The organism is Alloiococcus otitis ATCC 51267 (assembly GCF_000315445.1).
Lineage (GTDB): Bacteria > Bacillota > Bacilli > Lactobacillales > Carnobacteriaceae_A > Alloiococcus > Alloiococcus otitis.
The window spans coordinates 284,389-342,059 of record NZ_JH992957.1 but is presented as its reverse complement, the minus strand read 5'-3'; the positions used below and the strand labels follow the sequence as shown (position 1 = coordinate 342,059).

At 45.0% G+C, this 57,671-nt stretch carries 52 protein-coding genes, 1 tRNA gene, 1 pseudogene, 1 riboswitch and 1 other annotated feature (2 of these 56 only partly in view); of the genes and pseudogenes, 3 read left to right on the top strand and 51 right to left on the bottom strand.

The features are described from left to right. The 13 genes and pseudogenes from HMPREF9698_RS01640 to rpsB form a co-directional block, all read right to left on the bottom strand. Positions 1-1,501, bottom strand: partial view of a PolC-type DNA polymerase III gene (locus HMPREF9698_RS01640; RefSeq protein WP_003776657.1) — the 5' portion only. Its footprint begins 2,843 nt before the window's first position; the window shows 1,501 of its 4,344 coding nt (coding positions 1-1,501); it begins with the start codon at positions 1,499-1,501; its stop codon lies off the left edge, out of view. Positions 1,502-1,584: 83 nt separating this feature from the next. Next, complete coding sequence (locus HMPREF9698_RS01635) at positions 1,585-3,291, bottom strand: proline--tRNA ligase (RefSeq protein ID WP_003776655.1); 1,707 nt, start codon at positions 3,289-3,291, stop codon at positions 1,585-1,587. 24 nt (positions 3,292-3,315) lie between these two features. Continuing rightward, entirely contained in the window at positions 3,316-4,584 is a 1,269-nt protein-coding gene (gene rseP / locus HMPREF9698_RS01630; protein ID WP_003776653.1) for an RIP metalloprotease RseP, read from the bottom strand. 17 nt (positions 4,585-4,601) lie between these two features. Further along, a complete protein-coding gene (locus HMPREF9698_RS01625; protein ID WP_245530954.1) occupies positions 4,602-5,393 on the bottom strand; it encodes a phosphatidate cytidylyltransferase in 792 nt (263 codons plus the stop codon). Positions 5,394-5,410: 17 nt separating this feature from the next. Then, positions 5,411-6,148 (bottom strand): undecaprenyl pyrophosphate synthase, encoded by a 738-nt coding sequence (locus HMPREF9698_RS01620; RefSeq protein WP_003776649.1) that lies wholly within the window; start codon positions 6,146-6,148, stop codon positions 5,411-5,413. Positions 6,149-6,342: 194 nt separating this feature from the next. Next, complete coding sequence (locus tag HMPREF9698_RS01615; protein ID WP_003776645.1) at positions 6,343-7,275, bottom strand: MetQ/NlpA family ABC transporter substrate-binding protein; 933 nt, start codon at positions 7,273-7,275, stop codon at positions 6,343-6,345. Between the two features lie 22 nt (positions 7,276-7,297). Further along, positions 7,298-7,999 (bottom strand): methionine ABC transporter permease, encoded by a 702-nt coding sequence (locus HMPREF9698_RS01610; RefSeq protein ID WP_003776643.1) that lies wholly within the window; start codon positions 7,997-7,999, stop codon positions 7,298-7,300. Further along, positions 7,992-9,011, bottom strand: a complete 1,020-nt coding sequence (locus HMPREF9698_RS01605) for a methionine ABC transporter ATP-binding protein (protein ID WP_003776641.1) — start codon at positions 9,009-9,011, stop codon at positions 7,992-7,994. Before HMPREF9698_RS01605 ends, HMPREF9698_RS01610 begins: the two co-directional genes overlap by 8 nt. Positions 9,012-9,118: 107 nt before the next feature. After that, positions 9,119-9,349, bottom strand: a binding site (T-box leader). A gap of 354 nt (positions 9,350-9,703) precedes the next feature. Continuing rightward, a pseudogene (locus HMPREF9698_RS01600) lies at positions 9,704-9,856 on the bottom strand (type I restriction-modification system subunit M N-terminal domain-containing protein); the annotation flags it as partial. A 372-nt stretch (positions 9,857-10,228) separates the two neighbouring features. Further along, positions 10,229-10,786 (bottom strand): ribosome recycling factor, encoded by a 558-nt coding sequence (gene frr / locus HMPREF9698_RS01595; RefSeq protein WP_003776636.1) that lies wholly within the window; start codon positions 10,784-10,786, stop codon positions 10,229-10,231. After that, complete coding sequence (pyrH, locus tag HMPREF9698_RS01590; protein ID WP_003776634.1) at positions 10,779-11,510, bottom strand: UMP kinase; 732 nt, start codon at positions 11,508-11,510, stop codon at positions 10,779-10,781. The genes frr and pyrH overlap by 8 nt, the downstream gene beginning before the upstream one ends. 139 nt (positions 11,511-11,649) lie before the next feature. Continuing rightward, on the bottom strand, positions 11,650-12,528 hold the full coding sequence (tsf, locus tag HMPREF9698_RS01585) for a translation elongation factor Ts (protein ID WP_003776632.1): 879 nt from the start codon (positions 12,526-12,528) through the stop codon (positions 11,650-11,652). 61 nt (positions 12,529-12,589) lie between these two features. Then, complete coding sequence (gene rpsB, locus HMPREF9698_RS01580) at positions 12,590-13,354, bottom strand: 30S ribosomal protein S2 (protein WP_003776630.1); 765 nt, start codon at positions 13,352-13,354, stop codon at positions 12,590-12,592. Positions 13,355-13,571: 217 nt separating this feature from the next. Between rpsB and HMPREF9698_RS01575 the strand changes: the two genes are divergently transcribed. Further along, positions 13,572-14,189, top strand: coding sequence for a lysophospholipid acyltransferase family protein (locus HMPREF9698_RS01575; protein WP_003776628.1), 618 nt, complete (start codon positions 13,572-13,574; stop codon positions 14,187-14,189). Between the two features lie 49 nt (positions 14,190-14,238). Here the strand turns inward: HMPREF9698_RS01575 and HMPREF9698_RS01570 are convergent, their stop codons facing one another. The 3 genes from HMPREF9698_RS01570 to HMPREF9698_RS01560 form a co-directional block, all read right to left on the bottom strand. After that, positions 14,239-14,466, bottom strand: a complete 228-nt coding sequence (locus tag HMPREF9698_RS01570; protein ID WP_003776626.1) for a YneF family protein — start codon at positions 14,464-14,466, stop codon at positions 14,239-14,241. Between the two features lie 97 nt (positions 14,467-14,563). Further along, positions 14,564-16,555, bottom strand: coding sequence for a transketolase (gene tkt, locus HMPREF9698_RS01565; RefSeq protein ID WP_003776625.1), 1,992 nt, complete (start codon positions 16,553-16,555; stop codon positions 14,564-14,566). A 17-nt stretch (positions 16,556-16,572) separates the two neighbouring features. Beyond that, on the bottom strand, positions 16,573-16,815 hold the full coding sequence (locus HMPREF9698_RS01560; RefSeq protein WP_003776624.1) for a DUF896 domain-containing protein: 243 nt from the start codon (positions 16,813-16,815) through the stop codon (positions 16,573-16,575). Positions 16,816-16,979: 164 nt separating this feature from the next. Between HMPREF9698_RS01560 and lexA the strand changes: the two genes are divergently transcribed. Together lexA and HMPREF9698_RS01550 are read left to right on the top strand one after the other, a co-directional pair. Further along, positions 16,980-17,621 (top strand): transcriptional repressor LexA, encoded by a 642-nt coding sequence (lexA, locus tag HMPREF9698_RS01555; protein WP_003776621.1) that lies wholly within the window; start codon positions 16,980-16,982, stop codon positions 17,619-17,621. Between the two features lie 84 nt (positions 17,622-17,705). Beyond that, positions 17,706-18,071 (top strand): DUF6568 family protein, encoded by a 366-nt coding sequence (locus tag HMPREF9698_RS01550; protein ID WP_003776619.1) that lies wholly within the window; start codon positions 17,706-17,708, stop codon positions 18,069-18,071. A gap of 54 nt (positions 18,072-18,125) precedes the next feature. Here HMPREF9698_RS01550 and HMPREF9698_RS01545 read toward each other — a convergent pair whose 3' ends face one another. From HMPREF9698_RS01545 to dnaE, 35 genes are all read right to left on the bottom strand, one after another. Then, a complete protein-coding gene (locus tag HMPREF9698_RS01545; protein WP_003776618.1) occupies positions 18,126-19,181 on the bottom strand; it encodes an LLM class flavin-dependent oxidoreductase in 1,056 nt (351 codons plus the stop codon). Positions 19,182-19,212: 31 nt separating this feature from the next. Beyond that, positions 19,213-19,728 (bottom strand): adenine phosphoribosyltransferase, encoded by a 516-nt coding sequence (locus tag HMPREF9698_RS01540; protein ID WP_003776614.1) that lies wholly within the window; start codon positions 19,726-19,728, stop codon positions 19,213-19,215. Positions 19,729-19,739: 11 nt separating this feature from the next. After that, the gene (recJ, locus tag HMPREF9698_RS01535; protein ID WP_003776612.1) at positions 19,740-22,043 is read right to left on the bottom strand and encodes a single-stranded-DNA-specific exonuclease RecJ; all 2,304 of its coding nucleotides are present in this window, start codon (positions 22,041-22,043) and stop codon (positions 19,740-19,742) included. A gap of 18 nt (positions 22,044-22,061) precedes the next feature. Further along, positions 22,062-22,835, bottom strand: a complete 774-nt coding sequence (locus tag HMPREF9698_RS01530; RefSeq protein WP_003776609.1) for an SDR family NAD(P)-dependent oxidoreductase — start codon at positions 22,833-22,835, stop codon at positions 22,062-22,064. 66 nt (positions 22,836-22,901) lie between these two features. Continuing rightward, entirely contained in the window at positions 22,902-23,831 is a 930-nt protein-coding gene (gene rnz / locus HMPREF9698_RS01525; RefSeq protein ID WP_003776607.1) for a ribonuclease Z, read from the bottom strand. A gap of 12 nt (positions 23,832-23,843) precedes the next feature. Continuing rightward, the gene (gene obgE, locus HMPREF9698_RS01520) at positions 23,844-25,151 is read right to left on the bottom strand and encodes a GTPase ObgE (RefSeq protein WP_003776605.1); all 1,308 of its coding nucleotides are present in this window, start codon (positions 25,149-25,151) and stop codon (positions 23,844-23,846) included. A gap of 18 nt (positions 25,152-25,169) precedes the next feature. After that, positions 25,170-26,177, bottom strand: coding sequence for a hypothetical protein (locus tag HMPREF9698_RS01515; protein WP_003776603.1), 1,008 nt, complete (start codon positions 26,175-26,177; stop codon positions 25,170-25,172). Then, entirely contained in the window at positions 26,174-26,779 is a 606-nt protein-coding gene (gene yihA, locus HMPREF9698_RS01510) for a ribosome biogenesis GTP-binding protein YihA/YsxC (protein ID WP_003776601.1), read from the bottom strand. The genes HMPREF9698_RS01515 and yihA overlap by 4 nt, the downstream gene beginning before the upstream one ends. 149 nt (positions 26,780-26,928) lie before the next feature. Then, the gene (gene clpX / locus HMPREF9698_RS01505) at positions 26,929-28,197 is read right to left on the bottom strand and encodes an ATP-dependent Clp protease ATP-binding subunit ClpX (protein WP_003776599.1); all 1,269 of its coding nucleotides are present in this window, start codon (positions 28,195-28,197) and stop codon (positions 26,929-26,931) included. Positions 28,198-28,315: 118 nt separating this feature from the next. After that, on the bottom strand, positions 28,316-29,653 hold the full coding sequence (gene tig, locus HMPREF9698_RS01500) for a trigger factor (RefSeq protein ID WP_003776596.1): 1,338 nt from the start codon (positions 29,651-29,653) through the stop codon (positions 28,316-28,318). Between the two features lie 109 nt (positions 29,654-29,762). Then, positions 29,763-30,701, bottom strand: a complete 939-nt coding sequence (locus HMPREF9698_RS01495; protein ID WP_003776594.1) for a tetratricopeptide repeat protein — start codon at positions 30,699-30,701, stop codon at positions 29,763-29,765. A 72-nt stretch (positions 30,702-30,773) separates the two neighbouring features. After that, complete coding sequence (locus HMPREF9698_RS01490; RefSeq protein ID WP_003776593.1) at positions 30,774-31,145, bottom strand: DUF2187 family protein; 372 nt, start codon at positions 31,143-31,145, stop codon at positions 30,774-30,776. A gap of 154 nt (positions 31,146-31,299) precedes the next feature. Further along, positions 31,300-35,178 (bottom strand): TIM-barrel domain-containing protein, encoded by a 3,879-nt coding sequence (locus HMPREF9698_RS01485; protein WP_003776591.1) that lies wholly within the window; start codon positions 35,176-35,178, stop codon positions 31,300-31,302. Between the two features lie 265 nt (positions 35,179-35,443). Next, a tRNA-Arg gene (locus tag HMPREF9698_RS01480) sits at positions 35,444-35,517 on the bottom strand. Between the two features lie 79 nt (positions 35,518-35,596). Further along, the gene (locus HMPREF9698_RS01475) at positions 35,597-36,559 is read right to left on the bottom strand and encodes an NAD(P)H-quinone oxidoreductase (RefSeq protein ID WP_003776588.1); all 963 of its coding nucleotides are present in this window, start codon (positions 36,557-36,559) and stop codon (positions 35,597-35,599) included. A gap of 71 nt (positions 36,560-36,630) precedes the next feature. Further along, positions 36,631-36,909 carry an HU family DNA-binding protein gene (locus HMPREF9698_RS01470; RefSeq protein ID WP_003776586.1) on the bottom strand — a complete coding sequence of 93 codons (279 nt, stop codon included), beginning with the start codon at positions 36,907-36,909 and terminating at the stop codon, positions 36,631-36,633. 149 nt (positions 36,910-37,058) lie between these two features. Continuing rightward, complete coding sequence (der, locus tag HMPREF9698_RS01465; RefSeq protein WP_003776584.1) at positions 37,059-38,372, bottom strand: ribosome biogenesis GTPase Der; 1,314 nt, start codon at positions 38,370-38,372, stop codon at positions 37,059-37,061. Positions 38,373-38,474: 102 nt separating this feature from the next. Beyond that, positions 38,475-39,740 carry a 30S ribosomal protein S1 gene (gene rpsA, locus HMPREF9698_RS01460; RefSeq protein WP_003776582.1) on the bottom strand — a complete coding sequence of 422 codons (1,266 nt, stop codon included), beginning with the start codon at positions 39,738-39,740 and terminating at the stop codon, positions 38,475-38,477. A gap of 107 nt (positions 39,741-39,847) precedes the next feature. Then, on the bottom strand, positions 39,848-40,507 hold the full coding sequence (gene cmk / locus HMPREF9698_RS01455) for a (d)CMP kinase (protein WP_003776580.1): 660 nt from the start codon (positions 40,505-40,507) through the stop codon (positions 39,848-39,850). Between the two features lie 18 nt (positions 40,508-40,525). Continuing rightward, a complete protein-coding gene (locus HMPREF9698_RS08355) occupies positions 40,526-41,200 on the bottom strand; it encodes a LysM peptidoglycan-binding domain-containing protein (protein ID WP_003776578.1) in 675 nt (224 codons plus the stop codon). Between the two features lie 41 nt (positions 41,201-41,241). Continuing rightward, positions 41,242-42,675: a RecQ family ATP-dependent DNA helicase gene (locus tag HMPREF9698_RS01445; protein WP_003776577.1), complete on the bottom strand. Its 1,434-nt coding sequence runs from the start codon at positions 42,673-42,675 to the stop codon at positions 41,242-41,244. Continuing rightward, positions 42,672-43,712: a helix-turn-helix domain-containing protein gene (locus HMPREF9698_RS01440; RefSeq protein ID WP_003776575.1), complete on the bottom strand. Its 1,041-nt coding sequence runs from the start codon at positions 43,710-43,712 to the stop codon at positions 42,672-42,674. Before HMPREF9698_RS01440 ends, HMPREF9698_RS01445 begins: the two co-directional genes overlap by 4 nt. A gap of 115 nt (positions 43,713-43,827) precedes the next feature. Then, a complete protein-coding gene (locus HMPREF9698_RS01435) occupies positions 43,828-44,457 on the bottom strand; it encodes an ECF transporter S component (protein WP_003776573.1) in 630 nt (209 codons plus the stop codon). A gap of 120 nt (positions 44,458-44,577) precedes the next feature. Continuing rightward, positions 44,578-44,690: riboswitch (FMN riboswitch) on the bottom strand. 65 nt (positions 44,691-44,755) lie between these two features. Then, positions 44,756-45,475 (bottom strand): pseudouridine synthase, encoded by a 720-nt coding sequence (locus HMPREF9698_RS01430; RefSeq protein WP_003776570.1) that lies wholly within the window; start codon positions 45,473-45,475, stop codon positions 44,756-44,758. Between the two features lie 4 nt (positions 45,476-45,479). Further along, entirely contained in the window at positions 45,480-46,046 is a 567-nt protein-coding gene (gene scpB / locus HMPREF9698_RS01425; RefSeq protein ID WP_003776568.1) for an SMC-Scp complex subunit ScpB, read from the bottom strand. Next, on the bottom strand, positions 46,047-46,844 hold the full coding sequence (locus HMPREF9698_RS01420; protein ID WP_003776567.1) for a segregation and condensation protein A: 798 nt from the start codon (positions 46,842-46,844) through the stop codon (positions 46,047-46,049). A gap of 12 nt (positions 46,845-46,856) precedes the next feature. After that, entirely contained in the window at positions 46,857-47,276 is a 420-nt protein-coding gene (locus HMPREF9698_RS01415; RefSeq protein ID WP_003776565.1) for a GNAT family N-acetyltransferase, read from the bottom strand. Positions 47,277-47,399: 123 nt separating this feature from the next. Then, positions 47,400-48,215 (bottom strand): purine-nucleoside phosphorylase, encoded by an 816-nt coding sequence (locus HMPREF9698_RS01410; protein ID WP_003776562.1) that lies wholly within the window; start codon positions 48,213-48,215, stop codon positions 47,400-47,402. A gap of 10 nt (positions 48,216-48,225) precedes the next feature. Beyond that, a complete protein-coding gene (gene deoB, locus HMPREF9698_RS01405) occupies positions 48,226-49,395 on the bottom strand; it encodes a phosphopentomutase (protein ID WP_003776560.1) in 1,170 nt (389 codons plus the stop codon). A gap of 189 nt (positions 49,396-49,584) precedes the next feature. Next, positions 49,585-50,496 carry a site-specific tyrosine recombinase XerD gene (gene xerD, locus HMPREF9698_RS01400; protein ID WP_003776558.1) on the bottom strand — a complete coding sequence of 304 codons (912 nt, stop codon included), beginning with the start codon at positions 50,494-50,496 and terminating at the stop codon, positions 49,585-49,587. Between the two features lie 8 nt (positions 50,497-50,504). Continuing rightward, positions 50,505-50,969 (bottom strand): Fur family transcriptional regulator, encoded by a 465-nt coding sequence (locus HMPREF9698_RS01395; protein WP_003776556.1) that lies wholly within the window; start codon positions 50,967-50,969, stop codon positions 50,505-50,507. A gap of 117 nt (positions 50,970-51,086) precedes the next feature. Then, positions 51,087-51,947 (bottom strand): CvfB family protein, encoded by an 861-nt coding sequence (locus HMPREF9698_RS01390; RefSeq protein ID WP_003776554.1) that lies wholly within the window; start codon positions 51,945-51,947, stop codon positions 51,087-51,089. A gap of 62 nt (positions 51,948-52,009) precedes the next feature. Beyond that, positions 52,010-53,767, bottom strand: coding sequence for a pyruvate kinase (gene pyk, locus HMPREF9698_RS01385; RefSeq protein ID WP_003776551.1), 1,758 nt, complete (start codon positions 53,765-53,767; stop codon positions 52,010-52,012). Positions 53,768-53,799: 32 nt separating this feature from the next. Then, complete coding sequence (gene pfkA, locus HMPREF9698_RS01380; protein ID WP_003776550.1) at positions 53,800-54,762, bottom strand: 6-phosphofructokinase; 963 nt, start codon at positions 54,760-54,762, stop codon at positions 53,800-53,802. A 108-nt stretch (positions 54,763-54,870) separates the two neighbouring features. Continuing rightward, positions 54,871-57,671, bottom strand: partial view of a DNA polymerase III subunit alpha gene (gene dnaE, locus HMPREF9698_RS01375; RefSeq protein ID WP_003776548.1) — the 3' portion only. 478 nt of this gene lie beyond the right edge of the window; only the last 2,801 of its 3,279 coding nucleotides appear in the window; its start codon lies off the right edge, out of view — the gene reads right to left on this strand; its stop codon occupies positions 54,871-54,873.

Here is a 57,671-nt window from a genome sequence, read left to right as displayed (position 1 = left end):
AAAAGGCTTGAAAGGCATGGAGGACTTCGTCTTCACTTTTGGATCCTTGGACCATGTCATCGGTGATCCCGGTCAAATTGGTCGTAGTCTCAGACAAGGGCTGGCCTGGGTCAATAAATTCTTGGAATTCAGAAACGATTTCCCCATTTTCCATCTTCACAGCGGCCAATTCAATGATTTGGTCATAACGAGCCGATAGTCCGGTTGTTTCCACGTCGAAGACCACATAAGTTGCCTCTTCCAGCTTTATATCGGCCGGATTGTATGCTACCAATTCGCCATCACTAACCAAATTGGCTTCCACACCGTAAAGAATTTTAACACCAGTGTCTAAGCCAGCATAATGGGCCTCTGGGAAGGATTGGACTACAGCATGATCAGTGATGGCAATAGCCGGTTGGTCAAAAGCGGCTGCTTGCTTGACCAAATCCTTGGCCGGCACCAAACCGTCCATCTGACTCATGGTGGTATGGGCATGAAGTTCCACCCTCTTCTCCCCTTCCTTAGCCAGGTCCCGCCGGGGTTCTTTTTTGACCTCTTGGATGTCTTGGGCCATGACAACTAGGTCTTTGACAAAGGTATCTTCTTGAACACTGCCTCTAACCTTGAGCCACATTCCCTCTTGGACTTGGTCAAATAGGGCTTCGTCAGAAGAATTATTAGAGAATTTTTTGAATAGGAAGGAAGAGCTATAGTCGGTCATTTTAAAGAGAAGGAGCTTTCTATCTGACCGGAGGGATTTGATCTCCACATCAAAAACGTATCCTTCAAAGGTCAGACGGCTCTCTTCTTCTTCCACATCAACCATCTGGGTAATCGTTTCGTGGTCAGGGATGGCCCGGCCCATCTTCAAGGCCTCCGACTTGGCTTTGGATCCCCCTTCTTCTTTCTTTTGGCTGGCCTTGATAAATTGGTTGGTTAGCTCTTGAGACAAGGCCTGGTCTTTTTCTTCTTTTTCTTTACGGAAGGCGGCAATTTGATCTGAATTTTTCTGGGCATCGACCCTAGCCTTGATTTTAAAGTGGTTGGGAAAGCCCACTTGCTGGTAGCCAGCTTGGATCCGAGGTAGGAAGTCATGGTCAAACTTGTCCCGGGTCACTTCATGGTCCAGGTCAAAGTAAACTTGCTTCCCATCTAGATAAGGGAGGGTCTTGTCTAGTAAGTCATTGCAAAGGGGAGAATCGACTCCGCTAAACTTCACCGCCTTAGGCCAATAGTCCTGGAGGAGGTCCTGGTCAAAACTGTCATCTTGGGCATCAACCCTTAAATGGATCTGGTTGACTTCTGGGATATGCTGCAAGAGGGCAGACTCCAAAACTTGGAAGTCCTTAAAAGGGAGGATCTGAGGAAATTGGAGGGTCAGGTCCCAGGCTTGTTGAGCCTTGTAAACAACAATTTGCTTCAAACTGCCGGCTTTAAGAAGGGGTCGGTCTTGTAGGTGTTCTTCTAAGTGGACTTGCTGCATCAATACTTGATACATTTCTTTTTGATTGAGTGACATCTTTGCCCTGCTTTCTAATGAGCCAAAAAGGGCCAGATACGAAAGTCCTGAACCCTTTTAAAGCTAATTTTGCAAATGATTTCTTAGTCTTCTTTAAAAGATTGAATAGCGTCCAATACTTGGTCTAACTTAGCTTCTTTCATTTGACCGGTCCGTCTTGAGCTAACTTCCACTATACCATCCTTGGCTTTTTTGCCAATGGTGATTTGATAAGGAATGCCGATTAATTCGGCATCGGTAAATTTAACCCCCGGTCTTTCATTCCGGTCATCAATTAAGACCTCATAGCCCTGGGCAGTCAAGGCCGCCTCGATGTCTTTTGTCAGCTGACCTTGAATATCGTTGGTCCATTTAATGGGCACCAAGTGGACCTGGAAAGGAGCTAATTGTTCTGGCCAGACAATACCCTTGTCATCCGAATTTTGTTCAACAACAGCTGACAAGAGTCGGCTAACCCCAATCCCGTAACTTCCCATAATGACCGGAGTTGGTCGGCCGTTGGAGTCCAAGACGGTTGCCTGCATGGCTTCACTGTAAAAGGTGCCCAGTTTAAAGATGTGGCCCAATTCAATCCCTTTTTGGAAGACAAGTTGACCTTTTTGGTCTGGAGAAGGATCGCCTTCTTCTACCATCCGGATGTCAGCATAAGTACAGTCGTCAAAGTCCCGGTCGGGGTTGACATTTTTATAGTGTTTGCCTTCCTGGTTGGCCCCAGTGACCGTATTAGCCATGTCTTTCACGTGATGGTCCAAGACCACTGTTACTTGGTCAGACAAGCCAATTGGACCTGCGTAGCCTGGGACTGTTTGGAAAAGTTCTCTGATTTGATCCTCACTAGCCGGGTCAATTTTTTTTCCATCCAAGGCCATTCTGACCTTCACCTCATTGGCTGTATGGTCCCCCCGGGTGATGGCTAGGACCGGAATTTTTTCGTCCACTATAAACAGGACACTCTTCAAGGTATCTTTGAGGCTCAGCTTCAAGAAGGAAGCAAGGTCTTCCATAGTGGTCACACCGGGTGTCTCCACTAATTCCAGGTCTAAGGCATGGGCTTGACTTGGCTCAGCTTGGTAGTAGCTTTCTGCCATTTCCAAGTTGGCTGCATAGTCACTCTGGTCGGAGTGAACGACAATGTCTTCACCGGCATCAGATAGGGCCATAAATTCCATGGAGTCTCGTCCCCCCATAGCAGCTGCATCCCCAATGACAGCCCGGTAGTTTAAGCCAACCCGGGTAAAAATATTGTGGTAGGCCTGCTTCATGGCTTCATAAGACTCATCCAAACTAGCATAGTCTTCATGGAAGGTGTAGGCATCTTTCATGATAAATTCCCGTCCTCTTAAAAGCCCTGACCGAGGCCGTTTTTCGTCACGAAACTTGGTTTGAATTTGGTAAAGGGAGAGGGGCAATTTCTTGTAAGAATCGATGGTGTTGCGAATCAAGTCGGTAAAGGTCTCTTCATGGGTTGGGCCTAAGATAAAGTCCCGGTCGTGACGGTCCCTCAGCTTAATTAAATCCTCTCCATAAGAAATATACCGGCCAGTTTCTTTCCATAAATCAGCCGGGATGAGGCCAGGTAGGGTCATCTCCACTGACCCGACCTTGTCCATCTCTTCCCGAATGATAGCCTCAACCTTGTCTAAGACCCGGCGTGCCAAGGGCAAATAAGCGTAAACACCTGCTGCCACTTGGCGGATGTAGCCCGCCCTTAGCATCAACTGGTGGCTCTTCACCTCGGCATCACTAGGCACTTCCCTTAGAGTCGGTGAGAATAATTTCGATTGCTTCATTATTGCCAAACACTCCTTCAGTATTTAAAAGAAAAATTGCGTAATATCATTCCAAGTAACGACCAACATCAAGACAACCAAGAAACCTGCCCCAACCAGGGTGAGGACAATTTCTTTTTCCTGGCTTAACTGTTTACCCCGGATGGCTTCAAGGAAGTTAAGCAGCAACTTCCCACCGTCCAGGCCTGGGATAGGGATTAAGTTCACTAAACCAAGGTTGGCACTCAAGGTTGCAAAAAGGTTTAAAACGGCCAAGAAGCCCCCAGTCTGGAAGGCTGACCCGGTAACCGCAAAAATGGCAACTGGCCCACCGAGTTGGTCTAGGCCGGCACTACCGGTGAACATCTGTCCCAAGGCTTCAAAAATCATTAGGATAATGGTCCAGGTTTCGGTAAAGCCAAAAGCCAAGATGGAGGAAATGGAGGTCTCCATGTCCCGCAAAATCCCAATCCGGGCATATTGACTCCCATCTTCAAGACTAGCATACTCCGGTGTCAGGCTAACTTGCAAGGTCTGGTTCTCCCGTTGGACCTCCAATTCGGTCTCTTCTTCCACATTAGAAGTAATAGCTGCCGTCAAGTCCAACCAGGATTCCACCGGCTGGCCATCAACGGATAGAACTCGGTCGTCTGCTTGTAGCCCCGCCTGGCTAGCAGGAGAATCAGCTTGAACGTCCCCAACAACAGGATCATTACTTAAGACCCCACCCTGGATAAAACCTAAAAGAATAAAAGCAACAATAGCCAGGATAAAGTTGTTTAAGGGACCTGCAAAGTTGGTTAAAATCCGGGCCATCAAAGGGGCATGGTTAAATTGCCTGTCTAGGGGGGCAATTTGGACTTCCACCCCATTCTCCCGCTTGATACTAGCAGTCCGGGCTACTTTAAATCTTGTCTCCTCTTCTTCCCCGAAGACATGGCCCTTGAGGTAGAGGTCTTGCTCCAGGTCAAAGTCAGTCATCTGAATCACTAATTTATCCACCTGGTCTAGGTCATCGTTTAAATTAATCAAGGTCACCCGGTCGTTTTCGTCCAGGGTCAAGTAGGCCTGCATGCCCGGTCTTAAGTCTTCTTCCTCTTCATAACCAGCCATCATGACATAACCACCCAGGGGCAAGAGGCGGATGACATAGGCCGTCTCCCCTTTTTTAACACTAAAAATTTTAGGGCCAAAGCCAATGGAAAATTCCCTGACTAAGATCCCTGACCGTTTAGCGAAGTAAAAGTGGCCTAATTCGTGGAAAAAGACCAAAAGCCCAAAGACAACAATAAATATTAGTATACTTTCGATCATATAAAAATTCCTTTCAGCTAAACAATGCCCAAGATGAGGGCTAGGGTTGTCGCAAAGATTAAGCTGTCAAACCGGTCTAAAATACCACCGTGGCCTGGCAGGATCGTTCCCGTATCTTTGACATTAAATTCCCGCTTCATCCCCGATTCAATCAAGTCACCAAATTGGCTAGCAATGGCAATAATAATAGCAATGAAGCCACCGACCACTGGTGTCATGGGTAGGAAGGGAAATAAGGATACGATAATAAAGATCAAGAAGCCAGATGCCAAAACGCCTCCTAAGGACCCTTCAATTGTTTTATTGGGCGAGAGGATGGGAGCTAGCTTGTGTTTGCCAAAGAAACTCCCAATCAGGTAAGCGCCAGTGTCCGAGATGACCGTTGCTAGGACAATCAAGATTAAAAGGAAGCCGTCTTGCTCCCGAATATAATACATAGAATAAAAGCCGTAACCAATATAAATAATCCCTAAAACAGCAATGCCGGCATCGATAAAGGTAAAGGACTGGTGGACTGTCGCCGATATCAACATTAATAGGGTCATCAAGGCGATCATATGGTGGACCTCAAGGTAGGTCGGAAGTTTGGGGCCTAGCCGGTCCGAAAAAACAATAAAAGCGATCGATAAGTGGGCTAAAAGAGAAGGCAGGCTAAAGAAGGGGATGTCAATCATCCGCAAGATTTCAAACAAACCCCGGCAGGCCAAAAATAGGATGGCCAGTTGAAGGGGCCAGGACCCGTAGACAAATATGGGAATTAAGATTACAACCAGTATAATGGCTGTTTCGATTCTTTGAAACAATTTCATCATCCTTTTGAACCTGGTTAGAGGCCTCCAAACCGCCTGTTGCGACCTTGGTATTCCTCTAGTATCTCATCAAATGCTTCTTCATTAAAGTCAGGCCAATAAAGCGGAGAAAAGTAAAATTCACTATAGGCATTTTGCCAAAGGAGAAAGTTACTTAACCGCTCTTCCCCACTAGTCCGGATCATGAGGTCGACATCCGCATACTGGCCTAAAGGATTGGTATACAAGTAGCTAGCAATCAGCTTGTCATCAACTTGCTTGGGCTCTAACTTGTGGTCTAAAATGTCCTGGCCAATCAATCGGACCGCCCGGGTAATCTCTTCCCGGCTACCGTAGTTAAAAGCCAGGTTCAAGACCATGCCATCATTGTCCTTGGTTTGGTCGATTACCTTTTGAACCGTTTTGATGGTCCGACCAGGAACGCCTTCTTCCGTCCCAGAGGTCATGACTTTGATGTTATTTTCCATCAATTCTGGCATAAACTTGTCAAAAAAAGCGATAGGCAAGTTCATTAAGTATTTAATTTCCTGGGGAGGTCGCTTCCAGTTCTCCGTGGAAAAAGCATACAAGGTTAACACCTTGACTCCCCACTTGTTGGCAGCCTTGGTTACCCTTTTGACTGCCTCCAAGCCTTCCCGGTGGCCTTCAGTCCGGACCAAACCTCTTTGCTTGGCCCACCTCCCATTGCCGTCCATGATAACCGCTACATGGTTGGGAATGACTTGTAGGGCTTTCGCTTCCTTATCAGTTTTCATAACTTGGTTTTCCTCCAATAAAAAACATTATACCATGTCCTATTATATGAAAAATGACTAAAGAGTGCCACGCTAATTCTTAAATTTATCCTGAATAAAGGAAAGTTAGCCCGATTTGCTCAATAAAGACAAAAAGCAAGCCAGCTAGCAAGCACACTAGCTGGCTTAAGCATTCGCTTTATTCAGTTATAGCCTTATTCATCGGCTGGGATAACGGCTCCCTCCCAAGTGTCATTGATAAAGTCTTTGGTTTCTTGGGAGTGGAGGGCATCGAGTAATTTTTCGATATTTTCGTCCCCTTCGTCTTCTGCACGAATGGCGATGACGTTAACATAAGGGGAGTCAGTGCTTTCCAATTCAATGGCTTCCTCTAAGATGTCAATCCCTGAGTCAACGGCAAAGTTAGCGTTGATGAAAACAACGTCACCTTCATTGTTTTCATATAGGGTAGGCATCAAGCCTGGGTCGTATTCATAGTCGAAGTTAAAGTCATGTGGGTTGTCCACAATATCATCAAAGGTTGCTTCGGTGATGTCCACATTGTCGTCAACTTCAATTAAACCTTGGTCTTCAAACATTTTGAGGATACGGCCGTAGTCTGCCAAGTTGTTGGAGACTAGGATGTCTGCCCCATCTGGCAAGTCAGCTAAGCTGTCATAGTCATGGGAGTAAGCCCCAATTGGCTCAACGTGGACGCCGCCTGCACTAACTAAGTCGTAGCCATTTTCTTCAATAGAGTTTTCTAGGAATGGAATGTGTTGGTAATAGTTGGCATCCAAGTCCCCTCCGTCCAAGGCTTCGTTCGGGAGGACATAATCGTCATAGGTGACGATTTCAAGCTCAATGCCCTCTTCTTCTAATTGGGGTTGGACAAATTCCAAGATTTCACCGTGGGGGGTGTTGGAAGCACCAACTGTCAGAGTGACTGGTTCGCCTTCTTCATCGTCGTCTTCACCACTGTCAGCAGCTTCTTGTTCAGCAGCTTCTTCACCGTTGTCGTTTTCTTCTTGGTTGGTAACTTCTTCGTTTTCAGCTTCTTGGTTAGCGTCTTCTTCGCCACCATTACCACAAGCAGCTAAAAGTAGGGTTGACGCGGCTAAACTTGCTAATAGATTTGCTTTTTTCATTATAATTCCTCCTATTGTTCAATTAACGTTTATCTAATAATTTAACTGTCAGGTCACCAAGACCTTGAATGATAAAAACTAAAACTAAAATAACTAAGGTTGCCACTAAAGTAACAGCTGGGTTGGACCGCTGGAAACCTTGCAAGTAGGCCAGGTTCCCTAAACCACCAGCACCGATGACTCCCGCCATAGCGGTAAAGCCTAAAACAGCAATACTAGTGGTGGTCAAGCCAGCAATGAGAGCAGGTGATGATTCTGGGATCAAAACCTTGTAAATAATTTGGAACTCATTAGCTCCAATGGCATTGGCTGCCTCTAAGACCCCCTTGTCTACATCCCTAAAACTGGTTTCCACCAAGCGGGCATAGAAGGGAGCACTGGAGAGTATCAAGGCTGGTAAGGCTGCATTGGGTCCCGTCATGGTCCCTAAAAGCGACCGGGTGAAGGGAATAAGTAAGACAATTAAGATAATAAAGGGAATAGCCCTAAAAATATTAACGATAACGGCAACGATGTAGTAGAAAACCTGGAAGAATTTACCTTCTTTGTTTTGAGTCTCAAAGAGGAGCAGGCCCAATAAGAGTCCAAAGACAAAGACTGCGATCATGGACAAGAGGGTCATGTAGATGGTCTCTACCGTTGCTTGCTGGACATTTGGCCAGTTGACATTTTCAAAAGCAACAAATTCTGACAGGTCCACACTTGCTAAAAAAAGATTAGGCACGGTAGATCACCTCCACTTTTGCTGACTGGCTAATAAATTCTTCGGCCGCCTCGATAGCCTCATCATCTCCTAAGGCTTGGACAAAGAGGGTACCTGAAGGCGAAGCCTTAGTTGAATAGATCGATCCCGAGATAATATTGATATCAATATCAAACTTGCGACTGGCCTGGGAAATTAAAGGAGCCTGGACCTTGTCTCTATCATAGTGAATACTGAAGACATGGCCTTGGGGCTGGCTTGCAATAAAGTCTTTCAAGGCTTTTTCTGTGTCGTCATCTTCACTTTGTAAAATAAAGCGTTTGGTAATGTTTTTTTGCGGATTCTTAAAGATTTCGTCAGCATCTCCAGCCTCCACAACAGCACCCGCATCCATGACGGCGACCCGGTCACAAATTTTCCGGATTACTTCCATTTCGTGGGTAATGATCACGATGGTTAAACTAAACTTCTTGTTGATTTCAAGTAGTAAGTTTAAAACATCGTCAGTTGTCTTAGGGTCCAAGGCAGAAGTGGACTCGTCACAAAGCAAAACATCTGGGTCATTGGCCAAGGCCCGGGCGATCCCTACCCTTTGTTTTTGCCCACCGGACAATTGGGCTGAATAAGTATCTTCCTTACCTTCTAAACCAACCAACTTGATTAATTCGTCTGCTCGCTTGATCCGCTCTTCCTTGCCAACGCCCGCAATCTCTAAGGGAAACATGATGTTTTCCCTGACTGTACGGGACCAAAGAATATTGAAGTGCTGGAAAATCATGCCGATCTTTTGTCTCGCCTTCCGCAAGTCTTTGTTAGACATTTGGGACAAGTTTTGGCCATTAATGGAAATTTGGCCTCCAGAAGCTTTCTCTAGGCCGTTGATGGTCCGGACTAAGGTTGACTTGCCGGCACCAGAATAACCAATAATCCCAAAGATCTCCCCTGTCTTAATGGACAAGGAAACATTGTCAACAGCCTTGACTTCAGACTTGTTCTGCTTAAAAATCTTAGAAACTTCTGTCAGTTCGATCAATCGGTCTTCACTCCTCCTACTAAATTCCCCTAGGTCAAGTAAGCTAGGGTCTTTACCATTGAAATAAGTAGCAATAAAAAAAGCTCCGCCCCAGTCTCTTTATAGACTGAAAGGGCGAAGCTAGTTCACGGTACCACCTTTTTTCGTTGACTAAAGCCAACACTCATCGAGTTCTATCAAACTCTGCCACTGTAACGGGTGGTCCCGAATAACTCTCACACTTGCTTGAATTATTCATGCTCAGTGACCATATTCACTCACTTAGCTTTACCTACTTCCACCACACGTAGGCTCTCTTAGAAAACGCCATGAGCTACTTATCACTTCATTGCCTTATTTAATGATTAAAGTTATACTATCATAGTTATCATAGACTGTCAAACAGTTTTTTTGCAAAATAACAGAAATCTTTCGCCTTGGATTGGGGCTAGTTACCTGGTCAGTCCGTCATTAAATCCCGACAAAGACCTCTACTACTTTTCTTATTTTTTCTAAGACGGTCTCTTTTTTCCGCTCCCGAGCTCCTTTCCTACGGGAGGTTGGAGGAAGAATATTATCGAGTTCATTCCCAACATATTCCACATAGCCCTAGTCGATGGACTTATGGATAAAACGGGTGGAATCTTCTTTCAATTTCTCCTCTTCTATTAAACTCTTGATCTTATCATCCTTTTCCTAGCGAGCAAAGTTGAAAATTCAGTAATGTTTTCTGAAATAAACCGGTAAAATAAAATACCTAATATGTACTGCTTAAAATCCCAGCCGTCTACTGCCCCTCGAACGTCATCAGCAATAGCCCAAATTCGCCGGTGTAGCTCCGCTCTTTGGGTCGCTTGACCATTCACCTTACTTACATCTGCCACTTTATTTACCTCACTTTGTTTAAACACTAATATGGACGGGAGCAAATCAACTCCCCTTTAAAAATGATTTAAATCAATCATATCACAATCAATAAGGAGATTATAGCCCAAGTCCACTTCCCACTTTTCTAACAGTATTCAAACATCTACCTCTAATAACTATTTACTTTTGTGCTATGCTATAATAAGCTTAGTAAAGATGTTAGGAGGACGCACTTTGAAAAAACGAATCAAAAAATATATTCTGACCTTAATTGTTAGCTTCCTTGTCACTAAAATTGTGTCGTACTTGATGAATGAAGAATTATAATAGAAAGGAACCCTCAAGCTAGCTTAGCTTGGGGGTCTTTTGTATTAGTTATCGAGAATTTCTCTTTCTTTTTGACGAGACAATTGGTCGGCCTGGTCGGTATACTTGTCGGTCAGTTTTTGGACCTGGTCTTCGTAACGTTTTTTTTCGTCTTCAGAGATTTCACTGTTTTTTTCTGATTTTTTTAAGCTGTCCATGCCTTCCCGGCGAATATTTCGGATGGAAACTTTGGCTTTTTCTTCTTCCTCGCCAACTTTTTTGGCAATTTCTTTCCGCCGTTCTTCTGTTAAGGCTGGTACAACCAAGCGGATCACTTCCCCATCACTAGCAGGTGGGATGCCAATATCAGACTTTTGAATGGCTGTTTCAATATCCTTGAGGGTCGATTTGTCATAAGGTGAGATCAATAAAACCCGGGCTTCAGGAACTGAAATTTGAGCCAATTGGTTTAAGGGAGTTGGTGCCCCATAATAGTTGACCTGTACCCGTTCCACTAAGCTAGCATTGGCACGTCCTGCCCGGATACCCCCCAGTTGATAGTTTAGAGAGTCAATGGCTTTGGTCATTCTGTTTTCTAAATCTTGCAACAATTCTTTACTCATTTGTCTTCCCCTTTACTGTTGTTCCGATTGCTTCACCTAGGACCGCCCGCTTGATATTGCCTTTTTCATTGAGCTTAAAGACCAATAAGGGAATATCATTGTCCATGCTTAAGGTTGAAGCTGTGGTGTCCATAACCCCAAGGGACTGGTTGATAATATCAAGATAGGTGAGCTTGTCATATTTGACCGCTGCATCATCTTTCATTGGATCAGCCGAATAAACCCCATCTACATTGTTCTTGGCCATCATAATGACATCAGCCTTGATCTCAGCAGCCCTTAAAGCAGCAGTGGTGTCGGTTGAGAAGTAAGGGTTGCCGGTACCACCTGCAAAGATAACCACCCGACCCTTTTCCAAGTGGCGGATCGCTCGTCGTCTGATGTATTGCTCGGCCACCTCTTTCATCTCGATGGAGGTTTGGACCCGGGTGGGAACGCCGGCATTCTCCAGGCTGTCTTGGAGGGCTAGACCATTCATAATGGTAGCAATCATGCCCATATAGTCAGCTTGGGCCCGCTCCATGCCCATTTCTGACCCGGTTTGGCCCCGCCAGATATTGCCACCACCGACAACAATAGCAATTTCAATTCCCAGTTCATAGACGTCTTTAATTTCCTGGCAAATCTTTTGGATGGTGAGCGGGTTGATGCCAAAATCCTTGTCCCCAGCCAGGGCTTCACCACTTAGCTTTAGGACAATCCGCTTGTAGATTGGTTCACTCATGTATACTTCTCCTAACAAAAGAATTAATCTGGATTAATGGTAACATATTTCAGCCCAACCTGCATCAAAATCTCAGCCAGCCTTGCAAAAAACCACCAAATTCAAGCGAATTTGGTGGTTAGCTTTCAGCTGGTCAATTTTAATTGTTAATTTGTGATTGGACTTCAGCTGCAAAGTCTTCTTCTTTTTTCTCAATACCTTCCCCAACTTCATAACGGAAGAAGGTTTGGATGCCAGAGTCATGACTATCCAAGTAGTCTTTGACAGTTTCGTCTGGGTCTTTCACATAATCTTGTTCAGTCAAGGAAATTTCAGACAACCATTTGTTGAGGCGACCTTCCACCATTTTTTCAACGATGTGGTCAGGTTTGCCTTCATTTTTAGCTTGTTCAGTCAAGATTTTTTGTTCTTCATCCCGTCTGTCTTTAGGCACATCTTCACTGGTAACATAAAGCGGGTTAATAGCGGCCACGTGCATGGCAACGTTACGAGCCACTTCAACATCTGATCCGTCAATCAGGGTTAAGACGGAAATACGGCCACCCATGTGTTCATAGTCACCGAAGACTTGGTCATCATTTTTCTCTACAACTTCAAACCGTCTAAAGGTGATTTTTTCACCAATAGTAGTTGTAGCTTCAGTGATGGTGTCTTCAATGGTTTGACCTTTGATGTCCAATTGCATGGCTTCTTCCATGTTAGCTGGTTTGTTTTCCAAAACCGCATTGGTAATGTCTTCAACCAGTTGCAAGAATTTGTCGTTTTTAGAAACAAAGTCTGTCTCAGAGTTTACTTCGACCAAGACAGCTGTATTGCCGTTCACTTTAGTCTTGGTTAAGCCTTCCGCAGCAATTCGGTTTGCTTTTTTAGCTGCCTTAGCTACACCTTTTTCGCGCAGGTATTCAACGGCCTTGTCTAGGTCGCCGTCTGTTTCGACCAGTGCATTTTTGGCATCCATCATTCCGACGCCGACTTTGTCTCGTAATTCTTTCACTTGAGCTGCTTTAATATTAGCCAATGTTTTTGCCCCCTAAATTATTTTACTGAAATAAAGTGTTCAAAATTCGCTTAACGGTTAATTATTCTTCGTTGTCACCTTCAACGGCTTCAACCATTTCTTCCAAGCTTTCTGAACTAGCGATTTCTTCTTCTACTTCTTCCTCGCCTTGCTTACCTTCAACGAAGGCATCAGCCATGGTTTTAGTAATCAATTTAACGGCACGGATAGCATCATCATTTGATGGAATAATGACATCGATTTCATCTGGGTCACAGTTGGTGTCTACCATAGCCACAATTGGAATGTTCAATTTGCGTGCTTCTTTAACCGCAATATCCTCTTTGCGAGGGTCAACAACAAAAATGGCATCTGGCAAGCCAGGCATGTCTTTAATACCGCCTAGGTTGTATTGCAATTTTTCGCGTTCTTTAATTAAGATACCAACTTCTTTTTTAGGAAGGACTTCGAAAGTACCATCTTCTTCCATTTCTTCAAGCTCTTTCAAGCGGTCAATCCGTTTAGAGATGGTGTCCCAGTTGGTTAAGGTCCCACCGAGCCAACGGTTGTTAACGTAAAAGGCACCAACACGTTCAGCCTCTTCTTTGATGGATTCTTGAGCTTGTTTTTTGGTACCAACAAATAAGACATTACCACCATCAGCAGCGATGTCTCGGATAAAGTTATAAGCATCATCAATCATGTTAACGGTTTGTTGTAAGTCGATAATGTAGATACCGTTACGTTCAGTAAAGATATATGGTTTCATCTTAGGGTTCCAACGACGGGTTTGGTGGCCAAAGTGGACACCAGATTCGAGTAATTGTTTCATGGTAACAACTGACATAAATAAATTCCTCCATTTTGGTTTTTCTTCCACCAACTTCGAGTGACCAGACACTTTACAAGTAAAGCACCCTCTGGCCAATCCATTGGTGTGTTTGATTTTGGTCTGATTAACCGTTTATAAGTGTACTATAGATTTTCAGCAATAGCAAGTTTTTCCTTGATTAGATAGGATTTTTACACCATACTAATATTAACAATTTAAAGGAGTCACTTTTATGTTATTTAGATTTCTTGTCAATTTGATTTATGGATTACTGATCATCGTGAACGGTCGCCTAGAAGTCATCGGGAAGGAGAACCTACCGGACAAGGATACCTATGTCCTGGTTGCCCCTCACCGGACTTGGTTGGACCCTGTTTTTATCGCCATCGCTACCCGGCCGCGGGAATTTGTCATCATGGCCAAGGAAGAACTTTTCAATGTCCCTATCTTTGGTTGGATCATCAAAAAAATCGGAGCCTTCCCGGTCAACCGCGACAAGCCAGGGCCTTCTGTCATTAAAACCCCGGTCAAGGCCTTGAAAGAAAGTGACCAGGCTCTTATGATCTTCCCGACTGGTACAAGACATTCCACTGAACTCAAGGGCGGAGCCACTACCATCGCGAAGTTGAGCAAGAAGCCAGTCATCACAGCGGTCTACGACGGCCCGCGCACCATCAAAGACCTGTTAAAAAGAAAGAAAACCCGGGTCATCTTCGGCCAAGGATTTGAGGTCCAAAGAAGAGTGGAAGGAGTCTCGGACCTGGACCAATACTACATGGACAAAATGCAGGCATCCTTTGACCAGTTAGACCAAGAATTAAAGGACCGGGCTTCACACTCTGAAAGCTAAATGAAGTCTTAAAAACCGCTGGGGCATTCGCCCTAGCGGTTTTTTGGTCTTATTTATCTTTTTTGGACTTGGACTTAATCTGGGTCATCATCTGTCTAATCTTCCGCTCAGATGGTTTTTGCCCCATCTGAAGCATCATGAGTCTTAACATGTCTTCATCAATTGGCGGATTTTTTTCGAAATAATCCATCATATACTTCCGGGCTAGGAAAAAGCCCCCAATTAACCCCCCAATTAAGGCTAAGATAATTAAGATAATGGCTAGTGCTAAATTCATGCTTTCATCCCTTCTTTGACTTAATCTACCCTACTTATTGTACCAAAAAGATAAGGAAATAAAAGAAGAGATTGATTGACCTCAAATTTGATCTTCCTTACAAGCTCTTATAGGCTTTGACAATTTGGTCAACAGTAAAGCCGTAAGAAGCAACCACTTCTTTACCTGGCCCACTCGAGCCGAACTTGTCGATAGCTAAACTATTGCCTTCAAGACCGGTGTAGCGGTCCCAACCAAAGGAAGCCCCCATTTCAATAGCGAGGCGTTTGGTCACCTTGCTTGGTAGGACGGTTTCTTTATAAGCTTCACTTTGTTCATCAAAAAGGTTAAAAGATGGCATAGAGACTACAGAAACATCAATCCCCTCTTGTCTTAACGCTTCTTGCGCTTGTAAGGTTAGGGCAAGTTCAGATCCACTGGCTAGTAAAATACCATCTGGCTTGTTGCCTTCTTGGCTAGAAATAACGTAGCCACCGTGTTTAACATGTTCAAACCGGTCTTCTTTGGTCTGGTTCAAACCAGGTAGACCTTGCCGGGTCAAGACGATCATGGTTGGTCGGTCCTTGGACTCAATGGCAATCTTCCAGGCAGCGGCCGTCTCATTGCCGTCAGCTGGACGGATCACATTCAGGTTAGGCATGGCCCGGAAGCTGGCCAATTGCTCGACTGGCTCGTGGGTCGGCCCGTCTTCCCCCACCGCTACGGAGTCGTGGGTTAAGACATAAATGGCCGGGACATGGGAGAGGGCCGCCAAGCGGACAGCTGGTCTGAGATAGTCTGAAAAGACAAAGAAAGTTGAAACAAAGGAATAAGTTCCGCCGTGGAGGATAATACCATTTAAGGCTGAAGCCATGGCATGCTCTCGAACCCCATACCAAATGTTACGGCCTGTGTAATTGTCTTTTGCGAAGTCTTCGCCCTGGTCGATAACGGTTTTGTTAGACCCGGACAAGTCAGCTGACCCGCCCCAGAAGTTAGGCAAGGATTGAGCGATGGCATTGATGACTTCATTAGACAAGGCCCGGGTTGCTTTATCGTCTCCAGCTGAGTAAGTCGGCAAGGCTTGCTCCCAATTGTCAGGTAGGTCTCTAGCCAAGGCTTTATCTAAGGCTTGGGCTTTTTCGGGGTATTCTTCTTTATATCGGGCAAACAAATCATCCCAGGCCTGGTTTTTAGCCTGGCCCTCTTTGATAATGGTCTCATCAAACCGGTCTTTTACTTCTTCAGGAATATAAAAGTTCTCTTGGTAAGGCCAAGCATAGGATTCAACTGCTTTTTGCCGGCCTTCCTTGCCAATCGGAGAACCGTGAACGGCAGCTTTCCCTTGGTCCGGAGCTCCTTGACCAATTACGGTCTTGATTTCAATCAAGGATGGCTTGTCCACCTGCTTGGCTTTGTCAATGGCCGCATGGATCTGGTTAAGGTCGGTCCCATCTTCCACAAAGATATAGTCCCAACCCTGGGCCTCAAACCGGCCTTTGATGTCTTCGGAAAAGGCCTTGCTGACCGGTCCATCCAATTGGACATCGTTGGAGTCATAGAGGACAACGAGTTTATTTAAGTTTAAATGTCCTGCCAAACTGCCTGCTTCATAGGAAATTCCTTCTTGCAAGTCTCCATCTCCAACCAGGCAGTAGGTGTAGTGGTCGATAATAGGATAGTCTGGTTCATTGTAAAGCTCTCTTAAGTGGGCTTCGGCCATGGCCATGCCAACCGAGTTAGCAAATCCTTGACCCAAAGGCCCGGTAGTAGTTTCCACACCTGGCGTCTGGTGGACTTCGGGGTGGCCAGGGGTTTTACTCCCAAGCTGGCGAAAATTCTTCAAGTCTTCTAGGCTAACGTCAAAACCTGACAGATGAAGCAAGGAGTAAAGCATAGCTGACCCGTGTCCTGCCGACAAGACAAAACGGTCACGGTTAATCCAGCTGGGATTGGCTGGGTTAAGGGATAGGTGCTTGGACCACAAGGTATAGGCCATGGGAGCGGCACCCATGGGCAAACCTGGGTGGCCGGAATTGGCCTCTTCAACTTGGTCTACACTCAACAAGCGGATGGTGTCAACGGCTAATTGGTCAGTTCGATCAAACATGTGTTAACCCCCTTCTATTAACGGTTATGGAGTCCTCTATCTTTTTGAATTTTTTTAATTTTATCGGGTGTCACATCCTTGCCTTCTGGGTCAATAATTTTAGTGTTTTCCAAAGTCCCTCTGAAATTGGCCCGAAAAGCCTTGATATATTCTTGTCTAAGGGAAGCTTGTTCTTCTTTTTCTTCTGGGCTTAGCCCTTCCTCGGTTCTTTCCTTACGAGCTAAAACATTAATCCGGTCAAGTTTGTCTTGAGATAACACGCTAAGTCCTCCTTATTAAACTGATACTTGTTCATTATAACATTTATAAAAGGCTTTGGGTAGAAACCTGCTTATTTCCTACTAGGATAACCGAACTTATGTTTGATCTCTTTTTTTAATATGGTATACTGATAGTGACTACAAACGAGAAAGGAAGTGCCAGCATGGCTAAACGTGGGCGCAAAGGAGAAAAACAATTAGAAATCCTCAGCTATATCTACCAAGAAGTCAGTGAAAAAGGCTACCCACCGACTGTCCGGGAAATCGGCAACGCCACCCAGCTGTCTTCTACCTCTACAGTCCACGGCCACCTGGCTAACCTGGCCAAGGCAGGTTTCATCACCCGCGACTCTTCCAAGCCCCGGGCCATGGAGGTCACCCCTCTCGGTCTCAATAAACTAGGTATCGATGAAGGACAAGATGACAAGCAGATCCCCCTATTGGGTGTGGTTACAGCTGGTGAGCCAATTTTAGCTTATGAAGAAGCCAATGACTTCTTCCCCTTGCCGCATGACTTGGAGTTAGAGCGGGGGAACTTGTTTATGCTGACCATATCTGGGGATAGTATGGTCAATGCTGGAATTTTTGACGGTGACCAGGTCATTGTCCGCCAGCAAGCAGACGCCTCTAACGGGGATATCGTTATCGCAATGACTGAGGAAAATGAAGCCACCTGCAAACGTTTCTACAAAGAAAAAGACCATATCCGCCTTCAACCCGAAAATGACCGGCTCGACCCTATCATTTTAAACCAAGTATCCATCCTGGGTAAGGTCATTTCCCTCTACCGCAGCCAGGTCTTTTAGTGGACAAGTTGAATTCTTTTTACCTATAATAGTAGTTAGCTTACTAAAAGATAGTAATTCACGACTGGAAAGAAGGAGATTTTTATGTCAGTTAGTCCACAAGAATTCTTGCAATTAGCTGAAAGCTTTAATGAAGTTACCCCAGAAAAAGCCGAAGAACTCTTAGAAGCAGGCCAAGGCAGCATCGTCTTTGTGGGCCGGGAAACCTGCCCTTTCTGTTGCCAATTTATTCCTCGTCTACACCAAGTTGCTCAAGACCAGGACTTGACCATCAATTTCCTCCACTCCCAACATCCTGACTACTTGGAAGCTATCTCAGATTTTAGGGAAAAATACGAGGTCCCAACTGTCCCTGCCCTCCTCTACTCTGATGATTCAACAGATGGTGTCAAATCAGTTAGCGACAGTAGCATGAGTGAAGCCGATATTAAAAGCTTTATTAACTTGTAAGAATCTATACCAAAAGAACCGGTTAGCCAGGCAGTCTAGCTAACCGGTTCTTTTTTATTTTTTGGTATATTTTTGTACTTCAGGGATAATTTTCTCCCCTAAGTAGTCAATGGTTTCCTTGATATCATCTAAGGAGACCCCAGCGAAGTCTACTTGGGCGACATAGCGGTCATGGTGAAAGTGCTCATATTGGTTGAGGATTTTCTCCACAACAGAAGCAGGAGACCCAATGTTTAAAACATGGTCGACGCTTGCGACATCCTTGCCATCCAGTTGATCTAGATAAGCCGTCCGCACTCGAGCCATGCCCTCTTTAATCCGGGGCAGGTACTTGCTAATGGCTTGGTCTCTTTGGGCTTTGACCATCATGAAACTAGCCGTTGCGATGGGCAAGTAGCCATAGCCATAAGCCTTGGCTTCTTCTTGGTAGGCCTGGAATAAGTCTTGGTAGTAGTCAACCTGGCCACTGACCTGCATCAGGTGGAGGGGGACCCCCCTCCGGGCCGCCTGAAGGGCCGATTGGAGGCTGCCGGAATTAGCCTGCCAAATGGGAAGACCCCCTTCAGGTCGGTCTGGTCGAGGCCATACCAAGGATTGACCTCCCTCCTTTTTATCTACCTGGCTTGGAAAGGCTTGGGTGTTGATAGCGAGTAGGCGGTCAAATTTTTCCTCAAACAATTCTTCATATTGGTCTAAATCATAGTCTTGTGTTTTAAAATTACCAACCCGGGCTGACCGCCCACAAACTAACTCCATCCGCTCCCGGGACAGGAGGTCGATGGTAGCCGCTTGCTCAAAAACTTGGACTGGGTCTCCTGTGCTAATGGTGGTGGCCCCAGAAGCCAGTTTAATCCTGCCCGTTTGACTGGCAATGGCTGCCAAAAGGATGAGGTGGGCGGAAGAGACAAAGTCTTCCTGGTGGGACTCGCCCACTTGGAAAATAGCCAAACCTGCTTGGTCAGCCATCTTTCCTAAGTCAAGGATCTGGTCGATCCGGTCTTTTACGGATAAGTGGCTGAGTCCGGCTTGAAACAAGTGGTCGCCAATGGTGTATAAGCCAATTTCTAATCCTTTTTTTTTATCAAATTTCGGCAAGATTTGCTTTTTCACATTACCACTCCAGGCCTTTTGCTCTTGTCTGTTAATCGTATTGGGTTAAACTTAAGAGGTCATAGTCTTTGATCTTGTCCCTGCCCTTTAAACCTAAGAGTTCAATCAAAAAGGCAGTACCGACAACCTGACCTCCTAAGTCTTCAACCAAGTCAATAGTGGCAGCGATGGTCCCGCCAGTGGCCAACAAGTCGTCACAAACCAAAACTTTTTGGTCGGGTTGGATGGCATCCTTGTGAATTTGTAGGACACTATCCCCGTATTCTAGGCCGTAAGATTTTTCCATGGTTTCTCGGGGTAACTTGCCCTTTTTGCGGGCTGGTATAAAGCCAATCCCCAATTCATAGGCTACCGGACAACCGACAATAAAACCTCTGGCTTCTGGACCTACGATCACTTCGACTTCCTTATCCTGAGCAAAGTCGACAATATCTTGGATAGCCTCTTGGAAGACTGGGCCATTAGCCATCAGTGGAGAAATGTCTCTGAAAATGATCCCCTTTTCAGGAAAGTCTGGAACATTGGCAATATAATCTTTATAGTTCATTTATTTACCCCTTATTCTTTATTTAACTCTGCATCAAAGTAAGACCGCACTTGGTCTTTTGGGCTAAAGAGTAAGGCTTCTTCCGCCTCCATAGCCGCTTGCATGGACTGGTAAGTAGACGTTGCTTCAAGGTCAATCTTTTGATGACTACCTTCAAAGAGTAAGCGTCCACTTTCTATTTTAACAAAGTTTACTTCCAAAAACACCTGAATGACAAGATTAAAAGTGACAGAAGTCATCTGAAGATAGTTTGGCAAGCGGGACTGAGCCTGGGCAAGGGGAAGACTTTTGTGGCCAATTAAGTACTTGTAAACCCGGTTGAATTCTTCTGGCTGGGGTAGGCCGTTAAAATAGAGGCTGGATGGTTTGAAAAAGTAAAGAACAACCTGCTTATCGCTTATCTGGGGCAAGAGTTCCTTAAACTGGCCCAATGACTGAGGACAGTCTACCAAGTAGACCTCTTCCAGCAAGGATTGACCTGCCTCCGCTTCTTGAGCTGTTAAAAGCTGGGCCTGGCTTGGAAGATAAGGCTTGACCTGGCTGGCAATAGCCTGGTTAAAGCAGATATAAGAGGCTTTAGTTCGGGTAAAAAGAGATTTTTTCAGCTGGTTGGTTCTTTTGTCAATGATTCTTGCAGACAAGAGCCGAATATCTTGAATCATCAGCTGGGCCTTGGCTTGGTTCTGCCAGACATTTTTATCCAGGTTAGCCACAAGCTGACATTGGGCTTTTGAATCAAGGAAATCTGCCAAATGTCCTAGGGAAAAGCCAATCCCTTCTAGCTTCCGATCTTGATCGTCAAGGATTAATTTCAGGTGGCTCTTATCCTGGCCGATTCGTCTAACCTCTTTAATCGGCGGATTCTTAAGAATAAATTGAGGTTTTGGATTGTCTTGGCCAAAAGGTTTGAGCAAGTTAAGTTCGCGAATGGTGGCCAAGGTGACCTGGTCAGGACTTATTTCACCATCAATGGCCAGGCTAGGCCTGATGTCTATCTCTTCTTTCAGCTGGGCTAGCCTTTGGTTGAGGAAGTCTCTTAATTCATCTAAACGACTGGTCTCTAAGGTCATTCCAGCAGCCATTTGGTGGCCACCAAAACTGACAAATAACTCTCTCACTTCACTACAAGCAGCAAAGAGGTCAAAATTTTCCACTGACCGGGCTGATCCTTTGACAATGCCTTGTTTCTTAAATTCCTTAAGGACTATAGCAGGCTTGCCGGTTTCATTAACGATCCGACTGGCCATAATACCAAGGACACCCTGGTGCCAGTGGTCAGCCTTGACGATGTGAATATGATCGTTTGGGTTTAAGGAGGTCAAGGCTTCTGCTACACTTTCCTTGACCAAGGTCTTGCGGTCTTCATTGACCTGGATAAAGTGCTGGGACAGGCTAGCAACCCTTTCTTCTTCAAAGCTAGTCAAGAGTTCAACAACCTGGTTGGCATCCTCCAAACGACCGACTGCATTCAGAACAGGGGCAAGTTTAAAGGAAATTGTCTCTTCGTCAATTTCCGAGAAAGGAATAGCTAAGTCTGTGATCAACCGTCTCAAGCCCAACCGTTGACTCTCTTTTAATTGGTCCAGACCAAACTGGACCAAAGTTCGGTTTTCTCCGGTCAAAGAGACCATGTCTGCTACGGTCCCAATTGCTGCTAGGTCCAACATTTCTTGAGGGACTTCCCCCAATAGATATTGGCTTAATTTTAATGCCACGCCAGCCCCAGCCAAGTCTTGGAAAGGATAGTCTCCTTGGGGGTGGGCTGGATGGACCACTGCCAAGGCATCCGGTAGCTGGTCTGGCAGGCCGTGGTGGTCACTGATGATGACGTCAACTCCCTGACTCATGGCCAAGTCCACCGCCTCATGGCCAGCCACTCCATTGTCAACGGTTATAATCAGGTCAATTCCCTGGTCAATAAATTCCTGGTAGCGATCTGCATTAGGCCCATAGCCATCATTAAAGCGGTCGGGTATATAGTAGGTCACCAGCCCTCCCAAGGTCAGGAGGCATTCGTATAAAATAGCCGTTGACGTCACTCCATCGGCATCATAGTCCCCGTAAATCAGGATCTTTTCGCCAGCTTCTACTGCTTTGAAAATCCGATTCCCTGCCTTGTCAATCTCATACAAGGAGCTTGGGTCGTGAAATTGACTTGGATCTTTGGCGGTAAAGGATTGGATAGCTTCTACTGTATCCAGGCCCCTAGACAGACAAAGCTCTAAGAAAAGATCGGAATAAGGCAAGTCTCCCCCTAGGTCTTTGACTAAGTCCTTGTCTACTTCTGTATTTAACTTCCAATTTAATTGGCTCAATCTGGATCCACCTTTAGTTTATTTCTTGAAAAATGTATAGATAAATGCCTCTGACAGGCTAGGAAAAAGGTTATGTAGCTTAACACCTAGGCTCATAATAATGGGAAGGTTGACCTGACGTTTGGGCTTCATATAGATCTTGACTATTCGTTTGGCCACCTGGTCTGGATCCAAGGTGAGGGACGAAAGCTTTGCCAGGTAAGATGAAGAGACGCCAGCTTTTTCAAAAAAGTCTGTATCAACCGGCCCTAGGTTGACTGAAGTTACATAAACCCCATAGTCTTTCAATTCTAAGCGTAGGGCATCGGACAGGGAAATGACGGCAGCCTTTGTAGCTGAATAAATACTAGTGGAAGCAGTCGGAACTTTTCCTGCCAAAGACCCAATATTTACAATGTGACCCGACCCTTTGACTAACATATGACTAGCCAGGCGTTTAGACAAGTAAGCTAAGGCTAGGACATTGACCTGGAATAACTTGACTATTTCCTCATAAGAAGTCTCCAGCAAGGGCTTGGCCAGACCGATACCAGCACAATTCACCAAAATGTCAATTTGGTGTTTAGCTAAGAGGTCACTTAAGGCTTGGTCCGTTTTTGCCATATCGGCTAAGTCTATTTGGTAAATAAAGGCCGAACCTGGAAAGACCTGGTCACAGGCAGCCTGGACAGCCTTGAGATAGTCCCACCGTCTAGCAACAAGGTGGACTTGGTAGCCTTGACGGACACTCTCCAAGGCACAAGCCTGGCCAATGCCTGAGGAAGCACCTGTGATTAATACTTGTTTTGCCATAAACTTGTCCTCCCTAGTTAAAAAGGGTAAACAAAAGTTCACCCCAAATGCTTTCATCGACTATCGTTAACCCTTAGCTGGTATGGAAAATGAAGAAAAGTCATGCATGATATGGGTTTTGGCAAAAATTTCCTGGGCCTGGCTGAGGTATTCTTCCAGGTCCGGACCTAGGTAACGGGCCGAAATGTGGTTGAGGAGTAAGTCCTGGACCTGGGCCTCTTTGGCTAGTCTGGCTGCTTCCACACTAGTGGAATGGTTGTAAGCCTTGGCCAAGTCTTTTTCTTGGTGGCTAAACGTTCCTTCGTGGACCAAAACGTCTGCGTCTTGGGCCAGGTCAAGGGTGTTGGGACATGGCCTGGTGTCCCCAATAATGGTAATTTTACGGCCAGGTATGTCAGGGCCAATATAATCTTTCCCGTTAATGATCCGGCCGTCTTCCAAGGTCACTTGCTTGCCAGCCTTTAACTGGCCATAAAGGGGACCAAATGGCACACCGGCCTCCTTTAAGGCTTGGCTGTTTAAGGACCCCTTTTTATCCCTTTCAACAATCCGAAAGCCAAAAGAATCAATTCCGTGCTTGACCTTTTTGACTGTCACTTGAAAGTGGTCGTCGGATAGGACCCGGTCCCCGTCACAGAATTCGACATAATTGATGGGAAATTTGAGGTGGGTCTTAGAGACAGTTAAGGCCGTTTGAACAAAGGACTTAATACCTGGAGGACCATACAAGGTCAGAGGTGAAGCTCCTCCTTGGAAGGCTCGTGAGCTTAAAAAGCCTGGCAGGCCAAAAATGTGGTCCCCGTGAAGGTGGGTGATAAAGACCTTTGAAATTTTGCGTGGTTTGATATTCGTCCGTAAAATTTGGTGCTGGGTGGCTTCACCGCAATCAAAAAGCCAAATTTCATTTAATTCATTTAAGAGTTTTAAGGCCAGGCTGGAAACATTCCGGTGCTTTGAGGGAACGCCAGACCCGGTTCCTAAAAATTGTATTTCCATAAAACTTCCTATCTAATCCATGAACTCAAAGACAAAATCTTCAACCTGGACAGGGTCACCAGACTGAGCGCCTTTGTCCCTTAAGGCTTGGTCAACCCCCATCCCTCTTAGCTGGCGGGAAAACCGCATAATGGCTTCCTCATGATCAAAATTGGTCATGGCATACAAACGCTCGACCTTGGGACCAGAAACTAGCCAAACCCCTTCTGGGTCCCGGTCAAGGTCAAAGCTTTCTTGGTCTGCCTGGAACTTGTAGACCACTCTTTGCTCGTCTGCACCAGCTTCTTCCTGGTCTAAACTTGGGACTTTGTCCAGTTGGTCGACTAAGTCAGCCAGACGGACAACGAGGTCCTGAATGCCAGCCTGGGTGGCAGCAGACACTTCAAAGATTTCATAGTCGAGACCCCGGCTGGCCAATTCAGCTTTAAACTCGGCTAAATTGTCCGCTGACTGGGGCAGGTCCATTTTATTGGCCACGATGACTTGTTTGCGGTCCAATAATTTCTCATTGTAGTCTTTTAGTTCTTGGTTAATCTGGTCAAAATCATCAATTGGCTGGCGGCCTTCCATTCCACTCATATCAAGGACATGGAGGAGGAGTCGGGTTCTTTCAATATGCTTGAGGAAGTCAATCCCCAAACCAACCCCTTCTGAAGCCCCTTCAATTAAGCCAGGAATATCCGCCAAGACAAATTCCTTGCCGTCCACTGCATTCACTACACCTAAATTAGGGGCAAGTGTAGTAAAGTGATAGGCTCCAATTTTAGGTTTAGCGCCTGAGACAACCGACAAAAGGGTCGATTTCCCGACAGAAGGATAACCCACTAGGCCAACATCGGCCATGACTTTTAATTCCAATTCGACATCCCGCTCTTGGCCCGGCTCGCCGTTTTCGGCAATGGAAGGAGCTGGGTTCTTATGCGTAGCAAAACGTTTATTGCCTCGACCTCCCCGGCCACCTTGGGCTGCCAAGACTTCTTGCCCTTCTCCTTGTAAATCAGCAAGTACGGCCTTACTTTGGGCATCCCGGATGATGGTTCCAGGCGGGACACTGATAATTAAGTCCTCTGCCTTCTTGCCATTCATTCCTTTAGGCATACCATTTTGGCCACTATCTGCCTTGAAATGGGGGTTGTAGCGGAAGTCTACCAGGGTACGGAGGCCTTCATCTACCTTGAAGATGATGTTACCACCACTGCCACCGTCGCCGCCTGCTGGTCCACCATTGGGCTCATACTTTTCTCGTCTAAAAGCCACCATTCCGTCACCGCCCTTACCGGCTCTCAGGTTAACTTTGGTGTAGTCGACAAACATAGACATATTGAGTCCTCCTTTCTTTTAAGTTCCTAGTAATTGTTGGTAGGTTTTTTCTGCTGCCAGTCGGATGGCCTTTTGCATTTCCTCACTTAAATAGTGGTCTTTGGAAATGATGGTCAAGGTCAATTTATATTCAATAAATGGTGTGTTTTCTTCAGCGTAAAAAGATGCATAAACCACAGCTTTTGGGGTTAGGCGGACCTGTCTGATTCTTTCTAATAAGGCTTGACGCATGTCGGAAAAACCAACCAATAAGTTCACGAAAATGTCCGCTGCCCCATACCGGTAGTTCATCTCATCCAGCTTAATGACTTTTAAATGGAAATGGGGGTCCAATTCAAAAAGGCCTGGATTTAAATCAGCCAGGTAGGCTTGCATCTGGTCAAATTCAAAGTCATTAGCAGCCGCCAGGGTAATCGACTTTATTCCGTATTTTTTCAAGCGGTAAGAAATGTACAAGCTCTCAATATTAGCCCCCAAGATAACCAAGTCACTTTCTTTTGCATTGATATACTGGCAAGACTTCATGATAAATAAAAGCTGGCTGACGATATTATAAGAACTCAAGGCTTCTTCAGAGTCTTCAAACATAAAATTATAGAGACTACGGAAGAGCTTTTTAAAGTGGGGTCCCAAATGAAATAAACGTCTGGTCGACAAACTAGACTCGATCATGTCCTGGAAGTATTGGCTAGGCAAGAGCAAACTAAAGTCATAACTCTTTTTAAACAAATGATTAATGGCCTCTTCATTGTAAAGGGAATAGGAGAAGTTGATAAGGTCATTTAAGTCCAACTGGCTCTCTTGGGCCAGGTAGCGTAGCAAGTCCCCATGGCTAAAGCTGGTTTCATCAATAAAGAGGTAAATCTCAAATTCTTGACTAATATTGAGCAGGTAGACTTCTAAGACACCTTGGAAAGACTTGATTTGTTTGACCAGTCCTTCTTGGTTTTGAAAGCTGGTTAAGAAAAAGCTTTGGGCATCCGAGTCTAACAGTGTTGTATCGATGCCATACATTAAAAGTTTCATAGTTGGTCATCCCTTAAAAATTCCCGAATAATTTGCCAAGCCTGGTCCCTGCCTTCCTTGCTTTCGGCCGAATAGACCATAAACTGGTCACCATCATAAAGGTTCAAGGCTTGGGTGATATCTTGTATTTGCTTGTCTCGTTTGGAAGGCTTGACCTTATCAGCCTTGGTCGCTACCACCAAAACAGGCAGGTTAAAATGACTCAGGTATTCGTACATTTGGATGTCTAGTTGGCTAGGCTTATGCCGAAAGTCAACTAACTGGATGACCAAGACCAAACTTTCCCGGCTGGCAAAGTACTCTTCCATCATAGCTGCCCAGCGGTTTTGCTCAGCCTTGGATACCTTAGCAAAGCCATATCCCGGCACATCCACCAGCAAGAGCTCATTTTCAACCTGGTAGAAGTTAAGAGTCCGAGTCTTTCCCGGCTTGCTGGAAGTATGGGCCAGTTTTTTCCGGTTGACCATACTATTGATAAAAGATGACTTGCCAACATTGGACCGACCAGCCAAAGCCACTTCTGGGAGGCCTTGGTCTGGGTATTGGTCTTGGCTGACCGCTGAGATTAAGATGTCTGCTTTTTGGATATGATTTGGATCCATAAATTACCTCATTGCAAGAATCTATTTTTCAAAACTTACTGGCTTGATTACTTCAATATTATACCACAGCTTTTTATAAGAACCTAAAAGAAATAAAGACTCCTCAGTCAAGGAGTCTTTATGGCTATTGTGTGATGTCTAGTCAATGTCTAATTATCACTAGAAACAAGCTTGCCATCTGCATCCAGGTAATCGGGCTTGGTTTCACCCAAGGCAGCTGATTCCGTAACCACGACCTTTTTAACTTGATCCAGGCTTGGAACGTCATACATGACATCTAACATGATGGCTTCAATTATAGACCGTAAGCCCCGAGCCCCGGTATCTCTTTCGATTGCCTTCTTGCCAATGACTCTGAGAGAAGCTTCATCAAACTCAAGGTCAACTTGGTCCATTTCGAGGAGTTTTTCGTATTGTTTGACCAATGAATTTTTTGGTTTGGTAAGGATTTGAACCAGGTCATCCTCATCCAATTTATCTAAGACGGCTGTGATGGGTAAGCGACCGATAAATTCTGGAATCAAACCATACTTAAGCAAGTCTTCGGGTATAATCTCTTGCATAATGGACTGGCTATCATCAATTTCTTTCTTGCGGTTGGAGGTTCCAAAACCGATTAATTTCTCACCTAAGCGTTCTTTGACAATAGACTCAATTCCGTCAAAGGCTCCTCCAACGATAAAGAGGATATTAGTGGTATCAATTTCGATCATTTCCTGTTGAGGATGCTTCCGCCCACCTTGAGGGGGAACAGAAGCTGTAGTCCCTTCTAAAATTTTTAAAAGAGCTTGTTGAACCCCTTCCCCACTGACGTCCCTAGTAATAGAGACATTTTCGGATTTTCGGGCAATTTTATCGATTTCATCAACATAAATAATGCCGTGTTGGGCCCGGTCCACGTCATAGTCTGCCGATTGCAGGAGTTTTAATAAGATGTTTTCCACATCATCCCCCACATAGCCTGCCTCTGTCAAGTTAGTGGCATCAGCAATGGCAAAAGGGACATTTAAGATCCTTGCCAAGGTCTGGGCAAGGTAGGTCTTCCCTGACCCCGTTGGCCCGATCAAACAAATATTACTTTTTTGTAATTCAACATCTTCTTCATCTCTTGTTTCCTGCAAGTAATTGACGCGTTTATAGTGGTTATAAACTGCAACCGAGAGGGCTCTTTTGGCGTTGTCTTGGCCGATGATGTATTCATTTAGGATATCGCGAATTTCCGCTGGTGTCGGCAATTCGTCAATGGTATAGGAATCTTCTTCTGCTTGCAGCTCTTCTTCCATTATTTCTTGGCACAAGTCTACACACTCATTACAGATAAAAACACCAGGTCCGGCTACTATTCGTTTAACTTCATCTTGAGACTTACCACAAAAGGAGCAAGAAATATCTTCCGTCTGCTTGTTTTGGTCAACCATTGATCCACCTCATTTCATGGTTTAATTAATTCTTCTTTAATGATGTTCAGTGTGTCAAAAGAGGAATGCCCGGCATCCCTCTTTTTTTCCTTATCCAAGTTAGGTCTTCGATGCGGTACTATTCGGCCTCTTCCGCTTCTTTGTCTGCTTCAGACTCTTGGCTTGCAGTGGCTTCTTCTGTTTCTTTAGCAGTCGAGGTAATCAAGTCAATAGCTTTTTTCAAGGAAATGTCGTTTTGCAACAAGTCAGGAGACAAGACATCCCGGACACGGGACTCTTCCATGTTGTATTGTTCGGCTAAGTCCGCAATTTCTTCGTCCATTTCCTCTTCATTGACTTCAATGTTTTCAGCTTCGACAATGGCTTGCAAAACGAGATTGGTTCTGACATTAAATTCAGCCCCATCTTCAAATTGCTCGCGCAAGTCATCCTCACTGGTTCCGGTCATGCTGAAGTACATTTCAGGGGAAATCCCTTGTTGTTGCATATTACCCAAGTACATTTCCATTTGTCGGTTCACTTCTTCATCCGCCATAGCTTGAGGGATTTCTGGAATGTCAGCATTTTCAACAGCTTTACGGATAGCTTCATCGTCACGAGCCTCTTCAGCCGCTTGAGCTCTGCCCTCTTCTAATTCTTGGCGGATTTTTTGCCGTAATTCATCTATAGATTCGACATCTTCGTCTTCATCTTTGGCAAATTCATCGTCGAGTTCTGGCAATTCTTTAGACTTAACCTCGTGAACGGTCACTTCAAAGACCGCTTCTCGACCAGCCAAGTCTTCTGCTTGGTAGTCTTCAGGGAAGGTTACTTCAACTTTTACTTCTTCTTCTGGAGAAACACCAATTAATTGGTCTTCAAAACCAGGAATGAATTGGCCTGAGCCGAGTTCAAGAGAGAAGTTGTCTGCTTGGCCCCCTTCAAATTCCTCGCCATCTTTAAAGCCTTTGAAGTCAATGACGACAGTGTCGCCTTCTTCAGCTTTGCCATCTTTAATGGTTAATTCAGCTGCTCGTTCTTGTCGACGTTTCAAGCTTTCTTCCACTTCTTCATCCGAAACGTCACGCTCTTGTTTAGCAACTTCTAAGCCCTTGTATTGACCCAATTCAACTTCAGGTTTAAGGGTCACTTCAGCCACCAATTCCCAGTCTTGACCTTTTTCCATTGATTCAGCATCAATTTGTGGCTGGCCAACTGGTTCGATTCCTTCTTCATTTAAAGCTTGCTGATAGGCAAAGGGTAGAATGTCATTTAGGGTATCTTCGTATAAGGCTTCTTCCCCATACATTTTATCGAACATTTTTCGAGGTAATTTCCCTTTACGAAAACCTGGGACGTTTAAATTCCCTTTTACTTTCTTAAAAGTACGGTCTAGGCCACTCTTAACGGTATCCTTGTCAATGGTGAAAGATAATTTACCAGTTGTTGGACCAATCTTTTCAAACTTCGTAGTCATCTATTGAGACCCTCCAAATTTATCTATTTCAATTTCATTCACTTATATTATCTTATCGTTTATAAGCATACCTTGTTATTATACAATACGCAAATTCCAATGTAAATGCTTAGCTGTCAGAAAGCTTGAGCCTTTGAATCTGGCTAAAAAGCCGGCCTTGGTCCGACTCCTCTCCCCCACTTGCTTCAAGGTCAAAATAGCCTTGATAGGACAAGACCCAAGACGCTGGATCCGTGATCAGCTTCCGGTGCAAGGGATAGAGGATAAGGTAGTCAAGCCAACCTTCATTTTTAACCAGGGCAACTTTTGTGGGGTCGGCCTGAAACAAGTCTTCAGCCAGGCCCTCCAACTGCCTGCCAAATGCGTCTTCTTTGACCCCAGCAAGCTGGCTCAAATCAACTTGGTAGGTCTCCTTTAAAAAGGGGTAGCTGATGGTTTGGTCAAAGTCCTTGACCAAGAGTCCTTGGATTAAAGCTGTTTTGGTAATGGGATGGACATATCTGTTGGGCAAGGCAATTTGACAGGCTTGAAAGTAATCGTCTCGATCAAAAGCATAATAAGCCGAGGCAATGTCAATTTGCTGACTTGGGGGAAACTGTCCCAGGCTAAAAAGATCTTGGTTAAGCTTTTTAAGATGACCCTGATAGCGAGCCATAAAGTCTTTGAGATCCAAGTTTAAGTCTGCTTCAATTTGGTCATAGGAATAATCAACCAACTGCCCGTCCACTAGGGCGATAAAGTCTTCATATCGGTTTTCTTCAGCCAGCCCTCTCAGATAAAGGGCCAGTCCTTCTTGGTTATCCTGACCCAACTGATAGGCTTTGACATAGTCATCTAGATAGTCTTCTAAAACAAAAAGGGCCTGGTCAGGGTCTTCCAAGTCAAAGGACAGCCTAGCCATGATCAAGTTTAAGGACAGGTTGGGATTGACCTTATAGGCCTGGCTATAGACTTGGTAGGCTTCTTTTAACTTCCCACTATTTTCAGCCTGTTTGCCAGCCTGGACTAGCCGAGTATAATCATCTGGAAAGGGAATTATGTCAGCCATCTCTAGCCACTCCTTAAAAAAGCTACTAGGGCAAAATCCCTAGTAGCCTATCGCTTATCGCCTTCTCTTGGGCTATGCCTCTTGGTCTGCGTCTTCATCTTCACTGACTTGGTATTTAAAACCTTCAATATCCTTAAAGTTAACGACCGTTTTTTCTTCCATTAAGTCCAACATACTTTTGGATGAATTACGCCAATTGATCTTGACGATAGCACTATTGGTTAAGAGTTTTTCGATTTCCCCTTCCATGGGTTCGTCTCGGAAAGAAAAGATAATTTTGTCCCCCACATCAGGACGGAGGTTTTCTTTAATGGTATCGATAATTTTAACGGCTTCTTTATAGTCGAGCTCAAGCAAGTTAGCGATCCGGGAATTGGATGCACCCTTCCGTAATTCAGTTTCGACAAGATTTTGAATTTCATCGGTAATTTTCATGTCAGCCATATAGATTCTCCTCACCAAATGAACTGTAACAGGTAAATGATAGCATAAGTGAGGTGATTTTTCCAGTTTCTAGCTTAAGAAGGCTTGTTATCCATTCACTTCTTTCATTTTTACTAGTTCGGACTCTGGTCAACCCTTCTTTTTCAATCTAAGCCTAAGGTCGGGTCAAACCTTGCTTAACCTTCTTGTCTTTGCCCACTAGGAAAAAGTCAGTTCCATCTAGTCTCGCTATAAGCTTGTCTAGGTCAAGGTCTGCTTGGGCTTGGAGACATAAGCTAGCAAGGAAGTGGTTTCCCTGAAGGCCAGGGCTGTCCTTGTAATTGGCTAGGATCAGGTAGGCCACTTGGTCACCACTCTTGTGTTGTCTAATCCGAGAGAAGTTTTCCGTATCCCTAAAGTTGGTATTCGTCTCCATGCTAGCAAGCGGTGTGACTTGGTTGGAACTTAAGGGAAGGCGGCCGTTTACGGCATGGACGCCTTTTAAGTCTTTCCCTTTTAGGGAAAGGGTAAAGGTCTCACCAGACGAAACTTGATCCTTGTCGCTGGATAATCGGAGTTTACCTGCTAGGTCTTGAATTTGACCGGAGTTTTGGCCAGATCCTTTATTAATCTGCCCGCTCGCCAGGTAAACATCGTAGGCATCAATGTAGCCATTGTGGTTTAAGTCAGCTACTTCAATGTAGCCTTCAAAGTCACTGTCGCCCCGTCTTAAACCAGCATAATTTTTAAAGGACCGGATGTCACTGTCGTCCACCCTACCGTCGCCAGTTACGTCTCCAGCTAGTAAGGCTTTCGTATGTGGGACTTGAAAAACATATAGGCCACTGCCTGCAATAAATTCATTGTCACTTGTTTCAAGGACCTTTAAGGCTAGGAAATTAGCCTGGACTGCCTGGTCAAGTTCGATGACTTGTAATGCCGAAGTCTCTTCTAAGCTAATCCTATCTTCCAATGTGTGCCAGTTGACTCCATCGATCGAATAAGCCAGGTCAAATTGGCGAATTACTCCTCTTAACCCCCCATGCCTTGGTCCTTGGTAGGCTAAGCGGTCAATAGTGTAAACCCGGCCCAAGTCTAGTTGGATCTGTCCCGGAAGGTCCTCTTGGTCTAATGGCTCTAAAAAGTAAGTTCCAGGCTTGCCGTCAACTAAGGATACAAGTGGCTGGTTGACCTTGCCCTTAAAGTCACCTTTAATTTCTTGAACGGATACAGTCCAAGAAAAGTCATCTTCGGCCGTTGTAAGCGTTTTGGGATTGGACCAGTCTGTCATGTGGTCCTTAAAAACAGCTCGAACTCGGAAGCTATAGGAAGTTTCGGCTTGTAGGTTTGCTTGGATAAAAATCGGCTCTTGAATATTCAGGTGGACCTGGTCGTCTACTAACAAGTCATAACGTAAAGCCCCAGCTTGATCTTCCCAAGTCAGGGTAAGGGAGTTCGTCTTGACTCCATCTTCTGCCAAGGCTAGGTCAGGTCCGATTCCGCTTACTTCATCTACTTGGTCTATTGCTGATGCTGGATAGTCATAGACAAAGCCATTTACCTGTAGTTTGACCCTAGACCGGATGGAAAGAGGGCCTGTTTTAATCCGGAGGACCGGGTTTTTGATCCATTTTTCCCCATAAAAGTCCCCGTCTTGGCTGGAATAATGGTTTAGGTTTGGGCAAGGGTCATAATAGAAAGCAAAACTAGCTTTTTCAAAGTCCTCTAGACTAGACACTTCAAGCAAGTCTTGCTGTACCCCATCAATGCTTAGTTGAAGTACATTTGGACGTTCGGTCACATTCAGGTTAAATTGGTTAACTTTCTTTTCTACCTGGCCCTGGAAGCTTCCCTGGCAAGGGCCTAGTTCAACCGTGACCTGGCCTTCTTTTTCCCAGCAAGTTAGGTCTGTTTTAGCAACTTGGCCTGCTTGGTAGTCAGTGGAGTAACCATCATCTTCAATTAAGCAAAAACTAGTTTGACCAAAGGGATAGATTTCAAAAATTCGGTAACTTGGGTCAAATTCTTTCATATTATTACTTGGCTTGGCCATGGGGATAATAGCTCCTGCCCGGACAAAAAGGGGCAATTTCCAAATAGGGGCTTCAAAGTTATGCAAGAAATAGCCTCCATCATACACTTGACCGGTAAAGTAGTCGATCCACTTCTCTCCCTCAGGTAAGTAGATATGGTTGCGGACATCGTTGCCTTCCTGGTCCATCTTGACATCCTCGTAGACCGGTGCCACTAGAAAGTTATCTCCAAACATAAATTGGTAGTTAACGGCCTGGCTATAATTTACTTCCTCCTTGGGAAAATCGATAAACATGGCCCGTACGATCGGGTCTCCCTCAAGGGCTTGGTGCATCAAAGTGTAAGCATAGGGGATTAACTGAGACTTGAGCTTGAGATAGGTCCGGTTTAAATCAGAAGTCGTCTGGTCAAAGACAAAGGGGCCTTTTGGGTTTGCTCCCCAACCGTCCATATTGAGTTGCATCCCGGTAAAGGTCTTCCACTGGTAATCCCGGATGTTGATAATGGGATTGCCTCCACCAAAAATACCGTCCATGTCAGAGCAGATGTTGGGGTTGCCGGAAAGTCCAGTACCAATGTAGGTGGGAATATGAAAGCGGATATACTCCCACTCCCCACCGTTTTGGTCTCCCGTCCAAAACCCAGCATTCCGCTGAGACCCTGCCCAGCCGTCCAGACTGATTATAAAACGCCGGCTCCCGCCTGAGGCCCGCTCCATCATGTCCCCTGCTTCCTGGGTTCCGTGGAGGCCAAAAGAGTAGCCAGGACCTACCCAGGCAACATCCGTCTTCAGAATACGGACAGAGGCCTGGTTTACCTCCTTGACCAAATCCCTTTGTAATAAGGCAGTCAGACTCTCATCTGGTGTCAGTTCAGATTCCGTCCACAGACCCGTCACAATCCCCTTGCCTTCCGCCTCTTTGGTAAATTCTTCTAAGTTTTTGATATTCCCTTCCAGGCTGTCTTCTTGGCCATAACCTGCCCCATAGCCGTCATTGACTAAGATCCAACCCAGTGGCATATCATGGCGACGGTAGCGGTTGACTAAGGCAGACGCGGTAAAAGGATAGTTTTTATCTTTTGGCTGCCCCGACAAGCTTTCCTTGATTTTAACTTTACCCTTGACCTGGCTCACTTGGTCTGGGTGGACTTCCCTATACCACTTGTCTACTTCAGCAAAATAAATCCCGTCTGGATGGTTTGGGGCAACTTCAACCCAAAAGTCCCGGTTGTAAGCATTTAAGTGACCTTCATAAAGGGAATAAGCCGGCAGGACAATCGGAGCCCCTGTCAGGTCAAAGTAGCCTTTTAAAATATCTTGTGGCCTTTCTCCCATGATATAAAAGGCATCAAAACGATCTTCCTGGTGGCTAGCTACCACCTGATTTTGGTCACTACTGGCAAAATCATAATGGCCAGGTTTAAAGGTATGGCGGAGGACACCGTAGCCGTCCGTAGTCCAGTAAAATGGATTGGGGGAAGCGACCCCACCGTCTACCCAGTTATTTTCATTGACAATCTTAATCGTCTGACCCTTGTGAGAAAAACGACCATTTTGGATCCCTCCACCAAAGTAATATGAGTCTTCATTAGCTTTCAAGGTCTGGCTCGTCCCTTGTGGGCTCAAGCTAAGGGGGTGAAGCTCTTCAATAATTGGTCGGCTTGCCCCCTTTTGATAGACTTTCAGGGTCCCCTGGTTCTTGTCTAAGGAAGCGGTATAGGCTGAGGTCAGTACTTGATAGTCTTGATCGCTTTCTTTTAGTTTGACTTCAAAATCCTCTGTATCAGTGAAATCCTTTATCAAAATATGGGCCGGCTTATCTGCTTGCGAAGGCTCTGGCCGGTCGGCAAAATCATGCCCTTCTTTTTCCACTTGAAGACGAAATATAGTGGGAGTCCAAACTTGAATTCTGCCTCGGTAAGCATTTTTATACTTAATATCAATTGTTTTGTTCTTTATTGAAAGTTCTTGGATACCTGCTAAGTAATTGGGAACGAAAGACTTCCCTTGCTGGTTCAATTCTTTGATAAGACCACCTGCTCCTCTTCTGTCACTTGTCTGGTTGGCTACAGTAGCTCTAAAAAATCAAATGATAAACTTGCAATTTAATCTTTACAGCTATTATCCCTATCTTACCATTTTTTAACAAAATATCGTCTGTTATTTGCTTAAAAATATTCTTTAAATAAGGACTTGGCAAAGAAAGTAAAGAGGATGCAAAAGGACCCAAACTTCCTAAGAAGCTTGGGCCCTTTAAATAATTATCTTGCCTTCCAATATAAAACGTACCCGAGAGGATTCGAACCTCCGACCGTTCGCTTAGAAGGCGAGTGCTCTATCCAGCTGAGCTACGGGTACCTATTTGTAACGACAAGATATATCTTACCAATACACCACCAGATTGTCAAGCAGATTATGAGTTTGCTCTGACTAGATATTACTGGGAAAGGTCTAAAATAATTTTACCAATATTTTTATTATCTGTCATATATTGGTGGGCCACTTCAACATTTTCAAAGGGGAAAACCTGGTCAATGATTGGTTCTAATCGGCCTGACTGAAAACGATCTAAGGCATGGCTGGTAAAAGAAGCAACCAAGTCTCTTTTATAGGCTAAGGACCGGGAAGATAGAAGGGTACCTTCAATTTGCAGCCGCTTGCTTTGGATTTCAGCCAAGTCCAAGTCTTTAACCTGGCTACCACTTAAAAGGCCAATCAAAACAAGCTTGCCATCAGTGGCTAAAGTCGCTATATTCTGATGCCAATAGTTTGCTCCAACAAAGTCAAGGATCAAGTCCACGCCTTGGTCTTGGCTGTCAGCTGAAACAAGCTTGGCAAAGTCTTCCTCCTTGTAATTGATAGCCAGGTCTGCCCCAAGATCTTGGCAGAATTGAATTTTATTGGAAGAGCCAGCTGTGGCATAAATCCGGCTAGGACTAACTTGACGGGCTAATTGGATGGCTGCCGTCCCCACACCGGAAGCCCCAGCATGGATTAAAACTTTCTGGTCTGCTTTCAACTGGCCTATGGTAAAGAGGCATTGGTAGGCAGTTAAAAAGACTTCCGGAATAGCTGCCGCCTGAACAAAGGAAAGATGTTCTGGCACCGGCATGGCCAATTGGTCATCTAAGACGGCATAGTCCGCATAGCCTCCTGTTTGACCGAGGCCCATGACCCGGCTCCCTACTTTTGTCTGGGCCTGGTCTCCAACCTCCACCGCTCGACCAGCTACTTCTACCCCCAAGACTTGGTCGGCCTTAGACTTGCGGTGGATTAAGTCGAGTCGGTTGACCCCACAAGCCTGAACCTCAACTAAAATTTGGTCTGCTTGGATAGCCGGTTGGTCTATATCGACCAGATTGATATCATCCGTGTCCTTGGCCATTTTGACAGCTCTCACTAAAAGTCCTCCCTTTTTGCTTGTGATAATGTGAAAAAAGACCGAACTCTTCAGTCCGATCTTTTATTTCTTTATTTTTTAACTGATTCTTTCAATGCTTTACCGGCTTTGAAAGCAGGTACTTTACTTGCAGGTATTTCGATTTCATCACCTGTTTGTGGGTTACGTCCCTTGCGTGCAGCGCGTTCACGAACCTCAAAAGTACCGAAGCCAATAATTTGAACTTTTTCATCATTTGACAAAGTTTCAGTGATTGAATCAAAGACTGCTTCCACTGCTGCTGAAGCATCTTTTTTAGTTAAATCAGTTGCTTGTGCAACTTTATCGATTAACTCTGACTTATTAGCCATCGTTGTTACACCTCCTGTTAAATTAACGAAAATAAATTATTTTCGTTTAAAATAAAAGACATTGTCATCGCGACAATACATTAGTAATGTACCATATAAACCTTGATACTGCAATCATTTTAAGGCATATTCATTTTAAATTTCAAATGTTATTTCCTTGCTCTAGGGATTATCTGAATCGGAGTGTCATAGAAGTCAAAGCTTTCGCGGAATCGATTTTCTAAAAAGCGCTCATAGGAGAAGTGCATGAGGTCAGGATCATTGACAAAAACCACAAAAGTCGGTGGATTAGTGGCTACCTGGGTCGCATAAAAGACCTTGAGTCGCTTCCCTGACTTACTAGGTGCAGGATTGCTGGCTAGTGCATCACTCAGCACATCATTTAAGAGGGAGGACTTGACCCGTTGATTGCGGTTATAATAGACCCGGTCGACCAATTCCGGGATGACTTCCAGTCTCTGCTTGGTCTTGGCTGAGACGAAAAGGATTGGGGCATAGTGGAGGTAGCGGAATTGGTCGCGAATTTGCAACTCAAAGTCTCGCATGGTGTTAGTCTCTTTTTTAATCGTGTCCCACTTATTGACTAAAATAATAATTCCCTTGCCGGCTTGATGGGCATAGCCGAAAACCTTCTTATCTTGGTCTCTAATGCCTGTTTCAGCATCCAGGACACACAAGACCACATCAGACCGGTCGATAGCTCGCTGTGCCCGCATAACAGAATATTTTTCAGTTTTTTCATAGACCTTGCCCCGACGCCGGATCCCAGCAGTATCGATCATAACATAGTCCTGGCCATCCTGGGTCATAAAGGGAGTGTCAATTGCATCCCGGGTGGTCCCTTCTAGTTCAGAGACTATGACCCGGTCCTCCCCAATAATAGCATTAACTAGGCTAGATTTGCCAACATTGGGACGACCAATCAAGCAGAACTTAATGATATCTTGGTCATAAGCCATATTGGCCTCATTAGGAAAGTTGGCCACTACTGCATCTAAGAGGTCCCCAAAGCCTAGGCCGTGAGACCCGGATACCGGAAGGGGATCACCCAAGCCTAAACCGTAAAACTCATATATTTCATTTCTAAGCTCAGGATTATCTGTTTTATTAACAGCAAGGACCACGGGTTTGTTGGACTGCTGCAAAATTAAGGCTACCTGGTCATCCAAGTCTGTAATGCCCTCTTTGACACTGGTTACCATGACGATGACATCTGCTTCATCAATGGCTATTTCAGCTTGGACTTTTATTTCTTCATGCAAGGGCAAATCATCAAAAGTGATTCCTCCCGTATCTATAACAGAAAAGTCTTTGCCCAACCATTCAGCATCGGCATAAATACGGTCCCGGGTGACCCCGGGTTCATCCTGGACAATGGCTAAGCGGTCTCCAATAATCCGGTTGAAAATAGTTGACTTGCCGACATTAGGCCGGCCGATTATGGCTACTAAAGGATTAGCCATCAGTACACCTTCTTTCTTTCTCTTTTAATCCAAAAGAAACCCACCTAACAACTGGCCTCAAACCGGTCTGTTAGATGGGTAAGCTTATTCCTTTAGCAAGCTTTATTCGTCATCATCATTAAAGAAGTCTGACAATTGATCCCCAATTTGGTCACCTAAGGAGAAAGTTGATTCATTTTCTTCGTCACGTAAAGACGGTTGTTTCACATTGACAGATGAATCTTTTTGTCGTCTTTGTTTACCAGAATTTCCTGAGTTATTAGACTGGTTGCCTCCTTTAGGGGCATCTTCTAAGGCCTTGATACTGAGGGAGACCCGTTCACGGTCAGCGTCAACGTCCAGTACCTTCACTTCGACTTCTTCACCAGTTGAAACAACTTCATGTGGGGTTTCAACGTGCTTGTGGGCTAGTTCAGAAATGTGGACTAAACCTTCTACACCAGGTTTCAATTCCACAAAGGCCCCGAAGTCGGTGATCCGTTTAACAGTCCCTTTGACAACACTACCTGCTGGGAATTCTGTTTCAGCATCTTCCCAAGGGCCTGGTAGGGTATCTTTAATGGATAGGGAAACCCGTTCTCTTTCAATATCCACTTTTAAGATTTTTACTTCAACTTCTTGACCTTTTTCTAACCGGTCCCCTGGGTGGTTGATTCGTTCATGGGCAATTTCAGAAACGTGAACCAAACCGTCAACGCCACCCAAGTTTACGAAGGCACCAAAGTTGGTTAAGCGGACAACAGTCCCTGTTACAACTGATCCTTCTTCCAAGCTTTCGAGTGCTTGACGCCGTTCTTCTGCTTCCTCTTCTTGTAAAATTGCTTTTCGGGAAAGAATCAATTGGTGGTCATTCGGGTCAATTTCAATGATTTTGAATTCATAGGTGTTGCCTTCGAATTCACTTAAATCATTGACAAATTTAGTATCTAAGAGAGAAGCAGGTACGAAACCTCTTACACCTAAATCAACGGTAACCCCGCCTTTGACAACGCGAGAAACAGGTGCTTCGATGACTTCATCATTATCTGCTTTCTCTTTCAATTCGTTCCAGATACGTTGTTGGTCAACATTTCGTTTAGATAAGATCAAGCTCCCTTGTTCTTTATCTTTCACGTCACGCAAGACGACAACATCAATATTGTCGCCAATTTCAACCACTTCGCTAGGATCATCAACTCGAGAAGCAGAAATTTCACGTAAAGGCACAATACCTTCTTGGCCGCCACCTAAACCAACGACAACGTTTTTATCGCTGTCAATTGTTAGTACTTCACCAGAAACAAGGTCTCCAGGCTTCACATCGACAACTTCTTTTAAAACATCATCCATTGATGCATTTTGATCTAAATTATTATTCTCTTCTGACATCTTACTTTGTCCTCCCAATGCGATATTTACATACAGTTATATTATACAGAATATAAAGAAAAATTGCCAATAGTATACTGACAAATCAGTGTAAACCGCATTTTATTTTAAAATTGTTGTAATATTTTATCTTTAACTTCTTCAATAGTCAAGGATGTGGTATCAATAACCACGGCATCTTGGGCTTGCTTCAAAGGAGAGACTTCCCTAGTCGAGTCTAGTTGGTCCCGTTTCTTTATCTCTTCAAGCAAGTCCTGGTAAGTGCTACTGATGCCTTTGCTTTGGTTTTCTTGGTAACGACGTCTCGCCCGCTCTTCCGGACTAGCTTCCAAAAAAATCTTGACTTCAGCATCTGGCAGAACGACTGTGCCAATATCCCGTCCGTCCATGACCACACTACCCTGACTAGCCAACTCTTGCTGACGCCGGACCATTTCTTGCCGAACCTCTTTATGACTAGAGACCTGAGAAACGGCCTGGGTGACATCATTTTGTCGGATAGCCAAAGACACATCTTGTCCGTTCAGGTAGGTCAATTGGTCTCCATTTTTCTTTGCAAAAGAAATCTTGCTTTGGTCGAGTAAGTCCAATAAGGATAGGCCATCATGGATATCCACTCCCTGGTCTAGGGCATGGTAGGTCAAGGCCCGGTACATGGCCCCCGTGTCAATGTAGATAAAGTTTTTCTCGTCTGCAATTAACTTGGCCACCGTACTCTTACCTGATGAGGCTGGGCCATCAATTGCAAGGGCTAACTTGTTTTTCAAAAACTCTCTCCTAGACATTTAATAAACTAACAGTTCGTCTCCGGCATGAATCGATGAATTCACTGATAGACCATTTAACTCCAGTAACTCATCCAAAGTCATCCCATGGTTAACAGCAATCCGATAGAGATTGTCTTGGGGCTGAACCACATAGGTGTTATAGTCTTCTTCAGGCTCGGGCTCCGACTCAGGCTCTGTTTCTGGTTCGGCTTCCGGCTCAGGCTCTTGTTCAGGTTCGGATTCCGGTTCAGGCTCAGGCTCAGGCTCCGGTTCTGGTTCAGGTTCGGGTTCCGGCTCAGGCTCCGGTTCTTCTTGATCTTCTTGGTTTTCTTCCGGATCCGCTTCAGCCTCGTCTTCCTGGTCCTCCTGGTCTTCTTCACCTTCTTGATCTTCTTGATCATCATCTTCTTCCACCTGGGTCTGGGCCACTTCTTGGTTAGGATCATTAGGATCTAATGGGCCTCTCCCTCGGGTAAATATGTAGGAGAAGACGATAATTGCAATCAATAAACCAAGCAGAACAACAGTTACTGTTAAAATAGGAGAGACACCCGACTTCCCTCTTTGGCTAGTTCGGGATTCCTTCTCCTTATTTTGGTCATTTAATTCTTCGTCAAATTTTTTTGACCATAACTCCTCATCTTTTTCTTGCTTTTGTTTATCTTCATGCTCATTATTTTGCTCGTCAGACATAACTTCCCTCCTCGTCCTTAAGATTAATTTTAACATATTCTTTACTGATTATACATTGGATTATATAAAGACCTTAAAATTTTGTCGACTGGCCTGATCTCTAAATTATCCCCTTCTTGACTTTCTTGGCCATAGAATTGTTTTTCAATACCCGGCTGGCAAACACTGCAGCAAAAACTATCATGATGAACTGACTGGTCCCCGAAATAAGCCAATAGAGACTGGCGAATGCATCGGTCACTGTCCACTAAACTTCGCATAAATTGGACTTGGTTTAAAATATATTGCTTACGTCGGTAAAAAAATGCGAGGGTATCTTCCAGCGACCATCCTTGGTCGTAAAAGTATTTAATTAACTTATACTGGTTATCATCCTTGTCTTTGACTTGCTGAGGCTTGCGAAAAACAAATTGGATCGTTTGTGCTTGGGGAATCGATTTTAACTTCAACTTAGCTTGGAGTTTTTCATCTCCTCTTTGATAAAGGCAGAGGGCCAACCCAGCCCGACCGTCCCGGCTGCAACGGCCAGTTTCTTGGAGATAGACTTCCGGATCCCCTGGCATATGATAGTGGATAACGAAGCGAATATCTTTCTTGTCAATCCCCATACCAAAAGCCGAAGTCGCACAGACAACTTGGATCTGCTGGGCTAAAAATTGGTTTTGAATCACTCTTTTATCATAGTCGGACTTGTCTGCATGGTAACTTTCAGCACGAAAGCCCCTTTGAACTAGAGCTTGGGCAATTCGGTCAGCCTGTTTTTTACTGGAAAAATAGACTAGACCAGGCTTTTTCAAGTTCTTGACTAATTCAAATAAGCGCTGATCCTTGTCTTCTACCTCTTCAAAAGAATATTTTATCTCAGGGCGGTCAATTTTTGCCTTGATTACCTGGCTTTGGTCAGGGTCAAAGTCCAAAAGCGACATAATTTGGTCCTGGACAGCCGGTCGAGCAGTTGCCGTTAGGGCCATCAGAGCTGGGTTATTTAAGGCTTGACGAAAACTCGCAATCTGCAAGTAGTCTGGTCTAAAATCCATCCCCCATTGGCTGACACAGTGGGCTTCATCCACGACTAGTAAATTAATATGGATTTGTTGCAATAAGTCCAAGACATAGGATTGGGCTAGCATTTCTGGAGACAGGTAAATAAACTTATAGGCTTTTATGTTAGACCGGATGTAAGCCCGCTCAATTTTGGTCAAGCTTGAATTAAGGGCACAAACCCTCTTCTCCCCTCTTAAGCGGATTTTATCAACCTGGTCTTGCATTAAGGAAATTAAAGGAGAAATGATTAAAGTCGTTCCTCTTAGCAGATATGGAAATAATTGATAGCAAACAGACTTACCAGACCCTGTTGGCAGTATAACTAAGGTGTCTTGGCCTTTGAGGGCTGATTCAATACTTTCTTTTTGGCCTGGCCTAAAGAAATCGAAGGTAAAGTGTTCCTTTAATACAGCTTGTAAATCCATGGTCATTGCCGGATCAACTCCAGTTCTATCAAACGGTAGTGGTAAAATTCTAATTCGCCAAGTTGGTCTTTGGCTTGGGCATATCGCGGGGTTGGATTTTGGGCAAAAAAGTCTAAGAGTTCCCGACGAATTTGGTTCGGAACTAAATAGGTCAGCTCTACTTGGGGTAATTTAAAGGCAATCTCAAGGTAGTGCTCCTTAATGGTACCAAGCTTGACTCCCTTGATTTGGGCGATTTGATCCAAAGACTTCCTTTTAACCATTAAGCGAAAAGTTTGGTAGGCGGACTGGGTCAAGCCGTAAGTTTGGACTTGGTTGGTGTAATTTAAAAGCTTGCGGTGGAGTGGAAAAGACTGGCCTTCCTGGTCAAGTAAGGACAGATAGTAGGCACAGGCTTGGTGAAAGACCCAATAGATTTCCCCTTTTTCCCAAGACAAAAATCTTGCAAGCTGGTCAAGGGTAAGCCCGAAAAGGTCGTGCCCGGTTAAAGTATTCGCTAAGATTCGTGCCGCTTGGTCTTGGACTTGGCTCAGCAAGAGTCCTTGCTCTTTCATCCAGCTTGCTTCAAAGTCTTGTACACTAGACTTGACTGATTTGACAAAGATTTGACTTTTCAAATCACTTTTCAAGGGCAGGTAGTGCTTGTTGGCATAACTTTTTTCAGACACGACTTGGGTCATAAACTGGACCATTTGCCAAAAATAGTGGTAGAAAGGAAAAGTTAAAAAAGTGCCTTGGTCTCTTAGCGAGCTGTGGTCAGCAAAATACTGGTCAAGCTGGGTTTGGCCTTGTTTTGAGACGATAAATTTGTCCTCATGAGGCGTGGGCTTGAGCCAGCCCTGCTTCAAAAAAATCTTTTGGCAAGCCTCCACTTGATTTCGTTTTAACCCAGGCAGGGTTCCGTAGTATACCTTCCAACCATTGACCTCAGTCAGGTACAAGATGGTCGGTGTCGACCGGCCAATGGTCACATTATAAATTTGACCGGTATTGGCTGGTTTTTGATACATGGACAGCAAGATATGCATCAGGTAGTTATCCATTTTTTTTGCCCCCTTCCCTTTAAAGTCAGAACCAGTATACTAAAAATATGAATCTACTGCATCAAAAAATCCTTCTTGGAAGCAAGCTTCCAAGAAGGATCCAAAACCTTAACAACTAGGAATTTGAGACAGAAGCACCGGGTTGTTGGTCTATAGGGTCTTTAAAGTAGCGTTTTCTCTGCTTATTCAGCCAAGTAGCCATGCGTTCATAAACAATATAGACTAGGCTAGAGACCAAGGCACCCTTGATCAAGTTGAAAGGAACTAAGAAGTAGATGATATAATTAGCCACTGACCCAGTGAGTTCGGTAATGTCAAAGCCCATAACGGTTAAGTAGGCAGGGAGTACAAAGAAGTAATTAGACAAGGTCAACATGAAGGCCAGAACAAGAGAAGCCACGAGACCGGCTAATAGTTTTGTTTTTAAATTCAATTTTTTATTGACCGTAAAGTAATACAAAGGTAGGGTGAGAGAAACTGAAGCAACAAAGGAAGCGATAGCCCCTACAGGAAAGCCTGCTTCGCCCCCAGTAACCACGTAGCCCAACAAGGACCGGATAAAGGCAATAAAGACACCAGCAACAGGTCCAAAGACATACATGCCGAAGAAGATAGGTATGTCCGAAAAATCAATTTTCAAAAAAGGTACTGTGGGAAAGATAGGGAAGTCAAAGCGGGAGATAATAAATGCAATCGCAGCCATTGCTGCAACCCCTACTAGACGTTTTGTCTTGGTATTTTCCATAAAAATCCTCCTATATTTTGTACTTTTGGCAAGTAACAATAGGATTCATCATGAGGGTTTTGGCCAATAAAAAACTGTTTATTTCCAGGGGAAATAAACAGAGTACTAATATCCTATTAGCCTCATCTTCTTTATCCAGACTTTACTGTCGGTACTGGAGTTGCACCAGTTCAGCTTAACGCTCGTGGACTTTACCACCGGTCGGGATTTCCACCCTGCCCCTGAAGACGAATCAATTTATTAACTTAAGCATAGTTTACACCTAGCACCTATTGATGTCAAGGCTTACACAAAGACCTTATTTGCCGACTGCTTGGTAAAGCTTTCTGACTTCAGCATTTTTTAATTCCCGCCACTGGCCTCCGTCCAAGTCATCAACCCGCAAAAAACCATAAGCTAGCCGGGTTAACTTGACTACCGGGTGACCAACTCGGTCAAGCATTTTTTTGACTTGGTGGTTTTTACCTTCATGGATCCTCAATTCAACCATGGACTTGTCACTGGCCTGATCATATTCAATCAACTTAGCCTTGGCTGGGGCTGTTTTTTCCCCATCAATGACCAGGCCTTGTTCCAACTGGGCCAGGCTTGACTGGCTGATGAGCCCCTTGACCTTGGCCCGGTAAGTTTTTTCGAATTCATAGCGGGGGTGCATCAACTTATTGGCTAAGTCCCCATCATTGGTTAAAAGCAAAGCACCTGTTGTATCATAATCCAGGCGACCGACCGGGTAGATTCGCTGGTCTAGATCTTGGAGTAAGTCCACCACAGTTGGCCGGCCTTTGGGGTCATCCACAGTCGAAACAGTCCCTTTGGGTTTGTTCATCAAGACATAAACGAGGACTTCTCTTTCTAGTGGAATGCCGTCCACCTTAACCAGGTCGTCTTTTTTCACCTGGACTCCCATGTCCGTCACCACTTGGCCGTTAACCGTCACCCGGCCTTGCTTGATAATGTCTTCTGACTTTCTTCGGGAAGCCACTCCGGCATGAGCCATTACCTTCTGCAATCGGTCCACATTCTCACTCCTCTTCTTTTCGGTTCTGGTTAAAATCAAACAAATCTAGTTCTTTATTTAAGGGAATATCATCTAGGGGGGGCAAGTCCTCTAATTTCTCTAGGGCAAAATAGTCCAAAAACTCAGCTGTTGTCCCATATAAAAGAGGTTTGCCCGGTGCCTCTAGGTGTCCCATTTCCTTGATCAGAGACCGGGCTTTTAATTTTTGTAAGACACTAGAAGCACTGACACCTCTGATTTCTTCAACCCCCATCCGGGTAATGGGTTGCTTGTAAGCGATGATAGCCAAGGTCTCCACCATAGACCGGCTGAGTTTTTGATAGCCAGGTGACTGGGCATAATCTTTAATTAGCTGCTTGTAGTTGTTTTTAGCCACTAGCCGGTAATTGGGGCCAGTTTTAACCAGGGTGATGCCCCGGTCCCTATTCGCTTGGTAGGATTCGGCTAATTGGTTCAAACAGGTTTGGATATGAGGGCTGGTACTTTTACAGGCTCGGGCCAAATCTTGGCTAGACATGCCTTCTTCCCCGGCCACAAAAAGCAAGGCCTCTATTTCTCCTAAGTCCGTCATCTAATCCTCCCCATTCCAGTTAATTATAATCTCATCATCTAAGTGATCTTGACTAAGCTTAACTCGGTTCAACTTGGTCAATTCGAGGAGGGCTAAGAAGGCGGTCACCAATTCATACCGGGACTGGTGGTCAAACAAGCGGTTAAAACTGACTGGTCCAGGATGGTCTCGCAAGTCAGCCACCATCTCTTCCATCTTATCCGAAACGGAAACTCGACTAGCCTTGACCTGGCTTGCCTGGGGTTGTCTTAGTGCATAATCATTCAAGACGCGGTTAAAGGCCGCTTGCAGGTCACTGACTGAAACCTGGCCTGGTTTTAAAGTTGGGTCACTTTCTAGGTCAGACAGGTCTTCCTTGGGCTTAGAAATATAAGTCAAGCGCTGGTCTTCTCGACCGGAGAGATACTTGGAAATTTCAGTGAAACGGCGGTATTGGATGAGCAGGGCCATTAAGTAGTTTCTTGGATCCTGGCCCTGGTCATCCTCTTCTGCAGAGTTAGCCTGAACCTGGTCATTTCTTGGTAGAAGCATCTGGCTTTTAATGGCCATAAGAGTCGCTGCCATGACCAAATAATCCCCGCCCTGGTCTAAAACCATCACATTGGAAGAATGGATATAGCTTAAATATTGCTGGGTAATCTGGGCTATGGGAATATCATAAATATCAATTTCCAAATCTTGAATTAAGTGCAAAAGCAAGTCCAAGGGTCCTTCAAACACAGCCAAATTGACCTGCCAGTTTTGCTTCGGTTGACTAGCTTGGTTGTCTTCTGCTTGTGGAAATTGGGACCCTTTCATATCACTTACTCCTTAGTCGTCTAACTTTTCTTGATCCAAGCCAGCCTCTCCTTCAGACTCTGCATCAGACTCAGCGTTCTTTTTCTTTTGCCACTTGGTCACCAAATCACTGGTCTCCAAAGTGCTCATCATGGTTTGCACGTCATATTTTTCCGCCACTGCGTCAATCATTTGGTAGGCAATTCCCTCATTCCGGTAAGAGGGATTGACAGCAATATGGCGAACCAAGATCAAATCATCGTTTTCTTCAATTCCAATGACCCCACAAAAGTCATCCGTTTCGTCACTTTTCCACAAAAAAAGCTGACGGTTATCCTCATCAGTATAGAGGTCCATCTCCTCTTTAAGACGGGAGGTTACTTTTAAATCATCAATATAAGATAACAAACCCATTGCTATCTTTTCGTAATCTGATTTAAATGCAGTTAACATCTTGTTACTCCTTTTTAAACAATCTTTTGCTAAACAAATTCAGCCTCAATCTCGAAGCCTATGAACTGAGCCCCATCCTCAGACTTGAAGTCCCTGGCAATACTGGCCAGGTTCAAAATATTCTTAAATAGTCTCCAAAAAGGCTAAGACCAAGGATTTAAACTTGTCTTTGACTGCCTGGGTAGTCTCAATCACTTCTTCATGGCTCAAGCTCTCCTGTAAGCCAGCAGCTAAGTTGGTGATACAAGATAGGCCAGCCAATTTCATTTGACTGTGTTTAGCAACAATGGCTTCAGCCACCGTTGACATCCCCACGGCATCCCCGCCTAAAATACCCACCATTTTGACTTCAGCTGGTGTTTCATAAGTCGGTCCTGACAAACCGGCATAGACCCCTTCTTGTAGAGAAATGCCCAACTTTTCTGCTTGGCCCAAAATAAGTTCTTGGTAATCTTGGTCATAACTTTGACTCATATCTGGAAAACGAGGACCAAGTTGGTCATGGTTGAAACCTATCAAGGGGTTGTCTCCGGTCAGATTCAGCTGGTCCTTGATCAACATCAAGTCTCCAGGCTTAAAGTTAGGGTTTACCCCGCCAGCAGCATTGGTGACTAAGAGACTGTGAACTCCTAGTGCCTTCATGACCCTTATGGGAAAAGTCACTTCTTTCATGGTGTAGCCTTCATAGTAGTGAAACCGTCCTTGCATGGCCAAGACTTTTTTGCCCGCCAAGTCACCAAAAATCAAGAGCCCTTGGTGGCCTGATACGGTAGAAGTTGGGAAGTGGGGAATATCTCGGTAGGGAATAGCCAGGCGGTTGTCTACCTGGTCAGCTAAGTCTCCTAGACCTGATCCTAATACCAGGCCAATTTCAGCCTGGCCCATTCCCTGGTCCCTTAAATAGGCTTGGGCTTGGTTAATGTCATCTATTAGTGTCATAGCTTCCCCCTTAATTTAATGAGTTCAAGAAACTCTTGCCGTTTTCAACCTGGTCAAGGTCAAAGTTAGCAGCAATTGTGGCAGCAATATCAGAAAAGTAGCCTTGACTAAGTTGACCTGGCTCCTTAAAGGACTTGGAATAAGCTAAAAGGGGGACGTATTCTCTGGTGTGGTCGGTCCCTGAAGCAGTAGGGTCATTGCCGTGGTCAGCTGTAATTAAGAGTAAGTCATCTTCTCTTAACTTGTCCAGCAATTCTGGCAAACGTTGGTCAAAGGCTTCAATAGCCTGGCCGTAGCCTTGAACATCTCTTCTGTGACCAAACTTGGCATCAAAATCCACCAGATTGGTAAAGCTAAGGCCGGTGAAGTCCTGGTCCATCACTTCTAGTAGCTTGGTGATCCCATCATCATTTGACTGGGTCCGAACCGCATCAGTTATCCCTGACCCATTAAAGATATCCCAAATCTTACCAACTGCCTTCACCTCATAACCCGCTTCTTCTAAATAGTTGAGAACAGTTTTGCCAAAGGGGCTCAAGGCATAGTCATGGCGGTTACTGGTCCGCTCAAAGTTGCCAGGGGTCCCAATGTAGGGGCGGGCAATGATCCGGCCAATCATATAAGGCTCTTCTTTGGTTATACTTCTCACATATTCGCAGATATCATACAATTCTTCAAGGGGAATAACCTCCTCGTGGGCTGCAATCTGCAAGACTGGGTCAGCTGAAGTATAGATAATTAAGTCGCCCGTATCCAGCTGGTGCTGACCCCATTCTTCAATAATTTCAGTTCCAGAGGCCGGCTTATTGGCCACTACGTCTCGCCCGGTGTGGTCTTGGATCTTTTGGATTAAGTCATCGGGAAAACCATCCGGAAAAACTCGAAAAGGAGTCTGGATATTCAAACCAGCAATTTCCCAGTGGCCAGTCATAGTATCCTTGCCGGCTGATACTTCTTCCAGTTTGGTATAGTAAGCCTGGCTTTGGTCCGGCTTGGCAACTCCTTTTAAGTCTTCAATCTTACCCAAGCCTAGTTTTTCTAGGTTGGGGATGGTTAAGCCCACCTGGTCAGCGATATGACCTAAGGTATGACTGCCTTCATCGCCAAAATCTTGAGCATCTGGAGCTTGGCCAATCCCAACTGAGTCCAAGACGAGTAAGTGGATACGGTTAAATTTCATGGTCTTCCCTTCTCCTTTTTATAAAAATTACATTTATTACTTTTATACAAGTTGCTTTTTAGTAAATCATAAGTGAGTGAGGCTAAAAATGCAAGTATTCTTGCAGAGACTTCATTGCGAAATCCCCTTACTAAGCTTTATTCATAGGAAGCAATAAGCCTTAAGGTAGAAAAGAGTGAGCTCATGAGCTCACTCTTTATTCTTTTTAGCCCGAGGATGGTAGGCATTGTAGACATCCTGGAGTCTTTGCTTGGTAATATGGGTATAAATTTGGGTGGTCGAAATATCCGAATGGCCCAGTAGTTCTTGGACAATTCGCAAATCAGCCCCGTTCTCCAGTAAGTGGGTGGCAAAGGAATGGCGGAGGGTATGGGGGGTCACTTGGGCTTTAATGCCCGCCTGGTTGACCAGTTGCTTGATTTTCTTCCATAAACCTTGCCGGCTCAAGGGCCGTCCCCGGGCATTAAGAAAGACGATATTGGTCTCTTGGCCTGACTTTGCCAAAAGTCTTTCACGGCTGTTTTCTAAGTAGTCTTGCAACCAATAAATGGCCGTGTCAGAAATGGGAACAATCCGTTCCTTGTCCCCTTTTCCCTTGGTTTGGATCAAGGACATGGTCAGGTGGAGGTCCGTTAGTTTCAAGTGTATCAGTTCAGAAATCCTCAAGCCTGTCGCATACAAGACCTCTAAGATGGCCCGGTTTCTCAAGCCCAGTACCGTCTTAGTGTCACTCATTTCAATTAACCGCTCTACTTCCTCCTGGCTGATCACCTGGGGGAGGACCTTGCCTTTCTTGGGCGAGTCAATGAGGGTCATGGGGTCCTGGTCAATATAAGATTCTTGCTTGAGGAACTGGAAAAATTTACGTAAAGAAGACACCATCCGGACCATGGAATTGTTAGACTTGCCTTTTTGTCGCTGGTCCTGCAAAAAAGACAAGATGGTATAGCGGTCTGTCTGATTAAAGCTAACTAGGTTCTTATCTTGCAAAAAAGTGATAAATTGCCGAATGTCCCTTTCATAACTCTTGATGGAGTTTTCGGACAGGCCACGCTCAACCCGTAAAAAATAAAGATAGTCTTGTAAAATTCCTGTTTCCACACTTGTCCCTACTCTAATTCATCTTGCGATTCTTTCATTTGGCATTCCTGGCAGATGCCGTGAAAAATCAGACGGTGGTCTTTAATTTTAAAATGGTACTGGCTTTCAATTTCTTCCTCGACCCCTTTCAAATGGTCACTGGCTACCTCTTCAATCTTTCCACAGGATAGGCACAAGAGATAGTGGGGTTTATGCTGGTTGGGGTGCTTATTGAGGTCATACCGGGCCAGACCATCTTGGAAGGTGACCTTATTTAGAATATTCAAATCTGTCAAAATTTCCAAGGTCCGGTAAACGGTGGCCAGGCCAATGCCCACGTTATTATTTTTAACCTTTAGGTAAATCTCTTCAGCACTCAATCGTTCATTTTCCTGGTCAATCATCACTTGAACCGTAACTTCCCTCTGAGGCGTTAACTTGTAACCAGCCTCAGACAGGGTATCTTTGATTTGATCTAATAATGTTTGACTCATGCCTAGCCCCTCACTTTATATTAATTACAAACTAGATATCTTATATAAATATTGATAATAACTTATTTGTAACAATTATAAAATATTTGTGGGGATTTAACAATAGTTTTCACTTGATTATTTATTTTTATTATGAAGCAAATAGGTCTTTTCCTGGTCTTGGGCCACTAAATTATCCTTCATCAAGTGGCCCACCGCCCGCTTGAATTGCCCCTTACTGATCCCAAAATAATCCCGAATAGCTTGGGGGTCGCTCTTGTCGTGGTAGGGAATTGCCTGGTTGGGGCTTCTTAAGATGGCTGCATAAATCATCTGGGCATCTTCATCAATCACTTCATGAGCCCTCGGTTTCGTCGACAAGTACAAGACCCCATCTTCTCTTAAGCCAATAATCCGGCCTTTAACTTCTTGGCCTAGCCTGGTTTCTTCTTCTTTTTCAGTTTGGGGCAGGTAGGCCAGGTAATTATCGCCAGTGATAAGATAATCACCCGCAGCTTTCAAGTCCAAAACCCGACCTGTCACATCATTATTGTGCAAACTGGCCGTCCCCTTGTTGGTCATGGTCTTAAACAAGTCAGGACTAGCCAGTTTGCCCCACAGCCGATCTTTTTTATCGGTCCACAAGTTAATATAGACCTGGTCATCTTTTTTGGGCCAATACTTGACTTCTTCAGGCAAGTCATCCAAGGAAATGGCAATATCCTTGTCTTCTAGGCCAATATCGACAAAAACGCCCAAGCCCCGCTTGCGGTCAACCACCCGGGCCCAACCATAATCATCCAAGCTCACAATAGGTAAATCCACCGTCATCACCTTTTGCTTGTCCTGGTTAAGGTAGGCAAAGGCATCTACCGTTTGGCCTAGTTGGAGAGGTTTATCGCTTTTGACCTCGTAGGTCTCCCCCTCCTTTTGGGCCAAATAGACTCCCTCAACCTGGTCTACAATGAGGGCTTTTACAATTTTACCAAGATCTTTCATCAGTTCAGTCCTCCTAAAAGAAAAAAGGGTGACCCTAGTGAATCACCCAGCTTTTTCTGGTTTTAAATCGCTGACGTTGCCCCGCGGTAAACAATTCCCCGCCGGCCGTCAACTGTGATGACTTCCTCATCATTGATTAATTTAGTGGCATTTTTAGCTGAGACCACAACCGGAATCCCCATGGCAATACCGACAACTGCGGCATGGGAGGTCAAGCCACCCTGCTCGACCACGATGGCAGAAGCTCGCTCAATGGCACTCAAGTAGTCCTTGTCGGTGGTTTTGGCAACCAAGACACCACCTTTGACCATCTTGACATTGGCTTGGTCAGCTGAATTTGCTACATAAGCCTTGCCGACAATAGACTTGTTGCCAACCCCTTGGCCTTCTACTAGCTTGGAGCCAACCATTTGAATTTTCATGACATTAGTTGTCCCTCTTTCCCCAACTGGGACGCCGGCTGTGATTAAAATTAAATCGCCTTCTTCTACAAAGCCACCCTCGACCGATTTTTGGGTAGCTAGGTTGAACATATCATCCGTAGACTTGGGTTTGTTAACAACCGTTGGAACAACCCCCCATTTGAGTGAAAGGCTTTTGGCTGTTTGGTCTGAGAAAGTTGCAGCTAAAATAATGGCTTGGGGCCGGAATTTGGAAATCATCCGGGCAGTGTGGCCAGATTCAGTTGCTGCCACAATGGTTTTAATCTTCAAGTTCTTAGCAGTGTGGCCAACTGCTTGCCCAATGGCTTCGGACAAGTCTGACTTGTCGAATTGTTTGAGTGAATAAGCATCTTGACCAACCAAGGCTGTTTCGGTCCGGACCGCAATATTAGCCATGGTACGGACAGCTTCCACAGGGTAGTCCCCTGCAGCTGTCTCGCCTGAGAGCATAATGGCATCCGTTCCATCAAAAATAGCATTAGCCACGTCAGATGCCTCAGCTCGGGTAGGTCTGGGGTTAACCTGCATGGAGTCTAACATTTGGGTAGCTGTGATAACGGGTTTGCCAACCGAGTTTAAGTGTTTGATCATTTGTTTTTGGACGATTGGTACTTCCTCAGCTGGAATTTCAACTCCCAAGTCCCCCCGGGCAACCATCAAACCATCTGATACATTGACAATTTCTTCCAGGTTGTCGACCCCTTCTTGGTTTTCAATTTTTGGAATAATCTGCACATGCATGGCATCGTATTCCTCTAGCAATTCAGTGATTTCTAACACATCAGAAGGACGGCGGACAAAGGATGCAGCAATAAAGTCTATCCCGTTTTCCAAACCAAAGATAATATCTTTCCGGTCTTTTTCGGTAATCCCAGGCAAGTTAACGGAAACTCCCGGCACATTGACACCCTTTTTATTTTTTAAATTTCCACTATTGAGGGCCTTGGTAACAATTTCTTGCTTGTCTTGGTCAATGTCAGTCACTTGTAGGTTGATCAAGCCGTCATCCAGTAAGATACTCGATCCCACGTGAACATCCTGGATGAGGTTTGGATAGGTGATGGAAAATTTTTCCTTGGTCCCTTCCACCTCCTCCATGGCTATCCGGATTTGGTCGCCCTTATTAATATTCACCAAACCGTCTTTCATATCATGGGTCCGAATTTCAGGTCCCTTGGTATCTAGCATAATTCCAATGTGCTTTTTGGCTTTTTGGGCAGCCTGCCGGATATTTTTAATTCGTGCTAGGTGCTCCTCATGGTCCCCATGGGAAAAATTCAAGCGAGCAACATTCATGCCTTCAGCAACTAATTGGTCGAGAACCTGAGGAGATTCACTGGCAGGACCTATGGTACAAACGATCTTGGTTTTTTTCATCAATTCACTCACAATCCTTTTTTGTTTTAAATTTAGAAAGAAATTTCCTGGTTTAATTGGTAAAGGGCTAAGTTGCTAGTTGTTTCCAACTTGTCTAAAACATCTTCAATCGGGTTGGATACAATGGCTTCATTTTTTATCCCAAGGGCCAAACCACCCTTGTCTTCCTTCAACAAGTCAACCGCTGCTGCTCCAAAACGACTAGCCAAGACCCGGTCCCTGGCACTTGGCGACCCGCCTCTTTGGACGTGGCCCAAGACCGTTACCCGGACGTGGAAGTTGTCGATGGCATCAAGTTTTTCGGCAAATTCATTGCCCCCCATAACACCTTCAGCTAAGACAATAATGGTGTGTTTTTTTCCGTGTTCCCGCCCTTGACGGATCTTTTCAGCAATTTTAGTGATGTCAAAGTCAACTTCTGGGATAATAATCTGTTCAGCCCCACTGGCAATCCCGGTCCAAAGGGCAATGTCACCTGCATCCCGGCCCATGACTTCAATGACAAAGGTCCGGACATGGGAGGTAGCCGTATCCCGGATCTTGTCCAAGGAATCTAAAACGGTGTTGATGGCCGTGTCAAAACCGACTGTATAGTCGGTTCCGGCAATATCGTTGTCAATGGTTCCAGGAATACAAACACAAGGATAACCATGCTGGGTTAGAGCATGGGCTCCGCGGTATGTTCCATCTCCCCCGATGGCTACCAGGCCTTCAATGCCAAATTTTTTCAGTTCCTCAATCCCTTTGAGTTGGCCTTCTTCTGTGGCAAATTGAGGGTAGCGGGCTGAATACAAGCTAGTTCCACCCTTTTGGATAATATCGCCGACATCTTGCCGGGTTAATTTTTTAAAGTCTCCTGCCACCAATCCAGCATAGCCATAGTTAATGCCATAGACTTCAATACCTTCATAGAGGGCTTTACGGACCACAGCCCGTATGGCAGAGTTCATGCCTGGTGCGTCACCACCACTCGTTAAAACGGCAATCCTTTTCATGGTTAATCATCACCCTTTTTACTTTTTGGTCATTATCTGTCACTTCTATAGTAACATTAAATTGAAAAACTTTCTTTTATTTTCAGTAAGAATTGTGGATAGCAGTCATTATTTTAAGATACAGGAGTCTTGGCCTAGGAGGTCTTGGAGCTGGGTTAGGGTATCCGTCCGTCCGTCGAAATTAAATTTTGCTTTGAGCTGGAGTGCTTGCTGGCTGGCCTGGTCGTAAACAATCACTCGCTTCTGGCCAGGGTGTTGGGCCAAGATCTTTTGCACTTGACTAAAACTGTCTCTTTCCTGGTTTAAGTCAGCAAATTTCAGGTAAAGCTTCTTAGACTCTTTTTGGACCTGGTTGGCTTCTTCCATGGTCTGGACTTTTAGCTGGATTTCTCCCTTCCTAACTTCTACCTTGCCTGAGACGACCAGGGCCTCCCCTTCTTTGAGGTAAGGTAGGCATTGTCGGTAAACATTCGGAAAGACTACCAGGCTAATTTGTCCTGTTTGGTCAGCCAGGCTAACAAAGGCCATGGGTTGTTGGTTTCTAGTCTGGGTTTTCCGGACTTGAACCAGCTGGCCCAAGACTTGGCAGGATTGGCCCTCTTCTAAATCAGCTATAAAGGACGTTTTTAAGTCCTGTCGCAAGGAGTCATACCGGCTCAAGGGGTGGCTGGAGAAGTAAAAACCGGTTAATTCTTCTTCATATTGAATGAGGTCCTTTGGGCTAAACTCTTCCAGGTCTTCTTGGCGGGGCTTGAGGGTGTCAAAAAGGGTGATATTTCCCGAACTTTTGGCCACGAATTCAATCGTTGCTTCCAAGCCTGCCAACATGGTCCGCCGATTAGGGCCTATTTGGTCAAAGGCCCCCACCAAAATCAAGGCTTCAATGGGGTCTTGGTTTAAGAATTGGCTGTCAATTTTTTCACAAAAATCCCGCAGGCTAGTGAAGGCCCCTTTTTCCTTCCGAATTTCAAGGATGTGGTTGACAAAGGGACTAGCCACCCCCTTGACCATCTTTATCCCCACTTGAATGCCTTCCTGCCGGACCGTAAAAGATCCAAGGCTTTGGTTGATGTCTGGTTTTAGTAGTTTGATTTTTCTAGCCCGGACTTCATGGGCATACTTGTAAATTTTAGCCTTGTTGCCCCAGTCTGCCTTCATCACAGCCGCAAAAAAAGACTTAGGTTGGTGGGCCTTAAAGTAGGCCATGTGGTAGGCCAGCATGGAGTAGGCAACCGCATGGGCCCGGTTAAAGCCGTAGTTGGCAAACTTTGCAATATAGTCATAAACCTCTCGGGCTACTGACTCACTGTAGCCCTTATTCAAGGCCCCTCTTATAAATTTTTCCCGGCCCTGGTCCATTTCTGACTGGATTTTTTTGGACATGGTCCGCCGCAATTGGTCAGCTTCCGACAAACTATAGCCAGCTAGTTGGGTAGCTACCTGCATGACTTGTTCCTGGTAGACAATAATGCCATAAGTGACTTCAAGGATGTCCTTTAAGTCTTCATGGGGGTAGATAATTTTTTCTTGACCATGTTTACGGTTAATATAATTCTCAATTTGCCCCATGGGACCGGGGCGGTAGAGGGCGTTGGTGGCGACGATATCTTCAAAAGAAGTGGGTTGAAGCTGGCGGAGGACCTTTTTGATTCCCTCTTTTTCAAATTGGAAGACCCCATTTGTGTCTCCCCGGGCAAAAAGGTCCAGGGTCTTAGGGTCGTCGATTGGTATATCTTGTTTACTTATACCCCCTCCCTGCCCTTCATACTGGCTAAAGTTCAAGCAGTCTGCTAGAATGGTTAAATTTTTTAAACTCAAAAAGTCCATCTTGAGTAAGCCGACTGCTTCCACATCCCCCATGGTAAATTGGGTGTTGGGGATCTTTCCGTTACCTACTTGTAGGGGCAGGGACTGAACCAAGGGCTGGTCTGACATGACGACACCGGCCGCATGGGTTGAATAGTTCCTTGGCAGGCCTTCGATATCCTGGGCCATGGCAAAGATCCGCTCATTTTCATGGCTTTGCTGGACCAGTTTTTGAAGGTCTTTCGACTCGTCATAGGCCTTTGACAAGCTGATGTTGACGGTATCTGGTATGGCCTGGGACCAGGTCTTCATGTCTTCATTCTTGTAACCCAAGGTCCGCATAATTTCCCTGATGGAGGACTTAGCCGCAAAGGTCCCAAAGGTCAAAATTTGGGCCACATGGTCAGGACCATACTTCCGGTAGACATAGTCCAAGATGACCTGGCGCTTGTTGTCTGGGAAATCTAGGTCAATATCAGGCATGGTAAAGCGGTCCTTGTTCAAAAAACGTTCAAAGAGGAGGTCATAATGTATGGGATCTACCCCCGTAATGTAGAGGGTATAAGATACCAAAGAAGCGGCAGCTGACCCCCGGCCAAAACCAGTCTCAATTTTTTCCTGGCGGGCAAATTGCATCAGGTCCCAAACAATCAGGAAGTAGTCCGAAAAGCCCATGGAAGAAATAACCGCTAGTTCCTTGTCTAGACGGTCTTGGTAGTCTTGGCCGTAGCCTGGAACCCGTTCTTGGAGTCCTTTTTGGGCAAGCTTGCCAAGGTAGGAGTCCTTGGTCTCCCCTTCCGGCAGGTCAAATGCAGGCAATTTAGCCTGACCGAGGTCCAGGGACCAGTCTACTGACTGGGCTACATCTTCAGTATTTTTAAGGGCCTGACCTAAACCCACCTGGTTAAAAAAAGACTCCATTTCTTGGGGACTGCGCAGGGCATAATTTTCCCGAGCCTGGGTGTCAAATTGAATTTTCTGGTTGGCTTTGATGTGGCTTAAGATTTCCAAAGTGGAGACTTGGCTTTCTTCCAAGCAACGGACGTCAGCTAAGGCTAAGACTTTCAAACCTCCAGATTCTGACAAGGTCCGGGCTAACTGGT

Bases quoted from the DNA above. Each gene is read 5' to 3' on its own strand.
- HMPREF9698_RS01635 (WP_003776655.1), bottom strand. From the start codon at position 3,291: ATGAAGCAATCGAAATTATTCTCACCGACTCTAAGGGAAGTGCCTAGT.
- rseP (WP_003776653.1), bottom strand. From the start codon at position 4,584: ATGATCGAAAGTATACTAATATTTATTGTTGTCTTTGGGCTTTTGGTC.
- HMPREF9698_RS01625 (WP_245530954.1), bottom strand. From the start codon at position 5,393: ATGAAATTGTTTCAAAGAATCGAAACAGCCATTATACTGGTTGTAATC.
- HMPREF9698_RS01620 (WP_003776649.1), bottom strand. From the start codon at position 6,148: ATGAAAACTGATAAGGAAGCGAAAGCCCTACAAGTCATTCCCAACCAT.
- HMPREF9698_RS01615 (WP_003776645.1), bottom strand. From the start codon at position 7,275: ATGAAAAAAGCAAATCTATTAGCAAGTTTAGCCGCGTCAACCCTACTT.
- frr (WP_003776636.1), bottom strand. From the start codon at position 10,786: ATGAGTAAAGAATTGTTGCAAGATTTAGAAAACAGAATGACCAAAGCC.
- pyrH (WP_003776634.1), bottom strand. From the start codon at position 11,510: ATGAGTGAACCAATCTACAAGCGGATTGTCCTAAAGCTAAGTGGTGAA.
- rpsB (WP_003776630.1), bottom strand. From the start codon at position 13,354: ATGTCAGTTGTTACCATGAAACAATTACTCGAATCTGGTGTCCACTTT.
- HMPREF9698_RS01575 (WP_003776628.1), top strand. From the start codon at position 13,572: ATGTTATTTAGATTTCTTGTCAATTTGATTTATGGATTACTGATCATC.
- HMPREF9698_RS01570 (WP_003776626.1), bottom strand. From the start codon at position 14,466: ATGAATTTAGCACTAGCCATTATCTTAATTATCTTAGCCTTAATTGGG.
- tkt (WP_003776625.1), bottom strand. From the start codon at position 16,555: ATGTTTGATCGAACTGACCAATTAGCCGTTGACACCATCCGCTTGTTG.
- lexA (WP_003776621.1), top strand. From the start codon at position 16,980: ATGGCTAAACGTGGGCGCAAAGGAGAAAAACAATTAGAAATCCTCAGC.
- HMPREF9698_RS01550 (WP_003776619.1), top strand. From the start codon at position 17,706: ATGTCAGTTAGTCCACAAGAATTCTTGCAATTAGCTGAAAGCTTTAAT.
- HMPREF9698_RS01540 (WP_003776614.1), bottom strand. From the start codon at position 19,728: ATGAACTATAAAGATTATATTGCCAATGTTCCAGACTTTCCTGAAAAG.
- HMPREF9698_RS01530 (WP_003776609.1), bottom strand. From the start codon at position 22,835: ATGGCAAAACAAGTATTAATCACAGGTGCTTCCTCAGGCATTGGCCAG.
- rnz (WP_003776607.1), bottom strand. From the start codon at position 23,831: ATGGAAATACAATTTTTAGGAACCGGGTCTGGCGTTCCCTCAAAGCAC.
- obgE (WP_003776605.1), bottom strand. From the start codon at position 25,151: ATGTCTATGTTTGTCGACTACACCAAAGTTAACCTGAGAGCCGGTAAG.
- HMPREF9698_RS01515 (WP_003776603.1), bottom strand. From the start codon at position 26,177: ATGAAACTTTTAATGTATGGCATCGATACAACACTGTTAGACTCGGAT.
- yihA (WP_003776601.1), bottom strand. From the start codon at position 26,779: ATGGATCCAAATCATATCCAAAAAGCAGACATCTTAATCTCAGCGGTC.
- clpX (WP_003776599.1), bottom strand. From the start codon at position 28,197: ATGGTTGACCAAAACAAGCAGACGGAAGATATTTCTTGCTCCTTTTGT.
- tig (WP_003776596.1), bottom strand. From the start codon at position 29,653: ATGACTACGAAGTTTGAAAAGATTGGTCCAACAACTGGTAAATTATCT.
- HMPREF9698_RS01495 (WP_003776594.1), bottom strand. From the start codon at position 30,701: ATGGCTGACATAATTCCCTTTCCAGATGATTATACTCGGCTAGTCCAG.
- HMPREF9698_RS01490 (WP_003776593.1), bottom strand. From the start codon at position 31,145: ATGGCTGACATGAAAATTACCGATGAAATTCAAAATCTTGTCGAAACT.
- HMPREF9698_RS01470 (WP_003776586.1), bottom strand. From the start codon at position 36,909: ATGGCTAATAAGTCAGAGTTAATCGATAAAGTTGCACAAGCAACTGAT.
- der (WP_003776584.1), bottom strand. From the start codon at position 38,372: ATGGCTAATCCTTTAGTAGCCATAATCGGCCGGCCTAATGTCGGCAAG.
- rpsA (WP_003776582.1), bottom strand. From the start codon at position 39,740: ATGTCAGAAGAGAATAATAATTTAGATCAAAATGCATCAATGGATGAT.
- HMPREF9698_RS08355 (WP_003776578.1), bottom strand. From the start codon at position 41,200: ATGTCTGACGAGCAAAATAATGAGCATGAAGATAAACAAAAGCAAGAA.
- HMPREF9698_RS01445 (WP_003776577.1), bottom strand. From the start codon at position 42,675: ATGACCATGGATTTACAAGCTGTATTAAAGGAACACTTTACCTTCGAT.
- HMPREF9698_RS01440 (WP_003776575.1), bottom strand. From the start codon at position 43,712: ATGGATAACTACCTGATGCATATCTTGCTGTCCATGTATCAAAAACCA.
- HMPREF9698_RS01435 (WP_003776573.1), bottom strand. From the start codon at position 44,457: ATGGAAAATACCAAGACAAAACGTCTAGTAGGGGTTGCAGCAATGGCT.
- scpB (WP_003776568.1), bottom strand. From the start codon at position 46,046: ATGACGGACTTAGGAGAAATAGAGGCCTTGCTTTTTGTGGCCGGGGAA.
- HMPREF9698_RS01420 (WP_003776567.1), bottom strand. From the start codon at position 46,844: ATGAAAGGGTCCCAATTTCCACAAGCAGAAGACAACCAAGCTAGTCAA.
- HMPREF9698_RS01415 (WP_003776565.1), bottom strand. From the start codon at position 47,276: ATGTTAACTGCATTTAAATCAGATTACGAAAAGATAGCAATGGGTTTG.
- HMPREF9698_RS01410 (WP_003776562.1), bottom strand. From the start codon at position 48,215: ATGACACTAATAGATGACATTAACCAAGCCCAAGCCTATTTAAGGGAC.
- deoB (WP_003776560.1), bottom strand. From the start codon at position 49,395: ATGAAATTTAACCGTATCCACTTACTCGTCTTGGACTCAGTTGGGATT.
- HMPREF9698_RS01395 (WP_003776556.1), bottom strand. From the start codon at position 50,969: ATGAGTCAAACATTATTAGATCAAATCAAAGATACCCTGTCTGAGGCT.
- HMPREF9698_RS01390 (WP_003776554.1), bottom strand. From the start codon at position 51,947: ATGAAAGATCTTGGTAAAATTGTAAAAGCCCTCATTGTAGACCAGGTT.
- pyk (WP_003776551.1), bottom strand. From the start codon at position 53,767: ATGAAAAAAACCAAGATCGTTTGTACCATAGGTCCTGCCAGTGAATCT.
- pfkA (WP_003776550.1), bottom strand. From the start codon at position 54,762: ATGAAAAGGATTGCCGTTTTAACGAGTGGTGGTGACGCACCAGGCATG.